Annotated in this window: 50 protein-coding genes and 2 pseudogenes (2 of these 52 running past the window's edge); 3 read left to right on the top strand and 49 right to left on the bottom strand. The window is 48.7% G+C overall.

Annotated features, from left to right (window positions below; genetic code table 11):
* The 37 genes from QNH46_RS08730 to QNH46_RS08550 form a co-directional block, all read right to left on the bottom strand.
* A protein-coding gene (locus QNH46_RS08730; protein WP_283927755.1) for an SCO family protein crosses the window boundary here: on the bottom strand, positions 1–556 show its 5' portion. It extends 41 nt beyond the left edge of the window; the window shows 556 of its 597 coding nt (coding positions 1–556); the start codon lies at positions 554–556; its stop codon lies off the left edge, out of view.
* Positions 553–927 carry a c-type cytochrome gene (locus QNH46_RS08725; RefSeq protein ID WP_283927754.1) on the bottom strand — a complete coding sequence of 125 codons (375 nt, stop codon included), beginning with the start codon at positions 925–927 and terminating at the stop codon, positions 553–555. The genes QNH46_RS08730 and QNH46_RS08725 overlap by 4 nt, the downstream gene beginning before the upstream one ends.
* A 23-nt stretch (positions 928–950) precedes the next feature.
* On the bottom strand, positions 951–1,412 hold the full coding sequence (locus QNH46_RS08720; RefSeq protein WP_283927753.1) for a FixH family protein: 462 nt from the start codon (positions 1,410–1,412) through the stop codon (positions 951–953).
* A gap of 30 nt (positions 1,413–1,442) precedes the next feature.
* Complete coding sequence (locus QNH46_RS08715) at positions 1,443–1,739, bottom strand: hypothetical protein (RefSeq protein ID WP_283927752.1); 297 nt, start codon at positions 1,737–1,739, stop codon at positions 1,443–1,445.
* A 261-nt stretch (positions 1,740–2,000) separates the two neighbouring features.
* A complete protein-coding gene (locus QNH46_RS08710; RefSeq protein ID WP_283927751.1) occupies positions 2,001–3,881 on the bottom strand; it encodes a methyl-accepting chemotaxis protein in 1,881 nt (626 codons plus the stop codon).
* Positions 3,882–4,249: 368 nt separating this feature from the next.
* Positions 4,250–6,535, bottom strand: a complete 2,286-nt coding sequence (locus tag QNH46_RS08705) for a carboxylesterase/lipase family protein (RefSeq protein ID WP_283927750.1) — start codon at positions 6,533–6,535, stop codon at positions 4,250–4,252.
* Positions 6,536–6,626: 91 nt separating this feature from the next.
* Positions 6,627–8,084, bottom strand: a complete 1,458-nt coding sequence (locus QNH46_RS08700; RefSeq protein ID WP_283927749.1) for a glycoside hydrolase family 1 protein — start codon at positions 8,082–8,084, stop codon at positions 6,627–6,629.
* 28 nt (positions 8,085–8,112) lie between these two features.
* The gene (locus tag QNH46_RS08695; protein ID WP_283927748.1) at positions 8,113–9,987 is read right to left on the bottom strand and encodes a beta-glucoside-specific PTS transporter subunit IIABC; all 1,875 of its coding nucleotides are present in this window, start codon (positions 9,985–9,987) and stop codon (positions 8,113–8,115) included.
* Between the two features lie 210 nt (positions 9,988–10,197).
* Positions 10,198–11,046, bottom strand: a complete 849-nt coding sequence (gene licT / locus QNH46_RS08690; RefSeq protein WP_283927747.1) for a BglG family transcription antiterminator LicT — start codon at positions 11,044–11,046, stop codon at positions 10,198–10,200.
* Between the two features lie 178 nt (positions 11,047–11,224).
* Complete coding sequence (locus tag QNH46_RS08685; RefSeq protein WP_283927746.1) at positions 11,225–12,094, bottom strand: hypothetical protein; 870 nt, start codon at positions 12,092–12,094, stop codon at positions 11,225–11,227.
* 147 nt (positions 12,095–12,241) lie between these two features.
* On the bottom strand, positions 12,242–13,033 hold the full coding sequence (locus QNH46_RS08680) for an EamA family transporter (protein ID WP_283927745.1): 792 nt from the start codon (positions 13,031–13,033) through the stop codon (positions 12,242–12,244).
* Between the two features lie 97 nt (positions 13,034–13,130).
* Complete coding sequence (locus QNH46_RS08675; RefSeq protein WP_283927744.1) at positions 13,131–13,991, bottom strand: sensor histidine kinase; 861 nt, start codon at positions 13,989–13,991, stop codon at positions 13,131–13,133.
* A 16-nt stretch (positions 13,992–14,007) separates the two neighbouring features.
* On the bottom strand, positions 14,008–14,571 hold the full coding sequence (locus tag QNH46_RS08670; RefSeq protein WP_283927743.1) for a redoxin domain-containing protein: 564 nt from the start codon (positions 14,569–14,571) through the stop codon (positions 14,008–14,010).
* Positions 14,568–15,308: an ABC transporter ATP-binding protein gene (locus tag QNH46_RS08665; protein WP_283927742.1), complete on the bottom strand. Its 741-nt coding sequence runs from the start codon at positions 15,306–15,308 to the stop codon at positions 14,568–14,570. Before QNH46_RS08665 ends, QNH46_RS08670 begins: the two co-directional genes overlap by 4 nt.
* Positions 15,301–16,122, bottom strand: a complete 822-nt coding sequence (locus tag QNH46_RS08660; protein ID WP_283927741.1) for an ABC transporter permease — start codon at positions 16,120–16,122, stop codon at positions 15,301–15,303. The genes QNH46_RS08665 and QNH46_RS08660 overlap by 8 nt, the downstream gene beginning before the upstream one ends.
* A 17-nt stretch (positions 16,123–16,139) precedes the next feature.
* Positions 16,140–16,727, bottom strand: coding sequence for a nitrous oxide reductase accessory protein NosL (locus QNH46_RS08655; protein WP_283927740.1), 588 nt, complete (start codon positions 16,725–16,727; stop codon positions 16,140–16,142).
* A complete protein-coding gene (locus QNH46_RS08650; protein WP_283927739.1) occupies positions 16,724–18,130 on the bottom strand; it encodes a right-handed parallel beta-helix repeat-containing protein in 1,407 nt (468 codons plus the stop codon). The genes QNH46_RS08655 and QNH46_RS08650 overlap by 4 nt, the downstream gene beginning before the upstream one ends.
* 230 nt (positions 18,131–18,360) lie before the next feature.
* A complete protein-coding gene (locus QNH46_RS08645; RefSeq protein ID WP_155609261.1) occupies positions 18,361–18,600 on the bottom strand; it encodes a hypothetical protein in 240 nt (79 codons plus the stop codon).
* An 81-nt stretch (positions 18,601–18,681) separates the two neighbouring features.
* Positions 18,682–20,997, bottom strand: coding sequence for a glycoside hydrolase family 3 N-terminal domain-containing protein (locus QNH46_RS08640; protein ID WP_283927738.1), 2,316 nt, complete (start codon positions 20,995–20,997; stop codon positions 18,682–18,684).
* Positions 20,998–21,053: 56 nt separating this feature from the next.
* On the bottom strand, positions 21,054–22,643 hold the full coding sequence (locus QNH46_RS08635; RefSeq protein WP_283927737.1) for a response regulator: 1,590 nt from the start codon (positions 22,641–22,643) through the stop codon (positions 21,054–21,056).
* Positions 22,633–24,438, bottom strand: a complete 1,806-nt coding sequence (locus QNH46_RS08630) for a sensor histidine kinase (RefSeq protein WP_283927736.1) — start codon at positions 24,436–24,438, stop codon at positions 22,633–22,635. The genes QNH46_RS08635 and QNH46_RS08630 overlap by 11 nt, the downstream gene beginning before the upstream one ends.
* A gap of 53 nt (positions 24,439–24,491) precedes the next feature.
* On the bottom strand, positions 24,492–25,322 hold the full coding sequence (locus QNH46_RS08625; protein WP_283927735.1) for a carbohydrate ABC transporter permease: 831 nt from the start codon (positions 25,320–25,322) through the stop codon (positions 24,492–24,494).
* Positions 25,323–25,340: 18 nt separating this feature from the next.
* Complete coding sequence (locus QNH46_RS08620) at positions 25,341–26,216, bottom strand: carbohydrate ABC transporter permease (RefSeq protein WP_283927734.1); 876 nt, start codon at positions 26,214–26,216, stop codon at positions 25,341–25,343.
* A 116-nt stretch (positions 26,217–26,332) separates the two neighbouring features.
* Positions 26,333–27,646 (bottom strand): extracellular solute-binding protein, encoded by a 1,314-nt coding sequence (locus QNH46_RS08615; protein ID WP_283927733.1) that lies wholly within the window; start codon positions 27,644–27,646, stop codon positions 26,333–26,335.
* 154 nt (positions 27,647–27,800) lie between these two features.
* The gene (locus QNH46_RS08610; protein ID WP_283927732.1) at positions 27,801–28,817 is read right to left on the bottom strand and encodes a glycoside hydrolase family 130 protein; all 1,017 of its coding nucleotides are present in this window, start codon (positions 28,815–28,817) and stop codon (positions 27,801–27,803) included.
* Between the two features lie 206 nt (positions 28,818–29,023).
* Positions 29,024–29,740 (bottom strand): GntR family transcriptional regulator, encoded by a 717-nt coding sequence (locus tag QNH46_RS08605; protein ID WP_283927731.1) that lies wholly within the window; start codon positions 29,738–29,740, stop codon positions 29,024–29,026.
* Between the two features lie 9 nt (positions 29,741–29,749).
* Entirely contained in the window at positions 29,750–30,766 is a 1,017-nt protein-coding gene (locus QNH46_RS08600) for a sugar kinase (RefSeq protein ID WP_283927730.1), read from the bottom strand.
* Entirely contained in the window at positions 30,759–31,514 is a 756-nt protein-coding gene (gene dagF / locus QNH46_RS08595; protein WP_283927729.1) for a 2-dehydro-3-deoxy-phosphogluconate aldolase, read from the bottom strand. The genes QNH46_RS08600 and dagF overlap by 8 nt, the downstream gene beginning before the upstream one ends.
* Before the next feature lies 1 nt (position 31,515).
* A complete protein-coding gene (locus QNH46_RS08590) occupies positions 31,516–32,619 on the bottom strand; it encodes a DgaE family pyridoxal phosphate-dependent ammonia lyase (RefSeq protein ID WP_283927728.1) in 1,104 nt (367 codons plus the stop codon).
* A complete protein-coding gene (locus QNH46_RS08585; protein WP_283927727.1) occupies positions 32,585–33,706 on the bottom strand; it encodes an amidohydrolase/deacetylase family metallohydrolase in 1,122 nt (373 codons plus the stop codon). The genes QNH46_RS08590 and QNH46_RS08585 overlap by 35 nt, the downstream gene beginning before the upstream one ends.
* Before the next feature lie 121 nt (positions 33,707–33,827).
* Positions 33,828–35,411, bottom strand: a complete 1,584-nt coding sequence (locus QNH46_RS08580; RefSeq protein WP_283927726.1) for a DUF4127 family protein — start codon at positions 35,409–35,411, stop codon at positions 33,828–33,830.
* A 305-nt stretch (positions 35,412–35,716) separates the two neighbouring features.
* On the bottom strand, positions 35,717–38,047 hold the full coding sequence (gene yicI / locus QNH46_RS08575) for an alpha-xylosidase (RefSeq protein WP_283927725.1): 2,331 nt from the start codon (positions 38,045–38,047) through the stop codon (positions 35,717–35,719).
* A 34-nt stretch (positions 38,048–38,081) separates the two neighbouring features.
* Complete coding sequence (locus tag QNH46_RS08570; protein WP_283927724.1) at positions 38,082–39,056, bottom strand: 2-hydroxyacid dehydrogenase; 975 nt, start codon at positions 39,054–39,056, stop codon at positions 38,082–38,084.
* 56 nt (positions 39,057–39,112) lie between these two features.
* Positions 39,113–39,946, bottom strand: a complete 834-nt coding sequence (locus QNH46_RS08565) for a carbohydrate ABC transporter permease (RefSeq protein ID WP_283927723.1) — start codon at positions 39,944–39,946, stop codon at positions 39,113–39,115.
* Entirely contained in the window at positions 39,946–40,875 is a 930-nt protein-coding gene (locus QNH46_RS08560) for a carbohydrate ABC transporter permease (protein WP_283927722.1), read from the bottom strand. Before QNH46_RS08560 ends, QNH46_RS08565 begins: the two co-directional genes overlap by 1 nt.
* Before the next feature lie 82 nt (positions 40,876–40,957).
* Positions 40,958–42,217: a sugar ABC transporter substrate-binding protein gene (locus tag QNH46_RS08555; RefSeq protein ID WP_283927721.1), complete on the bottom strand. Its 1,260-nt coding sequence runs from the start codon at positions 42,215–42,217 to the stop codon at positions 40,958–40,960.
* Positions 42,218–42,393: 176 nt separating this feature from the next.
* Positions 42,394–43,410 (bottom strand): LacI family DNA-binding transcriptional regulator, encoded by a 1,017-nt coding sequence (locus QNH46_RS08550; RefSeq protein WP_283927720.1) that lies wholly within the window; start codon positions 43,408–43,410, stop codon positions 42,394–42,396.
* 353 nt (positions 43,411–43,763) lie between these two features.
* Here QNH46_RS08550 and QNH46_RS08545 point away from each other — a divergent pair, with 353 nt between their 5' ends.
* Positions 43,764–44,588 carry a CAP domain-containing protein gene (locus QNH46_RS08545; RefSeq protein WP_283927719.1) on the top strand — a complete coding sequence of 275 codons (825 nt, stop codon included), beginning with the start codon at positions 43,764–43,766 and terminating at the stop codon, positions 44,586–44,588.
* Positions 44,589–44,878: 290 nt separating this feature from the next.
* Here the strand turns inward: QNH46_RS08545 and QNH46_RS08540 are convergent, their stop codons facing one another.
* The 5 genes and pseudogenes from QNH46_RS08540 to QNH46_RS08520 form a co-directional block, all read right to left on the bottom strand.
* Positions 44,879–45,205, bottom strand: coding sequence for an antibiotic biosynthesis monooxygenase (locus QNH46_RS08540; RefSeq protein WP_283927718.1), 327 nt, complete (start codon positions 45,203–45,205; stop codon positions 44,879–44,881).
* Positions 45,199–46,443 (bottom strand): annotated as a pseudogene (locus QNH46_RS08535) (ABC transporter ATP-binding protein); the annotation flags it as partial. The gene QNH46_RS08540 and the pseudogene QNH46_RS08535, both read right to left, overlap by 7 nt.
* A 238-nt stretch (positions 46,444–46,681) precedes the next feature.
* A pseudogene (locus QNH46_RS08530) lies at positions 46,682–46,786 on the bottom strand (hypothetical protein); the annotation flags it as partial.
* Positions 46,787–46,856: 70 nt separating this feature from the next.
* Positions 46,857–47,570 carry a PadR family transcriptional regulator gene (locus QNH46_RS08525; RefSeq protein WP_283927717.1) on the bottom strand — a complete coding sequence of 238 codons (714 nt, stop codon included), beginning with the start codon at positions 47,568–47,570 and terminating at the stop codon, positions 46,857–46,859.
* A 173-nt stretch (positions 47,571–47,743) separates the two neighbouring features.
* A complete protein-coding gene (locus tag QNH46_RS08520) occupies positions 47,744–48,925 on the bottom strand; it encodes an MFS transporter (protein WP_283927716.1) in 1,182 nt (393 codons plus the stop codon).
* 290 nt (positions 48,926–49,215) lie between these two features.
* On the opposite strand from QNH46_RS08520, the gene QNH46_RS08515 reads away from it, so the two are divergent.
* Together QNH46_RS08515 and QNH46_RS08510 are read left to right on the top strand one after the other, a co-directional pair.
* Entirely contained in the window at positions 49,216–50,010 is a 795-nt protein-coding gene (locus tag QNH46_RS08515; RefSeq protein WP_283927715.1) for a HipA family kinase, read from the top strand.
* Positions 50,003–50,599, top strand: a complete 597-nt coding sequence (locus QNH46_RS08510) for a serine/threonine protein kinase (protein ID WP_283927713.1) — start codon at positions 50,003–50,005, stop codon at positions 50,597–50,599. The genes QNH46_RS08515 and QNH46_RS08510 overlap by 8 nt, the downstream gene beginning before the upstream one ends.
* 47 nt (positions 50,600–50,646) lie before the next feature.
* Here the strand turns inward: QNH46_RS08510 and QNH46_RS08505 are convergent, their stop codons facing one another.
* The 7 genes from QNH46_RS08505 to QNH46_RS08475 form a co-directional block, all read right to left on the bottom strand.
* On the bottom strand, positions 50,647–51,003 hold the full coding sequence (locus QNH46_RS08505) for a hypothetical protein (RefSeq protein WP_283927712.1): 357 nt from the start codon (positions 51,001–51,003) through the stop codon (positions 50,647–50,649).
* 561 nt (positions 51,004–51,564) lie between these two features.
* On the bottom strand, positions 51,565–53,358 hold the full coding sequence (locus tag QNH46_RS08500) for a stalk domain-containing protein (protein WP_283927711.1): 1,794 nt from the start codon (positions 53,356–53,358) through the stop codon (positions 51,565–51,567).
* A 25-nt stretch (positions 53,359–53,383) separates the two neighbouring features.
* On the bottom strand, positions 53,384–53,785 hold the full coding sequence (locus tag QNH46_RS08495; RefSeq protein ID WP_283927710.1) for a DUF2304 domain-containing protein: 402 nt from the start codon (positions 53,783–53,785) through the stop codon (positions 53,384–53,386).
* Positions 53,775–54,527, bottom strand: coding sequence for a glycosyltransferase family 2 protein (locus QNH46_RS08490; RefSeq protein WP_283927709.1), 753 nt, complete (start codon positions 54,525–54,527; stop codon positions 53,775–53,777). The genes QNH46_RS08495 and QNH46_RS08490 overlap by 11 nt, the downstream gene beginning before the upstream one ends.
* On the bottom strand, positions 54,493–55,782 hold the full coding sequence (locus QNH46_RS08485) for an ArnT family glycosyltransferase (RefSeq protein ID WP_283927708.1): 1,290 nt from the start codon (positions 55,780–55,782) through the stop codon (positions 54,493–54,495). The genes QNH46_RS08490 and QNH46_RS08485 overlap by 35 nt, the downstream gene beginning before the upstream one ends.
* A gap of 191 nt (positions 55,783–55,973) precedes the next feature.
* Positions 55,974–57,200: a sensor histidine kinase gene (locus QNH46_RS08480; protein ID WP_283927707.1), complete on the bottom strand. Its 1,227-nt coding sequence runs from the start codon at positions 57,198–57,200 to the stop codon at positions 55,974–55,976.
* A 1-nt stretch (position 57,201) separates the two neighbouring features.
* Positions 57,202–57,671 carry the 3' portion of a response regulator transcription factor gene (locus tag QNH46_RS08475; RefSeq protein WP_283928388.1) on the bottom strand. 241 nt of this gene lie beyond the right edge of the window, so the window shows 470 of its 711 coding nt (coding positions 242–711); its start codon lies off the right edge, out of view; its stop codon occupies positions 57,202–57,204.

The raw sequence follows: 57,671 nt of genomic DNA, 5'->3' as shown, positions 1-57,671 counted from the left end.
AAGGCGGATCCTGCCCGTCGTATTTCGTCACGATGGTTCCCGAAGCATCCACAAGATAAAAGGAAATGCCGTGAATGACCTGATCCCCAATAGCATCCTTCTGGATGGCAGTCTTAAAGCTCAGTTGACCAAAGGCCTGAATGTCCTCAAACGAATAGCCAGTCAAAGCATGCCAGTTGCTCAAATCATCCGTAAACTTGCCGATGTACGTCTTCAAGGCTTCCGGCGTGTCCTTCTCGGGGTCGACAGAAAACGATACGAGATCCGCTTTAAGACCGGCCGACTTAATCTCGCTTTGCAGCTTTGCCATGTTCGCAGTAAGGGTCGGACATACAGTAGAGCAATTCGTGAACATGAAATGGGCGACCCAAACCTTGCCCTTTAAATCGTCCAGACCTACCTGGCCGCCGTCCTGGTCGGTGAACTCGAATGATCCCACCGGTATGCTGAGATCATTCGGCTTGCCCCCTCCCCAGGAGAAAGCAAGCAGTCCGATAGCAGCAACAACAAGCAAGGCAATAATTCCGATATCAATGATCCGCTTCGTACGCTTCATTGGTCCGCCCCTTCATCAGCAGCCGTATGGTTGGCGAGCCAAGCAGCCAATGCCTGGATTTCCTCGGTCTTCAGCCTCTTCTCGAAAGGGGGCATCCCCGGCCTTCCCGAACTGATCGCCTCGTAAATTTCTTCCTCGCTCAGTTTGGAGCCGATTTCCTGCAGGCTTGGCCCTACCTTTCCGCTAAGGTCAACGGCGTGGCAGCTGGCACAGCTCTGTTTGTAGATTAGCGTCGGCTTGGCATCGGCCTTACTTCCGGCTGGCGAGGAGGCCGAGCCGCTATCCGTCGAAGCCGATTGACCGCAAGCGGTTACAGCCAGTAAAACGAATGCCATTACAAGCAGCAGCAGCGGTCCTTTTCCCGTTCTCATTCGCGTTCTCTCCTTATCGATATTTAGTCCATATGAGAGCTCTTATCGTAGAGCGAATCCTTTGCTTGTTCGATTTCGTCTTCCGTCACCTCGCCGACGATAAGCTGCTTCCGCGGCATATTATGCATATCCCGAGCCGTCACGTGCGCGATGACATTGTAAACTCCATCCTGCTCAAAGGTTTTGTCAATACTGTAGACTCCATTTCCAGCGTGCGTGCCCTCCAGCATTTCGTGCGTATCGCTACCGCTAAGCCACACTTCGAAAGTTACGGATTTGGCATCGGTCACTTCTTCACCACCCTGAGTAACCTTGGCTTGAATTCTAGCCGGCTCCCCGGGATTCAGCTTCTCAGGCTCACTTTGGATTTGTACATCAATAATTTCGGGAATCCCGTCCGGCATTCCTGTCTGGCTGCCCGCAGAGGAGCATCCTGCGAGAATAACGATCATAAGCACGAGACATGCAATCGTCCATCTTTTCATATTGTTCTGAACCCCTTCTTAACATAATCATTACCAATTCCATGGTCCTTTTATGATGCCAAGACTGCTTAGTAAAGCATCCATCACACTCATCTTCTTGCTCATTAGCGAATCCGTCGTACATTGAGCATCTGCATCATATTGCAGCTCTCTGGCCCTGTTAAGTGTAGACTCTGCTATATTGTTCGTCACCTGGGCAACGTCGAAGCAAGGCGGCGATACGTATACATGCAGAGTATGATCCAGAATCATTCGCGTCTGCCCTGAAGGCTTGACGTTGATCGGGATAAAGAACAGGCTTAACAAGATCAGCGCAACTAGCGTCAAGGCAATGCTTGTCTTTTTTATAGCTATTCCCTCCCTTACCAGGCAGTATATCTCATAATTATGAGGCTTTGATGACGATTGTGGGCTAATTAAACCCTCAAGTTGTTAACATTCTGTGAATTATTGAAATATGAGGGGGTTTCGCCGCAATCATGCAACAAATATCATTGTAGCGGCTGATTCTCTAAAAATAAAGCAAGGATCAGCCGATTTGCCAGCTTGATCCTTGCTTCACTTGCATGATGTTCCACCGTGTTCGTTCTAGTATTTGAAATGCCCGATCGTCTGCTTCAATTCGGCTGCCATCTCCGCAAGCATAACCGCGGACGAGGAGATCTGCTCCATCGCTGCCAGCTGCTCCTCGGAGGATGCGGCAACCTCCTGCGCGGCTGAGGCATTGCCGGTAGCGATCATTGCCAGCTCATTTGCCGTCGCCACAATCTGCTGGACGCTCGCTGAAATTTGCTGCGCGGTCGCGGCAATTTCGGCGATCTGCGGCGTCGTCTCGCGGATACCGCCCATAGCCTGTTCAAGACGCTGCATTGTGAGGACAGATATGTTGAGCCCTTCTTCGACCTCTGCCGTCACCTGGGTCATCGTCTGTACAGATTCCTCGGCATCCTGCTGAATGCCTTCGATGAGCCCCGTGATTTGCAATGCGGCCGTTGCCGATTGCTCCGCCAGCTTGCGTACCTCGCCAGCCACAACCGCAAAGCCGCTGCCGTGCTCACCAGCGCGCGCCGCTTCAATGGCTGCATTCAAGGCCAGCAGATTCGTCTGGCCGGCTATTTCCCCAATCAGCTTCGTAATCTCGCCGATTTCACGCGTGCGCTCATGCAGCGAGCGGATCTTACTGCTGGACTGATCAACTGTTTGATAAATAGAGCCCATTTGGCTGCCTGTCTGCTCAACCGCACGGCTGCCTTCCTCCGCTTGTGCCGATGAGTGTTTTGCTAATTCGGCAACGGCGCTCGTGCGCTCGGCAATCAGCATCACTCCCTGCGCGATCTCATCAAGCGCCGACGTATTTTGCTCCAACCCCATTGTTTGACGCTCGGCTCCGCTGGCTATTTCCTGCACCGCTTGTGCTATATGATGACTTGTTTCTGCGGTCTGCTCAGAGCTTGAAGTCAGTTCGCCGGATGAGCGAGCAACTTGCTCGGCTCCTTCCCCTACCTTGCCAATCAAGCTTCGAAGCTTCTGCTGCATGACTTGAAATGCCGCGGCCAAATCGCCAATTTCGTCATTGGACTTCACCTGGATGACCTGGGTTAAATCCCCTTCACTTACGCTTTCGGCCTGCTCTTTCAACCTGCGAATCGGCTTAATTATCGACTGAATCATGAGATATATAAAAACGAATCCTACGAGAAGACAAATAACTCCGGTAAGCAGCGTGTTATAAATGATGGGCTTCGCGGCTGCATCGATCTCGGATAAATAAATTGTACCCCCAATTTTCCATCCGGTCAGCGCATTAGTTATATACGTCATATATTTCTGCTCGCCGTCGACGACAAAAGTGTACTCGCCATAATCGCTGTCATACATTTTCTGTTCTGCAGAATCTGCAGCTTTCTCTCCGGCGTTATGGACAGGATGAACGATATAATGCTGTTCACCATCCAAAAGTATAGCGTAGCCTTCCTTTCCAACTTTAATCCCGCTGAAGGTCTCTCTTATATTTTCCAACTTCAAGTCGATTCCGAAAACTCCTGAACCATCTGTTGCAGCCATAGATACCGAAATTGTAATTTCCTTATTATCATCAGCGGATATATACGGACGACTCACTACAGCTTTTCCCGGCTCTTTCATTGCCTCTTCATACCAAGGCCTTTCTCGCGGGTCGAAGTCGTTCATTTGCGCATCGGGCACAATCAGGAACTTCCCTTCCTTCGTTCCATAATAAATACGGCTTGTCTCAGGATGAAGTTCAGCATATTGCTCAAACGAAGATCGTGTACCCGCAAACACATCCTCCCCAAGCAAGTTTCCTTGCAACTTCTTCGCGAAAATATCGGCATCGTGCAGTTTCGGCTGAACGAGATCGTTAATCATGGAATCAACAAGCTTAATAGATTCGGTGGCACTCTGCGTAATTTGCTCTTGAATTCCGTTTCTAGCGCTCTGTGTGGCCAAAATACCAACTACTAATGACGGGATTAGAAGTATGATCCCAATGGATATAAACAACTTCACTTTAAAATTACCGACAATTTTGCTAAATAATGATCTGATGGCTTCTATCTCTAATGCAACTCCATTTCCGAAATATTGTTTCTCTCTCTAGTATTTTTTTGTATGTATGTTTGTACCTACGAGGCTCAAGTTATACGTGTACAAATTTCGCTGTAATTCTTATTTTTGTCCCCTTTCTTTTAAATTATGACAGTGAATGTAACGTGAAGTGATTGAATATGGACGGTTGGTTATCGAGGAAGTATGCATAACAACAGCCCCTCCGCAAATAGCAAAGGGGCCTAGCATTTAACTTACTATTGAATGGACTAATCGAACTCCCAGAAGAACCGGCCATCCAATATGTTGTCCGCCAGAACTTTGAAAGCTTCCTCCGAGATTTCTTCCTTCATCCGCTCCATAACCTTTTCCTTGCCTTCAAAATATTCTGCTGACATTTCAATGTCTGCATGGGTTCTGCTCGCATCCAACCGCAAAATCTTAGCTTTACCGACTTCACTATTCCATGGTGTCCATGTGACCTGTGAAGATAATCCACCACTGTTCGGTAATCCATTATATAGAAAATACTTCAAATAAGCAACCATAGCCTTCGATAGTTCATCTCGGCCAGGCTGATTCTCCTTACTGAAATAGCCTTCTGGAAAATAAGCTGCTATGCCGGTAGGATGGCCGGTGTAAAACTCCATGTCCGCTCCATGCGTCGATCCAATTAATTGACGAAGTTTGTCCGAAATAACGCCCGGCTGAATTCCCCAAGCGAATCGATAGGCATATACAGGAGGCTGGTCGGCATGCATCGTCAATACCTCGGCGATTCTTTCAGCATTGAATCCCGCATACAGCTCGCTTCCGTACTTTAGAGCGGCTGTATACTGCTCCGCCTTTGCTGAATCCGTAAAAATAGTACCATCACTAACCGCAGGGGAAAAATAAGGATCGTTGAAGGTAAAAGCCGAGAATTCGGTTTCCATGCTTCCCAACATGACCGGAATCTTTTTATAATCCCCCTTCTTGATCGCCTGAAAGCCTTCCTTCGGAATGACTGTTCCATCACGGAAAAGATGAGGAAACGGCTCCATACGAATAGCGGTAGATCCAAATAGTTCCACGAGCCGGTCAGCTGGCTGCTCTCGCAAATATTTAGCTAAATCTTCTTGCTTCTGTTGAGCAATCCAGGCTTGTGCCGCTTCTTTGGAAGCAGCCTTACCGTCTTCCATCACGAGGCGGATCAACACATCATTGCTCTTGGCTTCACCGTCCTCAGGTGCGGATGTTGTCATCCCGCCACTAAAGGCAATTGCTCTTTGGAACAAGCCTTCGCCAAGCGGTGATATCAATAGGGCTAGAACATCTCTACCTCCTGCAGATTGACCAGATAAGGTGACATTTTCCGGGTCACCGCCAAATGCCGCGATATTATCCTGCACCCACTCAAGGGCACGGAGAGCGTCAAGCAGACCATAGTTGCCCGAATCATCAAGTGGATTCCCAGTAACCAGTGCTTCATGTTTAAAGAAGCCAAGCGCTCCCAGCCTGTAGTTGACCGTAATAATAATGCTGTTGGTATTCCGCGCTAATTGATCACCAATAAAGTCTTTGCCGGATCCGGTCATATTTCCTCCGCCATGAAGAAAGACCATAACGGGCAAATTCGAACTGGACGTAGCCGGACGCCAAATATTTAAATATAATGAATCCTCATTGCCAATCGTCTTGCCTCCCGCCAGTTGCAGACTGCTGTTAGCAAATTGTTGCGTATTGAGTGTATCTGTCCATGGCCTAGGCTCTTGTGGAGCCTTCCAGCGAAGTTCGCCGACAGGCTTCTCGGCGTAGGGAACTCCAAGCCAGCTATACGTCATGCTGGCGGCTTCCAGATTACCTTGAATCGGGCCATACTTGGTTTGCTTTAGCGTGCCCGGCATATATTTCGCACTATTTTGCGTAAGTCTCAAGCTCTCTTCGAGAGTTAGATTATTATGATTAAGCTTACTCTGAAGCGCCTGGGCAGCAGCTTCGGCCATTTGACGATTCGTTAACTTCTTGGCTCCATCTAGAGATGTTATCCCATTTTTTACGGCGAAAGCGACCGCCGATCCGGTTGCGTAGTCTATGCCTTCTTCATTACGAAGGGCCTTCAGCAATATTCTGGCATACTCTTCTGCTGTAAGTGGAGCTTGCGGCTCAAAGCGATTATCATTGGATCCGATCCAGCCTAGGTAAGGATGATTCTTAAGGTAACCCACCACCGGCTCAAGCTGTTTGCCTGCCTGTTTTGCATCCTCAAAGGTGATATCGCCCGCATAGCTTAGTGCCTCTTGATCGAGTCCCATCAAACGGAGATACAGGAGAGCGCCCTGGATCTTAGTGGCTCCAGTATTCCAGTATTGCTCATTTACTCCCTGGCCGCTACCTTTAATTAAGCCTGATTGCACCAACTTTTCTAGATTTACTGCGGAGTTAAGCAAGTTTGGTTGCGCCATAAGCTCCTTTTCCGGAAAGAAGGATACTAACATCCCCACTATGGCCGTTGCTGCTATTGTACGCTTAATTATTTTCATATAACGAAACACTCCCTTTAGTGAATATTCCATCCAAATGACAATGTCAATCCCTGAAGTAAGTTGTTCCTATGCCAAAGCTTAAATTTCTATTTCTTTACTATTAACTAGCACCGTAGACTGCCTAGAGTTCTTCACCATTTGTAGCTATTACATTCTTATACCACTCGAAGGAAGCTTTACGTGACCGCTGTAGAGTCCCATTGCCATCATCGTCCTGATCCACATAAATGAAGCCATAGCGTTTGGACATTTCCGACGTGGACATACTGATGAGGTCAATCGGCCCCCAGCTTGTATAGCCCATCAAATCTACACCGTCTCTAATCGCTTCTTTCATTTGGGCAATATGCTGTCTTAGATAATCGATCCGGTACGTGTCCTGAATAGATCCATCTTCTTCCACTTTATCATAAGCTCCTAGACCATTCTCTACGATGAACAGCGGCTTCTTATAACGATCGTACATCGTATTTAACGTTACACGAAGACCGATTGGATCGATTTGCCAGCCCCAGTCAGATGCTTGCAGATAAGGGTTCTTCACTCCGCCAAACAAATTCCCCTCCACTCTATCTGTTTCCGGCTCATCGGAAACGGTCAAACTCATATAGTAGCTAAAAGAGATATAGTCAACGGTATACTGTTTAAGAATCTCATCGTCACCCTGCTCTTTGTGCAAGACGATATTATTCTCCTCAAAGAAACGATCCATGTAGCTAGGATATTCTCCCCGGGCATGCACGTCAGTGAAGAACAAGTTCATCTGGTTCTCATGCTGCGCTTTGAGAACATCTTCCGGTTTACAGGAGTACGGGTAGGTTTCCATCCGTGCCAGCATACATCCGATTTGGGCATCCGGAATAATTTCATGGCATAGCTTTGTAGCCAGGGCACTAGCTACGAATTGATGATGCAGTGCCTGATAAATCGTCTGCAGCTTGTTCTCCACACGATCAATCACAACCCCGCCGCCCGTAAACGGACTGATTGGCATCATATTGATTTCGTTAAACGTCAGCCAGTATTTCACTTTATCTTTATAACGTCTAAATACCGTCTCCGCATATTTCGTAAAGCAGCTGATCACTTCACGGCCTGCCCAGCCATTATATTTCTGTGTTAGGCCAAGCGGCGTCTCATAGTGAGCCAACGTCACCAGCGGCTGTATCCCGTATTTGTGTAGCTCGTCCAATACGTTGTCATAGAACTGCAACCCTGCTTCATTCGGCTCGGCATCGTCCCCGTTCGGAAAAATACGTGCCCAATTAATCGAGATGCGGAACACCTTAAAGCCCATTTCTGCAAACAAAGCGATATCTTCTTTATAGCGATGGTAGAAATCGATGCCATGCCGTTTTGGGAACCGAGCCTCGACTTTGCCAGCAAGTATGCGCTCTATTTGCTCCGAGGTGATTTCAATAGCATGTCCACCGGTGCGCTGCTCTTTAGGTACAAAAGCGACCATGTCCGCGCTGGACAGACCTTTCCCGTCTACATTATAGGCTCCTTCAATTTGATTGGCCGCCGTTGCGCCGCCCCATAGAAAATGCTCCGGAAAACCCTTCATACTTTTTGTCATTGTTAAGTGCCTCCTTCAATTGAATAAATTAAATTACAACGGTTAAAAGATAGTCGCCATGCTTCACTTCGGCATTATCCGTTTTCAGCACGTCCAAATAACTAGCCGAATTCGTGACGATGATCGGAGTTGCCGTGACGAAACCTGCGGCCCTAATCTGCTCCACATCGAAGCTAAGCAGCAAATCCCCTTGCTTGACGCGATCGCCTTCCTTCACCTGTTTGTCGAAGTACTGTCCTTTTAGCTTCACCGTATTTACCCCCACATGAATAAGCAATTCGGCTCCTTCATCGGACGTAATGCCAATCGCATGTCCGGTTGGAAATACCGTCGTCACGGTTCCATTGACAGGCGATGTCAGTCTTCCAAATGACGGCTCAATCACGATTCCTTTGCCCATGGCTCCTGATGCGAACGCCTCGTCAGGCAGTTGTTCCAGAGGCAGAATCTTGCCCTCTAGCGGGCTAACGATCATTTCCTTTTCTACCAGACTTCCCGCTGCGGTTGCTGCAGCTTTGTTACCAGAGGCAGAATCGCTCGGAACATCGCTGCTTGCTTCAACTTCATCTTTAAATCCAAGGATTAATACGAGCAATGCCGCCAGGACAAATGCTACCACCATACCCGTAATTGTTGCACCAAACCCCGTGCCGATATACGTTGGAATTGCCAGCAGACTCGGTAGAGCAAATTCAGTACCCCTGCCCCCGCCAGCCCCAATAATCGCGCCGCCAACCGCACCGGAAATACATGCATAAATGAACGGTTTCTTAAATTTAAGTGTAATCCCGTAAACTACAGGCTCCGTAATACCGAAAATACCCGCAACCGTGGTGGAACCTGCCAAAGCCTTTGTCTGCTTGTTTCTGGATTTTAAGAATACGCCTAGACCAGCACCTGCCTGTGACAACACAGCTGCCGCAAGCATAGGAAGCATCGTGTCGTAGCCTAATGTTGTAACATTGTTCAGCATAATCGGCACGAAGCCCCAATGTACGCCGAAGATGACGAATACCTGCCAGAATGCTCCGGCAATTACGCCAGCAATCAAGGGACTCAAATTATAAATCCAGGTATAACCGGCAGCCAGAGCTTGGCTGATCGTGTTGCCGACAGGGCCGAAAACCATGAAGGTCAGCGGCACAACAATGACTAGTACCAACAGAGGAACCAAGATGTTTCTAACAGACTCATGAATGATCTTTCGCAGGAGCTTCTCCACATACGATTGAATCCAAACCGCCAATATGATAGGAATTACGCTGGATGTATAACTGGCCAACGTAACCGGTATGCCTAAAAACGCAATTTGTGCGCCCTCGTTAAACGCGGCGATCATCGTCGGATAGACGAGTGCACCAGCGACCGCTACAGCAACGAACGGGTTTGCCTGGAATTTACGTGCCGAAGTGAAGCCCAGCAGAATCGGCAGGAAATAGAACGTACTGTCTGCAGCAGCGTTCAAAATCATGTAAGTCCCTGTCGCGACATCCATCCAGCCGAGCTCGACAAACAGAGCCAGCAGTCCTTTCAACAATCCTGCGCCCGCAAAGGCTCCAAGCAGCGGGGAGAAGATTCCGGAGATCAAGTCAATCGCTTTGCCGAGTACGGTGCTGCTCGAACCTTCCTTATCATTACCGCTTTTCTCGGTGTCCTCCAGATTCGTCTCTTTCATAATTTGCTTGTATACTTGGTCTACATTATTACCAATAACAACTTGAAACTGACCAGCGCTCTCGACAACCGTAATAACACCCGGCGTTTTTTCCAAAACGGCCTTATTGGCCTTGGTCTGATCCTTTAACTTAAATCTAAGCCTGGTAGCACAGTGTACAAGGGAAACCACATTCGATTCCCCACCAACGTAATGAATGATTTGTTTGGACAAATCCTGATTACTCATGGCCAAAACCCCTCTACTTGATTGATTTATGTGAACTTTAGCAATAGGTGCCGTAGGATGCGCTAGCACCTCACCCTACTTTACCTAGGTAAAAAGAAAAACCTGAACTCAGGGCAGAACCAACGTAAATATCACGTTCATTTTGCCATCAGTTCAGGTTTTGCCTGCATGACCAGTAACACCCTGTAATGATAGTTCTCTAATCTTATTCTATTCTTCAAAACTGTTGCGTTCCGTCACTCGCTGAATATGAATCGTCAGATACACATATTCGTCCTTACTTAAGGATTGTTCATAAGTGTTTTGCAAATAATCATTTATCTTGCCCGCACATTCAAATGCTTTCGCGTACGTTTTCTTGACCTGGTTATACAAAAAGTCCTCTCCGCTGTTGTGACTTTCCTTCCGCAATACCCGCATCGCAAAATACTGCAAATGCGTTAGGAATCTTGAGTAATTCAACGACGTATCATCGAGAACGATGTTGTAATGATAAGTCACGATATTGAGGATATTTTGGACGATTTCGGTCATTTTCATCGTAGCTTTCATTTCACTGCCGTCCATGCGGGAATTCACAAGGTGAAGAGCGATGAAGCCCGCTTCATCTTCCCCGAGAGCATAGCCCGTGCTCCGCTCAATAATTTGAAGCGCATCTAATCCGATTTGAAATTCCTTCTTATAGAAACGCTGAATTTCGAAAAGCATAGCGTTCTTAATGGCTATTCCCTTCTCATGCCGCTGAACCGCAAAATGAATATGATCGGTCAACGTCAAGTAAATATTATCGCTAAGTGTCGTTTTCAGCACCTCATTGGCATGGGTTACAATTTCATTTACCAGTTCAAGGTGAGATTCCGGGATGTCATCGAGCAGTTCTGTAAGCTTGGCGGTCAACTCATTGGTGCTCATCATGAATATTTTGTCGACTTTCTCCTGATCGACGGTATCTCCCGCCACTTTATTAAAAGAAATGCCCCTTCCCATCACAATGATCTCTTTGCCTTTTGCGTTCTTAGTTAGAAGAACATTGTTGTTCAGGACCTTCTCAATGATCATTCGTGGCTCGCCTCCAGGTTAGTTATAGAAATAAAAAAATGCCCAAGTTAATCAAATATCATTCGTACGAATGAAATATAATTAACCTAGGCATTGCCCGCTTTACCGGTCACAATCCTTTTTATGATTCCTATTTTAGCATAAATAAAAGCGATTACAAGCCTTTTTTTTATATTTGTTAGTCAGCAAGTAATGATGCAAAGTACTGCATATTGTTAGCGTAAAGCTCCACATTGCTCAGTGCCGCATCGCCCAGCATTTGCAGTACGCTCTCCTGAAACACATCCATGGACGAATAGTCCGCCTGTTCAAAACGGTTTTCACGTTTTAAATTTTGCAAATAATCTAGTACTTCAACGTTATACTCCTTATATTTTTCGATCCATTCGGGGTGGCTCGGGACCTTCTTTGCGAACTTAATAAATTCGTCCAGGCCATGATTGCCGGCGCCAATTTCATCAATATATTTCTTATATGCTTCAGGATCAACCAACTTCATAAGCTCTGAAATATTTACATAGTCATCTGGAGCTCCAATCGGCTTTTGGATCGGCGTTACGTAGCTGGCCTGCCCCGTCTCCGGGTCAACCGTCCGCGTTAACGCGATAGCCGCGATCTTGTTCATGGCCGCCATAAAAGTCTCGGCCTCTTCATCATTCATATACTGGGCAGCGATAAATTTCGCTTGAGCCAGCCCCAAATCGATGAGCACATCGCGCTCCGCGGCATCGTCCAAAGAACCGTCCACGATCATGTTAGACTGAATGACGCTATATACCGCATTGCTAACCTTCTGGTCTTTGCCGCTTAGGACTTGCTCTAGGGATGCATTGATATCCGCCGTCCCGTAGTATTTGGCCGCCATGTGCTGAATGGCGCCTGCACCAAGCTCGCGCCCGATGCTGCTGATTTCCACGTAGTCGCGTTGAACGTAATCCGATAGATTCCCCGTTACCCATCGCTCCGTATTTTCATGCCGATCCCGATGAATGCGCGGGGCAGCCGCCTGCCCGGCTTGCGTGCCGGACACTGCATTGTTAATGTTCATCCTCTGCTATACCTCCTGATTATATCTATGGAGATGCTTCCAGCTTAGCAGTCTGTGATGATGTTTTTATCTCCACCTACTATATATATCGGTTTAATAAGGGACTTGAATTAATATGGATTTCAATACAGTATTTACAAAGAATATTTAGGAGTCCGCAGGCTTCATATGTGATTTCGAGAGCAGCGAGACCATCTGCGGGATAGCAATGCCGACAAGCACGACGGCAATTCCAATCCACTGCAAAATCGAAACATGTTCACGCAGCACGGTTACGGACACAATTACCGCGGCCGGCAGCTCCGCGGCGCTAAGAATCGTTCCAAGCCCCGATCCAACCTTCGGGATGGCTATGGCAAAAAAGATCACCGGGACGATGATGCCCAACAATCCTAGGGGTATGCCGTATTTCCACAGTCCGTTCACGATAGATCCGTCGAATAAGATAGACGGCGTAAAGAAGATCATCGCTAGCACAAGTGCGCTGCTGACCATCACGAACGTTCTGGACAGCACCGGAACGTCGGTCGCGATATTTCCGCTTAAATAAATATACAGAGCAAAGGATACGGCCGAGAGCAGCCCAAAGATCACGCCGCTCAGCGTCCAGCCCCCGCTGCTTTGCTCGAGTACGCCGCCCGCCAGCAGCGTGCCTGCGATCAGGACAACGAGCGAAACCAGCTTGCCCTTGCTCGGGAATCTCCGCTGCATCACCGCTTCCAAAATTACGCCGATCCAGGTGAATTGAAACAGAAGGAGTACAGCCAGTGAAGCAGGCAGCTGCTCTACCGCATATCCATATAAAATGCTCGTTGAAATCATCGGAATTCCCGCAAGCAGCAGCTGTTTGACATGTCGCCATCCAACCCGAACACGTGAAAACAATAACATAAGGATGAGTAAAAATCCCCAGCCAAACAATATTGTCCTCATGTTCATAATATTTGTTCCCCCTTGATGTAAATAGCAACTTTAATATTGTGTACGATGGAAGCGTGCCTTATAAAGTATTTTCACAGCGAAATAACAAACAGCCCTATCCGGGCTGTCTATCCATGTTTGCTTCTAGATGCCTAAGCTCCACCACCGAATACCCATTTTCCGAGAAAATCCGGAATTCCCAGTTCATTTCTTTCGCTCTTTCCTGCATGATGAGCAGGCCATAGCTGTCTCCCAATTGATTCAGATCTCCCTTGAAGCCTATGCCGTTATCTATAATCTGGGCATTCCATCCGACCCGGTTGACGGCTAGTTCCCCCTTGATCCATCCCTTTGTAGCCTGGGCATGCTTCTGGATATTCACAACGGCTTCCCGGATACTGGCCAGAAGCTCCACCTTTTCTTTGGGGGTCAGCAACTCGTCAGGAATACTCCACTCAACCTCAATCGGAACGAGTACCTCCTCGGCGATTTGCTTGACCTTCTCACTTAATGTTTCCTTTTGCAGCACCATCGTTTCCTCTGTAGCGGCATACCTAAGATTGGCGATCGCCTGGCGCACATAACGGTTCACCTCATGCACCGTCTTGCGGATTTGAAAAATATCCTTGTCGTATTTGGCCTGATCTGACGTAAATTCCAGTCGGTCGACCTTGACAGATAACAAGAATACCGACTGGGCAATGCCGTCATGCAGCTCCTTGGCCAGGTGTTCTCTCGCTTCCAGCGCCGCATTGGCGGTCCGTTCCGTCTGAAGCTCCTGCTGAATTCTCTCCAGCATATGAAACAGCCTGTTCAGCAAAGTCACGCTTACAAGGTATACCAGAACCGGAGTCAGCCAATTGCCTAAATCCATAGAGATGTAGGGGAGCAGGAACTGATGACGGACATACTCCCATATCCCCACGGTAATCGTCGGTATGAACAGAATCATCCATTTGATTTGTTTATAAGTCACGGAATATTCCTCTCCTTTAATCACCTGCTGCAGCTGCGGACTGAATATAGGCCTGAAGCTGTTCGCGGCTTGTAATTTCGCCAACGATGGATTGGTGAAGATTCCCGTTCTTATCCATAATGAAAGTAACCGGCAGGCCGACGATTCCGTACAGTCCCGACACTTTGCCGGTAACGTCGATCATGACCGGAAACTCAAACTGATGCGCAGTCAAAAATTCATTGACCGTGCCTTTCGATTCGCCCGCATTCACGAATAAGGCAGCCACATCCGAGCGATTTGATTGATATACTTCATTGATCAGCGGCATCTCCTTCACGCAGGGCTCGCACCAGGAAGCCCAGAAGTTGAGCACCACCACTTTGCCTTTATAGTCGGACAGTGCCACCTTGTTCCCATGGGTATTCGTCACTTCAAAGTCCGGAGCTTCTTCCCCGATGGCCAGCCTTGACTTCTGCGGTCTAGCCTCGTCCTTATCGGGCGATACAATGATCCACACGATCGCTCCTATCGCAAACAAACCCAACAATAGGGTAATTACGGAGCTTAAACGCCATCCTTTGCTTACTGTTTGGCTCATTTCGAATCACCTGCTGTAGAATGAATTCCCAAGCTCTGTTGAAACGCTGCGTGCAGCGGGTAAGCGCCGTATTGCTCGCGGAAATGCTCCACCGTACCCTCCCCGTAATTTCGGCCGCTGTTCAAGAAAACCACATAATCCGCAACCTCCTCAGCAATTTCCAGCTGGTGCGTGGAAAACAGCACGGTATGGCCTTCACTTCGGATCATTTGCAACAACCGGACGAATTCATTCATCCAGTACGGATCAAGCCCGTTCGTCGGCTCATCCATAATGAGCAGCGGCGGCTTGCCCAGCATCGCCTGGGCGAACAGGACGCGCTGCCGCATGCCTTTGGAGAAGGTATGCAACTGCTTGCCGCGCTTGTCCTGCAGGCCCACGATCTCCAGCACTTCATCAACCCGGCTCGCTGGAACTTTACGAAGGGCGGCCCAGAAGGACAGCGCCTCCGCTGCCGTCAGGCCGGGCGAAAACTGAAAATCATCCGGCATATAGCCGATCTGCTGCGAAAATTGCTTCCTGTCCTTTTTCCACTGATGCTGATTTACGGTAATTTCACCAGCCGTCGGCTGCATAATGCCGGCAATCATTCGCAGAACCGTGCTTTTGCCCGCGCCGTTTCCGCCGCACAGGCCAACGATGCTGCCCGCCTCGATGCGCAGGTTGATATTCTCCACGAGCTTTTGCTTTTTGATGATTTTGTCTACGCCAACGACCTGTACGAACGGTTCAGCCACGAGATCGCCCCCTTTCCCAAATCCAATATACTGCCGCTATGAAGATGCCGATCCATGCCAGGCATACTGTTAAAAACAGGAGGCTGCCGCCGGGCTGATGAATCCAGGTTACCCACTCGTAATACTCCGGGCCGAGCACAGAACCCCCGCCCAGCTTGATGACGACAAACAGGCGCACCAGCTCCGCCGGGTTAAGAAACGTTAACGCGATGAGAACAGGCTTGATCCAGAGATAAGGCAGCAGCCCCAGCACAGCAATCAATATCGTCGTCCAGCCGATCACGGTAAAAAACCAGATCATGACGGAGAACGTCAACGCCTGCCAGCGATTTTTGGACAGGGAACCGATCAATAAGGCAACCGCTAAGAAGAGCAGCACCAAACCGCAGGAGAACGCTAGAAACAGCAAGTAAGTCGTCAACTCAAAAGCTTTGCCCGCTGCTACCGAAATAATGCCCATCAAGCCATAGCCGAATGAGACGATCGTCAGCAGAACGACGGACAACCCTACATATTTGCCAATAATGAAAGGCATGGTGCCAAGCGGATACGTCGACAGCAGCTGCCAGCTCCCCTCCTCCTTCTCCCCCGTCAGGGAGAACGAGCCGAGAAACAGCGTCATCAGCGGCAGCAAATACAGTATCAGGCTGAGCATCGAGCCGGTGATTGCAGAATAGCCGGTAATGGCGTTCTGGGAATTGACGAGCAGCAGGCTTACGCTGAATACGGAAAATAAAATGAGAAAAGAATAGGCCCACGGATTGCGGAGCCCGATTTTGATTTCTCTTTTTGCCACTTGAAGCATATCGGTCATCGTTCTAACCTCATCTTCTATGGATGACTGCTGTCGTCATGGCTGTCGCTGTGCTCTTGTCCATGCTCAACGCTATGGTCGTCCGTATGCTCGTCGCTATGGCTTTCATCATGCCCGTGTGCCTCGCCGTGATCATGATGCATCATATCTTGACTCTGCTGCCATGTATGGTTTGCCAGCTCATTAGCGGTCAGAATTTGTCCCACGCCTTGCTCTTTGATAAAGGCTTCCGCAGCGGATTTATCCTTGAAGCTGACGATTCCATAGGCCATTGGCGTGCGGATCGAAGCATCATACACATAGGTCGCTTTGCTGAACTCGACCCATTCCTTGTCGTTATAGTCGCGGACATAGTCCATGCCGATATTGTCCGTACCGTTCTCCTGCTTCCAAGTATTCATGCAGCCCAGATCGTCGAATTTCAAGCTTTTGCCGTCCTTCGTTACGATTTGCGTGGCAAAGGCGTCGTCTTTTACCTGCATATTGCACACTGCGCACACATCGACATCTTCATTGATTGCCTGCGCGGCATATTTGTTTTGGCCGCAACCGACAAGAAAAGTAAATGCAAGCATAATTACTATGGCTAATGACCATTTTTTCATGATTTGGATACCCCCGAATATAGTATGGTTATAACCGCTGTTGCCAGCAGCATCGAAGCGATAATCAAAATTAATGTTTGATCGGAAATGACCGGATCCGAAGCAGCCTGAATATCTTCCGCTTGCACCGGCAGCATAGCCGATGCCAGCTTCATTTGTGGCGCTCGGTCCGTCGTCCAGCGTTCCTGGTGATCGCTGTACATGCCGCTCAGAAACGTCATGCCCGGCGATTGGAAGAACAGCTGAAAAGCGGGCGTCTTTGCGATCAACTCTTGATAGAAAGGATTGATTTTGTACGGGATATCACTAATACCGTCATTATCCATATCCAGGCCAGTCGCCGAATCCCAATAATTTCCTGACAGTTCATTGTCTCTGCTGTCGGTCGCTTCCGCTTCGATGACATTGGCCACGAAATCGTTGGCCTGTATTTTGTTGCCCTCGGCCTGTTTGAATTGAATCCCGATGAAGTTTCGAACGATCGCATTTTCGATCACTTGATTATCCTTGGACAATTCGATATATAATCCGACCCGGTTGCCTTCGGCGAGATTTCGCTCAATGACCGAATTTTGCACATCGAACAATAAAATGCCTTGCGAATTCACGTTCTGGCTTTGCTTCGCGAAGGAATTATCCGCTACGTAGGCGTCTCTAACGCCCATGATCATAGCGCCCGTTACGTTGAATTCCCCCCGGTTGTTAACTATCTGCGTATCCTTCACATACATGCAATGGATGCCGTAACGCGAGCCGTACAGCCGATTGTTTTCGATTTTCTGCCTATTGCTGTTCTCCAGGTAGATACCGTCCCTCATACCGGCAATCGTATTCTTCTTGATCCGGTTGTCATGCGAATTGTACAGATCGATGCCGTTTCCCTTCTGGCCCATTTTCACATCGGCTTCGTTCTCTGTGCGCAGCCAGGAGATTTCGTTGCTTTGAAGCAGAGCATGGTTCGCATCACGGAGCATGATGCCGAAGCCGGCGGTTTTGATTCTGAGCTCCTCAAGAACAGCCTGATCGGCGTGAACTGCTACGGCCGCAGTTTCTTCGCCGGCGTTCTCCTGCAGAATATTGACTCCCCGTACGATAACTTCGGGCGCCTCAATCCGAATCGCCGCCTCCGAAGTGCTATTGTAGAGGATCGCCTTCTTTCCGCCTTCGATAGTCAGCCTCTTGGATATGACGACAGGGCCTGTATATTTCTCTTCGTTCAGCACGACGGTATCTCCGGGCCCTGCTTCATCCACCAGTTGCTGCAGGGATGGCACCGGCTGCTCGAAGGTTTCATCCTTCGCCGAAGACTCCGCCAATATAGGAGAAGCTGTGCCGGCAAATGCTAGATTCAGCAGGAGCAGCCCCGCAAGGACGAGAAATCGCGCAACTCCTTTACTCCTCATAAGCTTAACTTCTATTGCCCCCTTTTTTTCCTTGGAAAACGTATAGAACTACTTGATTAAAATGATAATCTATTACATTTCTCACTAATATAGCCCATTAGAGTCGCTTTTAGCCGATTTTCGCTTCTTTTTATGTCATTTTTATGACAATCTAATATTTCTCCATATGCCGCAGACACAGAAAAAAGCAGCTCTGCTTGAGAGCTGCTCCTGCCTTCGGAAATATCAAACTATCTTTTGCCCTTCTTCGCACGATAATCCGTGGGACAAAAAACATCCTTAGTTTGAACCGTATACTGATGATGAGGAACCGGGACGCAATGATGTTTATTGATGATTTGAATCGGATGAATCACCGGGACGATTTGGGGATGGAAATAATCGTTCACTACATACTGCGGAGGATCGATAATCGCCTCTCCCGGAGGACAGCAATGTCCTCCTTTATGATGGTGCGCATACAATCCCATAATGTCTTCTCCTTTCAAATAATATCCACTAACATCATATGCGGAGACATTCATCATGATTGGACAGCTGCCTTTTGTCTTTTAGCCCGTCACCTGCAACTTCACTGAAGCCGTATCTTTGGAACTGCCGCCGATTTGAACGGCAACCTGGCATGGCTCCGCAGTGAACTTCATCTCCCGGTTCCAAAATCCCAGCTCCTCTATACCTAAACTGAAGCTAACCGTCCGCCGCTCCCCTGGAGGAATTTCGATTTTGCGAAAGGCTTTCAGTTCGGCCAACCGCCGGGTAATCCCAGATTCGCTGGCCCGGATATATAGCTGAACCGTCTCCGCCCCGCTGAGCTCCCCTGTATTTTTAACCGATACCGTTGCCGTAATCCGCTTTCCCTCTTCCAATGCGGCTGTGGAAATTTCATGCTCTGACAAGACAACCTGCCCGTATTCGAAAGTAGTGTAGCTTAGTCCATACCCGAAAGGATACAGAGCAGCAGAAGGCATATCCACATAAGTACGCGGCCGGCCTGGATCCTTCTGATTGTAATAAACGGGCAACTGCGCAGATGAACGCGGCAGCGAAACCGGCAGCCTTCCGCTTGGATTTACATGGCCAAACAAAATTTCGCCGATCGCGCGACCGCCCTCCGTGCCGGGATACCATCCGCACAGCAAGGCACTACTGCTCTCAGCGATGCTGGACAACGCATGCGGCCGGCCTTGAATGATCACCGTCACTACGGGCGTACCTGTTTCGGCGACCGCCTCAGCGAGCTGCTGCTGCAATCCGCCAAGCGAAAGCTCCGCGAGATCTACGCCTTCGCCGCAATCCATCTCAGACGGACTTCCCTCGGAGATGATCGCCGCTCCATTGCTGTCGAATTCGCCTCCGAATTGCCGTGCGCTGCTGCCGCCGAGCACCAGAATAGCGACATCAGCCCCTTTTGCGGCCTCCACTGCTTCGTCCAGGCCTGCCGTTGATGTATCGCGGATGCCGCAGCCCCAAACGTGCACAACCTCTACGCCTTGCGGCGCGCACATGCGAATGCCCTGCAGCACCGTTGTCCCGGTTCCTTTACGCTGAACGCTTGTATAATCACCCAATTGATTGTACAAACGATCCGCATTGGGGCCGATTACCGCAATCCGCCGCAGCCTGCCCGATTCGCCAAGGGGCAGCAAATTCCCTTCATTTTTCAGCAGCACTGCCGATTCACGCGCCACCTGCAAATTTATTTGCTGAAACTCCGGCCTGCCGACAACGGAAATCGCCCGCATCTTCTCGCTATAAGGCCGATCAAACAGGCCGAGCCGGAACTTGAGCAGCAGCACGCGGCTTACCGCCTGGTCAATCAGCGCTTCCGACACAAGCCCCTGCTTCACGGCGCTCTCCAATGTGGAGAACGCTGTGTCCCAAAGACTCAAATCCACGCCAGAGGACAAGGCCAATGCGGCCGCTGATTCATGGCTTCCGGTCAGCGCCAGCAGCCGGTCGACCGCACAGCCGTCCGCCATCACGATCCCGTCGAATTTCCATTCCTCTCGCAAAATGCCAGTGAGCAGCTCCCGGTTGGCGTGGCAAGGAATGCCGTCTATTTCGTTATACGCCGCCATGAAACCCGCCGCCCCTGCAGCCATTCCAGCCCTCGCGGCCGGCAAATGAATTTCGCGCAGCTCGCGCTGCCCGATCACAGCAGGCCCTGCATTCCGCCCTCCCTGTGCCGCACCCTGCGCACATAAATGCTTGAGCACAACGGCAACCTTATTTGGAGAAGCCATGTCATCCAGCGTCTCACCCTGCATCCCGCGGACGACAGCTTCCGTGAAACGGGCTGCCAGATGAGGGTCTTCGCTAAAGCATTCCTCAGATCGTCCCCAGCGGGGCTCCTGTAAAATATCCAGCGCCGACACAAGGCCGATATGGGCTCCCCGGCTTCTGATCTCCGCAGCTGCATGCGAATAAGCCTGCTGCATTAGCACGGGATTCCAGGTTGAGCCGACAGCCAGGTTAACAGGCAGAAGCGTACCGTCCAGCGCCTGGTGTCCATGCGGGCATTCCTCCGATAACAACACAGGGATGCCCAGCCGTGTATTCTCTATAACATACCGCTGCACCATGTTCGCCGTTTCCACACTTTCCGCTGCCGTGATACCGTTTTCATAATTGACTCCCGACCAGGGATCGCTGCGGAATAATCCATACAACGCCCCCATGCCCCCGCCAAAGGCCACCTCTTGCTTGAAGGCTTCGGTAAGTGCAATTCCTTCATCGTTTCGGACATAGGCATCCCATCCATACATCCGCTGGTTTAACTGTCCCACCTTCTCCTGAAGCGTCATCCTGGACAGCAAGTCCTGTACCCGCTCTTCTACGGGAACAGAGGACATCTTGTACTTTTCCATCCTATGCATCACCCCACATAAATACTGAAATAGCCTAGCGTTGAAGTCGCGTCTGCTTACTTTCCTGCATCCTTGCTGGCGCTTAACCCGCGATATTCTTTAGGTGTCATACCTGTATACGATTTGAACACAGATACAAAATATTTATATTCCTTGTAACCTACCTTGTCCGCAATTTCGAACACCTTGTCGTGGGTTGTGGCCAGCAGCTGTTTGGCGTGATCGATTTTGGCCTCGTTCATATATTCTGTGAAGCCTTTGCCCGTGCTCTGCTTGAAAATATAACTGAAATAGCTAGGCGTAATCTTTAGCCAGGAGGCCACCTCGGACGCCTTCAAATCCGATTGGTAATGATCGTTCATATACTTCTTGGCCTTCTCGATAATCCAGTAGGACTTATCGATTCCCTGCTTTTCGATGAGCAGCAATAACTGCTGAATCTCATCCAGGACCAATACCTCCAGCCCCGCGTAAGAGTTGTAAACGTTCAAGTTCGGGGTACCCTTATGCCCGTACTCTAAGTCAGTCATTCCGCTTTTGCGCAGCCGCTGGCGCAGCAAAGCAAAGAGCTCTTCATTAATTTTTACGATGTCCCGCAGCAGGAAGCGTTTCTCCCGAAAAAATTGAAACATCGAGGCGACCTGCTCCTTCACTTCATCCCAGTCCTGCTTAAACAAAGCGGCTACTATTCCTTGCACATGCCCTGCAATATCAAGCTCGGGCAGCTGCCGGTTCGTCCCGATCCTATCCCTATACTCCGGAAGCAGGAACGGAACCCCTTCCAAAACATAATACGGCAGGAGCTCGGCTGCTTCGGCGCAATAAACCGCAGTATCGGCAAGATCATCATAGGGCTGCGAGGCACCGCCATATAAGCCGATATCCTTTTGCAAGGAAAGGATGGTGGCAGCCAGCAGCTCATCCCAAGCTCTCCGGTCCATTTTCGCATTTGACAGCATTAACGTGATCAGCAGGTTCTCATGATAAAAAACGGATACCAGCTGCAGCTCAGAACGCTGCAAACAGCCATGAAGCATGCGCAGCCATCTATCCTGAATCTTTTTATACTCAACAGGCGGCATTGTGTCGTAACCTTCATAGAAATTATCCAGCTGCGTCACCACAATACGGAACTGCACCCCATGCAGCGAGGCCGGTGCTTCTTTGCTGTATGCGCTCCCATGACGAAACATATCGAGCAGCCACAGCTTGGCTTCCTCGGAGGCTCCTTCCTGTTCCCGCTTATGAATGCTGGCCACAACCTTGCTTACGACTGTGGTTAGTTCTTCGATATCAACCGGCTTAAGCAAATAATCGCTGACACCCAGCCGAATCGCCTGACGAGCATATTCAAAATCCTCGTAACCGCTGATTATAATGATCCTAACTCTCGGAAACCGCTGCATCAGCTGTTCGGCCAATTGCAGGCCGTCCATGCCTTCCATTCGGATATCGGAGAGCAGAAAATCAACATCATGCTCCTGTACCAGCCGCAGCGCTTCCTGCCCGTCGTAGGCTTCCCCTACAACATCAACGCCAAGTTCGTCCCAATTGATCGTGCAGCGAAGGCCTTCGCAAATGACAGGCTCGTCATCTACAATTAGCATCCTGATCCGTCTGTTGTTTGGCATCATCTTATCGCTCATGCTGTTCACCACCATGCTTGTCGGCTGTTGTGCAAGGGAATCTGAGCCGCACCCGCATTCCTTCCGCCGAGTTATTTATAATCTCCAAACCATAGTCCCGTCCGAAAAATATCGATAATCTCTCATGGATGTTATTCATGGCTCCCTCCCTGCTGCCGGATTTGCCCCCATTTTGCAGCGAGCTTCGCACTTCATCTTCCCTTACCGGCGCCATGCCTTTTCCGTTATCGATCACATCGACCCAAATTTCGTCCCCAGCCTTGTAGCATCTTACTTTAATTTCGGCAAACTTTTTATTGCGGTCGAAGCCATGCTTGATAAAATTTTCAACCAAGGGCTGTATCGTAGCTTTGAGTGTTACCGCGTCCCCAATATCAGCCTCCGCATATAATGAATACTTCAGCTTGTTTCCGAGGCGGCGCTGCTGCAAATACAAATACGATTGAGCAAATTCCAGCTCCTTGCGCAGCGTAGTCTGATAGCTGCCATTATTCACGCTGGCGCGGAAAAACTTCGACAGCATCTCAATCAGCTGACTGGATTTAGCAGCATTCTCCAGCCGCGCTGTCCAGCGGATCATATCCAAGGTGTTATATAGAAAATGAGGATCCATCTGATTTTGCATCAGCTTCAGCTCGGATTCCCGTTCCCGGAGCTCCAGCTTGTATTTATGATCGATCAACTGCTTGATCGTAAAGACCATTTCGTTAAACTTGCGGTTCAGCTCAGAGATTTCATCGCGGGAATTCACGGGTACACGGGCATTGAAATCCCCATGCATTACGCGATTCGTTTCCTTCTTCAAGCGAAGGATCGGCAAGATAATCGTATAATGAAATCCAATGAGCGCCGTCAGCCCGAGCAGCAGAATAGCTGTCAGGATAACCACCATAATCACTTTCACGCCCAGGAACTCCTCTGCCACGGTGGTCTCCGGAATCATGGCAATCACTTTCCAGCCCGTGTTCTCGATTCCTTGGTACAACGCCAGGTAGCGCTCGCCCTGAACAAGATAAGTCACAAATCCTCCCTTGCTGGTAGCCAGCTTGTCCAGCAAGTCCTTACCTGGAATGAAATCATCCGCCAGGGGAAGCTTGGAGCCGAGAATTAGCTGGCCCTTGTCCCCAACAATAAATACCGTGCCCGCCCCATCCTTGAATATCCCTTTTTCCAGCAGATGAACAATGCTCGCCTCATCCATCCGGATCGTTAGCCTGCCAACCGGCTTTGTGATTTGGCTATAGGAATTCAGAATGCGGAACATGGACATAATTCGGACATCGCCATACCAGTCGCTGTTCAGATTATAGCCTTCCGTCCAAACGATGCCTCCCTTGCGGTCATCCGCCTGCCGCTCCCATTTCGTCTCATCTCCGCTGAACGGTTCACCCATCTCGATGAAACTGCCGTTGAACCCGGATATTTCAATTGAACGGATATAGCTTCTCGACATCAGCTGAAACGTCAGAAAACCTTCGATGTTTCGCTTGAGATCCGCTCTCTGTTCGCTGCTGAGCGGTGGAGAGGTACGCAGGAACATACGCATATCTGGGCTAAGAATAAGATAGTTGGCCATATCCTCAACCATTTTGGTCTGCTCGCCAAGCTGATTAGTGACGTTATCCAAATTGCGTTTCGTAGAATTGATAAATTGTTCTCTTAATATCTCATTAAACTTATACTGCACAACCACACCAACGCCAAAGGTAGGCAGAATGACAAAGAGCAGAAAAATGACAAGCGCTTTTCGCTTTAAGCCAAAGCTGCCCAGGAGCCTTCCCATGGTTGTCCCCATTAGCTGTTCTCCTTCCTGCGCTACCCCGGCCCGGCCTTTGCATCAGCTTAGAATTAGCCCTTCACAGCTCCCGCCGTCATTCCGTTAACCAGTTGCTTCTGCAGCAGCAGGTAGAAAATAATAATCGGAATCAGGGCGATCGTCAGCGCGGCCATCTGCAAAGTCAAACTTGCCGTTTCGATGCCGACAAAATTGGCGAGTCCGAGCGGCAGCGTCTTAAACTCGGATGATGTGATCAACACGAGTGCAAATAAATATTCGTTCCAATTGTAGATAAAATTCAGAATAACGACCGTGGCCAGTGCGGGCCTCGTAATCGGCAAAATAATTGACCAGAATATGCGGTATATCCCCGCCCCGTCCATCACGCCGGATTCTTCCATATCTTTAGGAAATCCTCTCATGAAGCCTTCCAGAATGAAAACGGTCAAGGACAAATGAAATGCCGTATACGGCAAAATCAGCGACAAATAGGTATCAATTAAATGCAGCTTCTGCATAATCAGAAAAATCGGAATCAATGTGGCATGAATCGGGACGAGCATCCCCAGCAGAAATAAGCTGTAAGTCAGCCCGCGAAGCTTGAATTTGAACCGGGATAGAAAATAAGCAGCCAATGCCCCCAATAATACAGTCACAATCAAGGAGACAAAAGTAACGAGAATACTGTTGAAAAAATACACATCCATGTTGGCAACCTTCCACGCCTGCATGTAATTCGAAAATTGCAGGCTCGTCGGGAACGAAAACGGATTTGCCGCGTACTCCTGTTCTTTCTTCAAGGAGTTAACCACCATCCAAAAAAGAGGAACTATATTCATAATAGCGAACAGGCTCAGAAATGTGTATGCGAATAACTGGAACAGCCCAGACTTCTTCTTCACGGCTTATACCTCCTTTCCTTAAGCATCTTTCTCACTGCCCAGCCGGTTCATTACTGAAATGACAACGAGACTGAACAGCAAAATCAGAATGGAAACCGCGCTGCCGTAACCGTAGCGCATGTTCATGAAAGCACTGTTGTACATATAAATCGTCATAACCTCGGTTTGATGCGCCGGACCTCCGCCCGTCAAAATCTGGATAAGGTCAAATACCCGGAAGGAATTACTGATACTGTAGACGACGCACACCATAATGGTGCTGCGGATCATCGGAATTGTAATCCGCATCGTCCGTTTGAATCCGGTAGCTCCGTCCAGTTCTGCTGCCTCATTGACCTCATCAGGTATACTTTGCAGAGCAGCCAGAAAAATAACCATATACAGTCCGCAGTTTTGCCAAATATAAGCGATACTGATCGACAGCATCGACCATTTATCATCGCCAAGCCAGTTCTGCTGCCAGCTCTCCAAGCCTACAGCTGCAAGCAGATTGTTCAGCATCCCGTACTCCGTGTTGTAAATCATTCCCCAGATCAGGGAGACCATAACGGAGGAAATTACGACAGGCATAAAACCGATCGTCCGGAAAAACCCGGAGCCTCGAAGCCCGCGGCTTAGCAACAGCGCCAGCAGCAAACCAAGCGGGAGCTGGCCGATCAAGCCGGTAACCATAATAATGACGTTATTTTTCACGGACAGCCAGAAGGTGGCATTGCTCAGAATCTTTACGTAATTATCGATGCCGACAAACGCCATCGACCCGATACCATTCCAGTTCATCACGGAGTAGTATAAGGACAACCCGATCGGAACGATGGCTATTCCCAAGTAAATCAACAAGGCAGGAAACAATCCGAAAAATATCGCCAGCTTCGTTCCTCTTAATGTTTGCATCAGGGGTTCCTCCTTTGTTCTTATCCTGCTTTCAATCCCGATGAATGAAGAAAACCCGGGTTTCGGGTTTTCTCACAACGTCGGATTTGAATGACAGAATCATATAAAATAGATTTCTAATTCATCGTGTCAAAGGCTTCTTGAACTTCTTTAGCCAGCTCTTCAGGCGTTCCTCTGCCCATGGTCAGCGCTTGCAATCCGTTCTGCAGCACATCGACCACCTGTGTCGGAATAACGCTATCAAATACCGGAGCAGTTCCGTTGCCCGTTAATGCCAGCATCTCTTTCAAATATTTGCTGGCATCTTCCGGTACATCTACTTTCGCCGGAACGACAATTCCGTTGCGGATCAATTCTTTATACAAATCCTCACTTACGAAAAACTTCAGGAACTCTTCGGCTGCCTGCTGTTTTTTCTCATCCAGTCCGCTCTTGATGGCAATGCCGTATTGAACGACGCCGGCGCTTTTAACCGGATCACCCTTGCCGCCTTCTACGCTCGGGAACAATGCAATGCCGAATTTGTCCCCTTCATCGTTGTTGATGCGCACTCTTCCGTCGACTGTCGAGGACGAAATATGCATCGCCGCTTTGCCTTGGATGAAATAATCCTGTCCTTGTACGGAGTCCATGTTGTTGGCATCCGTATTGAAGGCTCCCAGTTTGGTCAATTCATCGATGACCGCAAGCGCTTTTACGAATCCAGGATCGGTAAATTCCGCTTTTTTCTCCAGCACGCCCGGCAGGAAATCACTGCCTGTATAGCGATCACCAATGATGGAGATGTAAGAGGATTGAAGCGGCCATTGTTCCTTGTTCCCTAGAGAAATCGGGGTAATTCCCGCTTCCTTCAGTTTCTTCACCGCGTCAATGAATTTGTCGTAGGTATCTGGGAATTGATCATAGCCTACTTGTGCAAACATTTCTTTGTTGTAATAGATAATGTCCACGAACGTTTGCTTTGTCGGTATGGCATACTGCTGGCCATCAACATTGAATCCATCCAAAGCACTGTCCGGCAAAATGGAGGCCCAGTTTTCCATCATGTTATTGATTGGTGCAAGCAAGTTGCCTGCTACGAGCGGGTCTAGATCCGCTCCCGGCCATACTACGTTGATATCCGCCAAATTGTTAGCCGCGGCTAACGTACGGAGCTTGGTTTTGTACTGCGCTGCCGGCACGCCGTCCTGTTTGATTTTGATATTCGGATGCTGCTCCTCAAATTCGGCGATCCGGGCCTTGTAGACTTCATTGTCCACGTTCGGCGAAGTCCAAGGATGCATCATAGTCAAGGTGATTGTCTCCGCTTCCGCCGCTCCTTTGTTGTTCTCTCCCGCTGCGTTGTCCTTGCCGCACGCTGCTGTTAGCAGAACGAGCATCGCGACCAGGCCGAGAAGCACTGCTTTTTTGCCTTTGTTTGTTTTTCCCATACCCAACCCTCTTTTCTTATGATTGAAAGACTAGTGCTGCCTAACAGATGTGTACTTTATTTATTTGCATCTGCTATACATTTAGTATAAAAACGTTTTCATTCAGGCTGTATCCCACAAATCTTCGATTATATCCGAAATATTCAGCTGATATTTATTGTGGTTCGTTTAAAATATAATCCACCAGATCATCCAGAGGCACCGTAGCCAGCGCAATCGCCGTATCCGTAACCCCGTAATAAATATACAGCAAGCCATCTTTCACCACATTGCCCGTCGGGAAAATAACGTTTGGAATTTGATACCCGAATTTCTCATAATATGTTTCAGGCTCCATAATGAAATTCTTCGTGCGGGCTATGATTTTCTCCGGATTGTCCAGATCCAGCAGCATAGCGCCTACCCGGTAAACGACGTCATCATCCACCCCGTGATAGAGGACAAGCCAACCGCGATCGGTTTTGACTGGCGGCGTGGAGCCACCGATTTTTCTCGACTCCCAGGCCATGTTCTCCGCTTTGGCGAGCAGCTTTGGCTCCTCCCAATGAATCAGATCCTCCGAATAAGTGATCCACATGGCCGCTTTCTCGGTGCCATAGGCTTCGCCCACATATTCCTCCGGACGGCGCAGCAGGACGTATTTGCCATTGATTTTTTCCGGGAAAAGGATATTGTCCCGATCATTAATATCCAGCGGCGTCGTGTCCGCAAGAAACTCCCAGTCAATCAGATTCTTGGAGGTAACGATCGATGAGCGGGTCAGCCAATGACCTTCCTGCTCTCCCCAGCCGTCAGGATACGTAGGGATCGAACGCTCCGGGATGCCTGCACCTGTCGGATAATAGCTCATTGCGCAAGGCCGCAGTGCATAGTTCATGTAGAAGGTATCATCTATTTTCACGATCCGGGGATCCTGCACGCTTCCGTATGGGAAACCCAGCATGTCTGGGGTAAGGACAGGCTCGTCCTTCACATGCGTAAAGTTTACGCCGTCCTCGCTTTCCAGAAGCCCCAGGTAGTTTTTGCAAGGTGTGAGCGAGCCTGCCGTACGCTCAATCATGTAGAATTTACCGTTATCAATAATTACCGCCGGATTGAATACGGTGACCTTCCTCCATTCATATCCTCCCGGAACCACAATCGGATTATCCGGATGTCTTGTAATTTTCATCGGTCTGCCTCCTTATGAAAGCCCTTTATATTTGTGTATAGGGCTATTATAGACCGGTGCTTCGGTACAAAATATCCTATAAACTTTCGAAAACATCTGAATAATGCGGGTATTATTTTCGGCGCATTCACAGGTATGAAAAAAGCCGCCCCCGCAGCGGAAAACCGCATACGGGAACAGCCTTTTCAACAGTTACTGATACCATATTACACATCATAATTTACGATATAATTTTGCAGCTCTGTATTGTAATATCCGATGCTGTATTCCCTAACCTTGCCGTGCTCGTCATAAGAATAACGGGATCTCTTGAGCAGCGGCATCCCTTTGCCCTCAAGCTGCAGAATCGCTTCCGCCTCCGGCGGAGGCACGGCAACCGAGAACTCATCGCGCAGCCGATCCAAAGAAATATTGTGCTCTTCCAGCAGTTCGTACAAGGATCGGGCATTTAAATCGGCAAGTTCCAGCTCGCCCATAGCCATCGCCAAATAATGCGTATAGTAAACGTATGGCCTTTCATCAAGAAAGTACACCCGCTCCAGCCTGAAGCAGTGTTCACCAAATAAGCGGCGCAGCTCGGCATCCGCTTCGGTCTGAACCGTCTCGGCCCGAAGCCACTGCTTTTGGATGCGATGCCCTTCCTCTACTAAAATTTCGGTGAAGTGCTTCCATTTCGACAGTTTGGAAGCCGCTTTATTGCGAATGACCTTGGTTCCTTTTCCGCTGCCTTTTTCAAGATACCCTTCCTGGACAAGCTCTTGAATCGCACTTCGAACGGTAATTTTGCTCACGGAAAATTCCTGCTCCAATTGCGGCTCCGAAGGGATGTTCTGGCCTAAGGGGTAAACGCCGTGCAAGATCCGATCCTTCAAAATATCCCTGATTTGCAAATATAGCGGTTTATCCTTTCTGGACAAGCTCACTTATTTCCACTACCTTTCTACATCGCCAGCGGGCCTTGTCATCGCCCGCAGTATTTCCTCTTCGGTTGACATAGGGGTATCGCCTGATACCGTGTGCGCCAGCATGCCCGCCGCCACCGCGAACGCGACCGTCTTCTCTGGCAGGAAACCCGCCAGTTCGCCATGAATAATCCCGCTCGCAAAGGCATCCCCAGCTCCTATTCTATCATAGACGGAAAAGGTCAGCATATCCGAAAAAGTGAAACTCTGATCCTTGTACACAAACCCGCGCAAGGAATGCGAATTGTCGCCATGGATGGAGCGGTGCGTACCAGCGATAACCGGGATTTGATATTGTTTGGCAACGAAAGGGATGAGCTCCTTAAGCTGCTCTTCGCGATGCTCCTTTTGTGTGCTCATCCCCAAAGTGCAGATGGCGTCTTTTTCGTTCATCATCACGATGTCTGCCAAGCGCAGCATTTCCTCATAGTGCGGCTTTGCCTGGGCATATCCGCCTTCGCCCCACAGAGAAGGCCGATAATTGCAATCGAAAACAACGAGGCCTCCCTGCGCCTTGAGCGCACGAGCCAGCGCTTTCATATGCTGCCTGACGCCATCATTCATCGCCAGCGTTATCCCGCAGAAATGAATCGCATCCATTCCCCGGGCAATATTATCATAATCGTACACACCCTCAGGAGCTGTATTAAAGCTGCTGTCCAAGCGGTTACTGTAGGTTACGCGGCTGGGTCTGGCGCCGAATCCATTCTCCAGGAAATACATGCCGATATAATTTCCGCCCTCTAGAATGGATGATGTGGAAATTCCCAGCTTGCGCAAATAGGCTCTGGCGGCCTCGCCCAACGAATTGGCTGGCAAGCGGGAGATTAGGCTCCCCGTATGTCCGAATCTAGCTAGCGTCGAGACAACATTAACACCGGTACCGGAAAACGTATAGTGCAGCGTATTGCCCTGCGACAGCAGATCATACCCTGGCACCTGCAGACGCATCATAACCTCGCCAAAGGCGGCTATCCGCTTAGCCATGCTGATCAGCCAGCCTTTTCATGATCGCGAGTAAATCGCGTACATCCTGGACATTCGTTTTTCCCGATGCCTTGTCAATGATTGAAGAATATACGTGAGGGATCACTTGCTGAACTCCCGCTTCCAAGGCGATCCGCAGAATAGCCTCGAAATTATCCATATCGATGCCGCCCGTCGGTTCGAGGGCAAAACCTTCCTCAGCACAACCTCTGGCTACGGCACGGAATTCCTCTTCACGGCTCAGCCCCTCCATCGGGAAATACTTCAGGGCATTGCCGCCCATATCGCGGACGAGGGAAATCGCCGAGCGAATTGGCACAATTGCCGGTTCACTGCCTGCCGCACTAATCGGCCCAGTTGATATATTCACATATCCTGCCCGGCCCGTTGGTGATACCAGACTGTTGATCCAGCTGTCCTTCTCCCCGAGATTGGCCCGGGTAGCCCCGACAGCAGGAAATACCTGATTGATGTGGCTTCCAGGATAATGTTTAGCAATTTCCGCCACCACTGCCGCTTGACGGTTATCACCGGCGCCGAGCCCGATCGAAACTGCCTCATCGATTTCCCGGCCGTATTGCTTCATGGCCGCTACGGCTGCATCCACTGTTGCATAGTCCTTGGATAGGACGCCAACCAGTACGTATCCTTCCGCAGCCTCAAATATTTCCTTGGCATTTTCCACGTCCTTGGCCAGTACATTTAATGCGACTCTGCCTTTGTAAAACCGTTTGGCGATCTGTGACATATTAACGTCCCCCTGTTAATTCGCGTATTTTAGCCTCGATAACGACAATGTCATCTCCAAGCAGCGGCCGCGGGTCGATATCGAAATACCCTTGGCGAACGCCGTAGTCCCGTGTATATATGGCAATCTCACCGTTCTGCAGCCGTTCCGCGACTTCCTTGGCGGTGATGCCAGCCTGATGCGCATCGATCTGAATCCGGCCGCGGTAAATCGCCCGCCCTGCTTCATCCTGCACAATCGATACATGAACTCCGGCGATATCATTTAATGGCATTAATGCTTCCAGCAGCGCCTTCTCCTGCTCGCTCTTGTCTTCCTTCACCATGTATTCATCCAGTGCCTGCAGCAAGCCGAAGGACGTCTCCTTGCCCACCTTCATGCTGCGGCCAATTCCATGCAATTGAACTTTGACCCACTCGATGAAGGTTCTTTTACCGGCAACGATGCCTGATGTTGGGCCCTCAATGGCTTTGGAGCCGCTGTAAATCGCCAGATCAGAGCATTTTACGTATTTCTGGAGATCCCCTTCCGCCGCCGCATCCACGATAAGCGGAACTCCATTGCGTTGGGCAACCTCCCAGGCCTCTTCCACCGAAATCATATTTTTTTGCACGGCGTGATGTGATTTTACGTAAAGGATAGCTGCGGTCTTGTCAGTGATCGCATCCTCGATATGCTCGGCCCGGCCTTCATTAGCGTAGCCTACCTCCAGCAGCCTGCCGCCGCCCAAATAAACCATCGTCTCTACAGGAGCGCCGTATTGCACATTATGCCCTTTCAAAATGATGATCTCATTTTTGGGGATGATCTCCTGATGCAGACGCTCGCTGCGGCGGTGATTGCCCTGAGTCACTATGGCCGCTACTGAGAGGGCAATCCCGCTGGATGCCGAGTTAACGATTACTGCCGCTTCCGATCCAACGATCCGCGCGATGTGATCTCCTGCTTTGTCCACCAGATCGGCGATCTCGACATAGCTTTGCCCGCCCTGCTTCATCGCCTCCATAACCGTATCGCTCGGCGCGGACACGCCCAGGATGCTCATCCGTCCGCTAGCATTAATAACCCGCTTAAGCCCGTACTTCGCATTCAATGTATTCCCCACCTGTAACCACTCCTTTAGCTGTAATAAGTCGGTTCGCGACTCTTCGCTCTCCTTCGGAATCAACCAGTTCCACCCGTTCGTCTTCCAATGTAAACAACGTCAAGTTGGCGGCATCCCCCGCCTGAATCCGGCCCAGCTCCGGCTTGCCCAGCCAATCAGCCGCATGGCAGGTAACCGCATCGATCGTCTCTTCTAACGAATAACCCAAGCTGAGAAACTTGGTCAGCACGTTAGCCATGCTGTAGACCGGACCGTTCAGCCGGTTGCCGCGGTAAATGTCGGTGCTGATCGTATGCAGCCCAACTCCGTGCCGCTTGGCCGCTTTGGCCACCTGAAAGGAGAAGCTGGCCGTCCCGTGGCCAACATCCAAATGAACACCCCTCGCTATCGCATCGTTCAATACTTGCAGCGGATGGCCTTCCGCATCAAATAAATTGTTCGTCTTCCCATTAAGATAGTGCGTAATGATATCTTTTCGCTGCAAAAGAGGAATTACCTCTTGGATATCCGGAGGTCCTGAACCGATATGCACCATAAGCGGCAGTCCCGTGTCGTCAGACAGTTCCCGGGCTATACGAAGCGGCTCCAAGCCGCTGTCACCGACGACACTTCTGCTGATCCGCGCCTTGAGTCCGACGATGAAATCTTCGTATACTGCTATTGCCTGTTTGACCTGTTCCTTATCGATCCATTCCAGCTGGGACAGCTCATCAATTCTAGACAATCCGATCCGCGAAATGTTCAAAAAAGCGTACACCTTCGTCTTGGCCCTTATGCTGTCAGATATCAGATCGGCAATCCGATCTGCGCCACAGCTCCCGGCATCGACAATCGTTGTAACTCCCTGCTTCACGCCGATTTCATCGATTTCATCCCCATAGGGATCAAACTCGGGAAAAGCATGGACATGCATATCAATCCAGCCGCTCGACACATAAGCGCCCGCAACATTGGCCAGCAATTGCCCGTTTCCTTTACCGGCGGCGGTAATTTCCGCAATCCTGCCATCCTCGATGACTATGTCGATTGTCTCACCGCTCACCCTTTTTACATCGCGAAGCACGATTCTATCGCTTGAATCACTCAAAACTATCACCCATTTCCGTTTTAAACATTATAATGTTTAAGTTAACACGCCTGTGCCGGAAAGTAAATATAACGTTATAATGTTTGTCTCCGACTAAATCCGGTGTGCCTATTCTGTCCTACTAGTCGATTGCCAGCTCAAATCCGATTTCAAACATTCGAATCCATGGAAAATGCAAATTTCCGAGCCTGATGCGGCCTTCCTTTATGTCGCCCAAATACTGCGCTACAGCGCTGTTCATTTTAGCGGCAAGTATTGCCTGCACTTCATCCAGACAGTGTTCAATCACGTAATAGCTCGCGTTCAAGCCCGGCAAATCATTCTCCAACATATCCTGACGAACCAAAGATTGATAAATAAAATCCTCGACGAGACGATGGTAGTAAAATTTGCGGCTCTCCAAAACGATACTTTTCAGGATGTCATTGCTATTCTCTGCCTTGTTCCCGCTTCCGCTCTCCAAACGCTCCATATAATAAGAAATGATAATAAAATGAGCGATGACCGTGCCAAGCGTGTTGCCCGAAGTATTCCAGCCGGCATAGGCTGTCAATTGATCCAGCAGTCCCCTCTGCTTCAGCAGATTTATTAACACCGGATCGCCGCCGTTACAGGTTGCGACATCACCCAGGGCAACCAGCTTCCCTTTGCGCAAATAATTTTGCATGGCCTCCACAATCTCGCGGTAATGAATTTCGGAGAAGTAAGAGCGATGTCTGTCCTTGAACGGGATCTGCTCCGCCATGCCCGCCTGGTCGACAGCCGGGGAATGCACAACCAGCACTAACGGCGTCTCCTGGGAATGATCCGCCATCACGGCACCTGAAGCGGTCAAATGCGATTTGATGCTCTCATTTAGGCTCCGGTCTTCGTATTTTGGCTTAATAAACGGTCCCTGAGTGGACGAATAACGCACAAATATTTCGGGCTGATAGTTTTTAAGTTGGCAAAATATATGCGAGAGCATCGTACACCCGATTTCATCGGCACCTGGATAAATCATGACGCGGTCCATAATATCCAATTCCTGAGTCCGGCAAATCATCATCTGCTGCTCTCGCGGGGAGAAGCCGTATTGGGAATTGTCATCCAGCGGAATAATCAAATGATCGATAATGCCATATTGCGCCAGCTCTAATGCATAGTGATTGATCCCCTGGTTAACCGCTCTGCGCTCGATGAAATCATTCAGATATTGCCTTGGAATCATTTCCCGCAGGCCATCAAGCTCCTGCTGCTCCGCATCGGATAAGTTGTCGCGTTCCGACTTGTCCGTCAAATAACTATATTTAAAAATTTGCCCCCCATGAAATTTGTAATAATCGGGCTCTTCCTCATCTTTGTTGTTGTTTGGCACCCGCATAATGAGATTGAAGGCATGAATGCTGATCTCGGGATAGGAGCGTTTGATTTCACCCAGTACAGAAATTCGGCGCATGCATTCCTCCAGGGACAAATGATGCAGCCGGGATGGAACGATCCCTCCATATACCAGCATATCGATGGATACGAGCAGCACATCGGCATCCTTCGCCGCCTTCAGCAGCCATTGCCTGACTGCCGCTGTATTAGCCGGCTTCTTCTTGTTGCCGAGAATCGCTAGTTCGGGAACAACCATCTGCAGATCGGTCATTTTGGCAAGCTGCTGGGGAAACAGATAGTTGCACGGTCGTTCGTCTAACGGCAGGTATACGACTTTTGACATGATGTTAGTTCATCTCCTTTATCAAACTAAACGTTGCACATGATCGACTCCGCCAATTTACGCCTCATCTAATTTAAGCGGTTTCATAATTGAAAAATACCTTTACCTATTATATTAGCCCTCACTGCTTTATAGAAATATCCTAGTAAATTACGATATTATCCCAAAAAATAATGAAGGCCAACTAAAAGACCTCGTCAAGTGACGAGGTCTTTAATTGAATACGCAAGTTAACTCCGAGCTCAACGGACATGAAAGATGCTATTCCCTTCAGCAAGATGAACTTGGATAGTATTCATGACGATTTAAGCATTCAATTCAATGGTGATTTTCTGCGTACCCGCCTCCGGAATAATGCGCAGACCCATAGGCCCATCCAATTGCGTTCCATCTGCAATAGACTTCACTTCCGTTACTCCGCGCAGTACCAGCTCCCAAGGCTTGTTAGCCGTGCCGTTTGCTGTCACCGTAAGCGTCCGGCCAATCCGCTCGACGCTCACTTCCAGCTCCAGTTCCGCCTTTGTATTGTACACAGCTGTGGATGCCTTTTTACCGTCGCCCAGTTCGAACAGATGCAAGGCCACTCCGTCCGCATAATCATAGTTAGGCACCAGTTTATTTGCTCCTACCGCGATCAGGCTGTTTGGTCTGACCATCAGCGGCAGACTGAAATAATCATGCTGCTCCTGAATCCAGCGCCCGCCTTCCATAACTTCCCCGCTTAAGTAATTCGTCCAGCGTCCCTCGGGAAGATAATATTTTGCAGTGCCTTCACTATTGAATATTGGAGCCACCAAGAAGGAATCGCCCAGCATATATTGACGATCCAATGTATCGCAGTTCGGGTCTTCCGTAAATTCCAGCACCATGGAACGCATCACTGGCACACCCGTTTTCGTCGCCTCCACAGAAGTCCTAAACAAATACGGCATTAAAGTAGCCTTCAGATGTGTAAAGTGCCTCAGCACGTCGCTAGCTTCATCGTCAAACAGCCAAGGCACCCGGTAAGATTGGCTTCCATGGAGCCTGCTATGCGTTGACAGCAGCCCAAACGCGGTCCAACGCTTGTACAGATCCGGCGTCGCCGTATTCTCAAAACCACCGATGTCATGGCTCCAGAAGCTGAAGCCGGACATACCTAGCGACAATCCGCCGCGCAGCGTTTCTGCCATCGAGACATATGTCGCCGAGCAGTCCCCTCCCCAGTGTACCGGGAATTGCTGGCCGCCTGCCGTAGCCGAGCGTGCAAACAGCATAGCTTCATTTTTTCCTCTGGTCTCTTCAAGCACCTCGAACACCGCTTTATTATACAAATGTGTATAATAGTTATGCATTTTTACCGGATCGGAGCCATCGAAATATACTACGTCGGTCGGAATCCGCTCCCCGAAGTCAGTCTTGAAGCTGTCTACGCCCATATCCAGCAATGCCTTCAGCTTATCTTTATACCAACGCACGGCTGCCGGATTCGTAAAATCAACCAGCCCCATACCGCCCTGCCACCTGTCCCACTGCCATACATCGCCGTCCTTTGTCTTCACGAGATAGCCGTTGGCTTTGCCTTCGTCAAACAAATAAGACTGCTGGGCAATGTAGGAATTTATCCATACACAAATGTTCAGGCCTTTGCTTTTGAGACGCTTCAACATCCCCTCAGGATCGGGGAATACTTCCTGATCCCATTCAAAGTCGCACCAATGGAACTCCTTCATCCAGAAGCAATCGAAATGAAACACATGAAGAGGGATGTCCCGTTCGCTCATGCCATCGATAAAGCTGGTCACCGTATCCTCATCATAGCTCGTTGTAAAAGAGGTCGTAAGCCAGAGGCCGTAAGACCAAGCCGGCGGCAAGGCGGGTTTCCCCGTCAGCTTCGTATAATTATTCAGGACTTCCTTTAAATTGGCTCCGCCGATAATATAATATTTTAACGTTTCGCCGGGCACACTGAACTGTACTTTGGAGACAACTTCAGACGCTACCTCGTAGGATACGCGCTCCGGGTGATCGACAAAAACGCCATAGCCGTAGTTGGACAAATAAAACGGTACATTTTTGTAGGCTTGCTCACTGCAGGTCCCGCCGTCTTCATTCCATAGATCGACAACCTGCCCGTTTTTTACAAAAGGGGTGAATCGTTCCCCAAGACCATAAATATATTCTCCTACGCCTAAATCGAGCTGCTCGCGCATGTAGGTTGTTTGATCAGGCATCTTGATGTGGCCCGGACTTTTATATCCGCTGCCGGTCAACCGTTTGCCATCGTATAGAAAATGCGTACTCCAACCTTCGTTTTTGTGTACCTCCACACGAAGTCTTCCGCTCGTCAAACTGGCGATATCCGCGCCGTTTTCGATCTGCACCTCCACATCGCCGTAACTCAGCTTCTCAAACTCCGGCCCTTTCGGCAGACGTCCGCCATGATGTACCAATTCCACCGCAATGACATCCGGCATCGGTGTAGTATAATTAACGGTTAAAATAGCCGTATTCAACGTATCTCCGCGCGTGATGATTTTTTTGCAAGAGGCTAATACCGTAAGCTTGTCCTTCGCCGTCCTGACACCTCGGACTTCTACTGGATAGTTCAGTGTAACGCCTGGTCTGACATGCCAGTACCCATCAGTAAATTTCATCTCTGTTTCCTCCAATATGCTGTATATTTATTAATTATTGCTGCTGTAGCTCGGGAACGATCTGTACCGGCGTTTGTCCGGTTAAGGCATGCACTAAATTTCTCGCCGCCGCAAACGCCATGTTTAGCCGCGTCTCGGCTGTAGCCGAACCGATATGAGGCAAGGTGACCACATTGTCCATTTGCAATAACGGATGTTCCACCGAGATAGGTTCATGCTCATATACATCAAGGCCAGCCCCGGCTATTTGCCCCTGCTGCAGTGCATAGATCAAGGCCTCCTCATCGACATTTTCACCGCGCGATACATTGACGAAAATAGCGTTGCTCTTCATCCGCGCAAACTGTGCCTTGCCCATAAGATGCTTCGTCTCAGGCGTAAGCGGCGTCATCAGAAGTACAAAATCTGAAGTATCCAACAGCGTATCCATAGAGCAGTAGCGCAAACCAAAGCGTTCCTCCGCCTCCGGCTTGGGGCTCCGATTGTAATAGACCACATCCATTTCAAAGCCCAGCGCCGCGCGGCGGGCAATAGCTTCACCGATCCGCCCCATGCCGATAATACCAAGCCGCTTGTGATGGACGTCGAGACCGTAAAGCTCGGCATCCATTCCCTTGACCCAACCGCCTCTCTTGACTAAGCGATCCATAGCAGTCACTCTGCGCGCCGCCGCCAGCAGAAGCGCCATGGCCAGATCAGCCACCGTCTCGTCCAGCACGTAAGGGGTATGGGTAGCGATCAGTTTACGTTGCTGCAACGCCCTAAGATCCAAATTGTTGTAGCCAGCCGATAGATTGCTTATGACACGGAGACTCGATCCTGCTCTAAGCACCGCTTGCCCAATTGGGGTTGCTGTAACAAGCAAGCCTTCTGCATCCCCGATCTTCTCCGCCAACTGCTCTTCGGATATATCCCCTGGCCCCTGCCAATATCGACACTCGCAATGCTCTTCTAAATAAGAGGCCACGGGCTCCGGCAAGTCCCTTGCGATATAAATCCGTGGTTTCATCACAGCTCCCCCTACTCTCTTCCTCATCCCGTTTCGTTTGCCTTGCTCCCGTTAGCTCAGTCTTTCATAGAACCGGCCGTAATCCCGCCAACCACGTATTTTTGCATGGAGATAAAAATAACGATGATTGGCAATGCCGCAATCGTGGCAACCGCCATCAGATTGTTCCACTCCGTGCCGTATTGGCCGATAAACCGGTACAGCCCTAGAGTCAGCGGCCGAACTGAATTGCTAGTCGTCAATGTCAATGCGAAGATGAAGTCCCCCCAGCCGAACAGGAAGCAAAATACAGCAACCGTCATAAGTCCGGGCATGACCAGCGGCAAAATGATTTTCGTAAACGAAGAAAATTTATTACAGCCATCAATCATCGCGGCTTCCTCAAGCCCGCCTGGCAGCGCCAGAAAGAATGGACGCAGCGTAATAATGGCAAACGGCAGGGAATGGATGAGATCCGCAAATATCAATCCAGCAAAATTATCGATCAGTTGCACCTTAGAGAACATAATATAGAGCGGCATCGCCATCATAATGCCGGGCAGCATCTGAATCGATAGCACGGAAATCATCATGAGGCCTTTGCCCTTGATCGGGAGCCGTGCCAGTGCATAGGCAGCCGGGATCGCCAGCAGCAGCGACAGAACCATCGTCCCTATAGCGATAATAAAGCTGTTGCCGATGTAGCCGACCATATCCTGGTTGCGAACAAAGTTATTAATGTAAGATTCGAATGTCGCCCCTACCGGCAATATATGCGGCGGATTGTGATAAAGCTCCGTCACCGGCGTGATTGACGTTTTTACCATCCAATATACCGGGAAAAGAAACACAATCATGATCAGAATGCCGATGAAGGTCGAACCGCCCATTCGCCATCTAGAATTCGCCATTAGTGGACCTCCTCCTTACTCGACATTCTCAAATACCCGATAGAAATAACGATTAGAATCAAGAACATAATCATGGATACCGAGGCACCCTGACTGAATTCCAGCGTCGCAAAGGACAACTGGTAAGCGTAAATCGGCAGCACTGTCGAGGACGTTACTGGCCCGCCTGCGGTCATGATAAAGATGAGGTCGAATACTTTAAACGTATTGATGATGCCCAGGATCATCAGCACAAGAATCGTTGGACGCATCAGCGGCAGCGTAATATGCCGAAATTGCACCAAACGGTTCGCTCCGTCCAGCTTGGCGGCTTCGTACAGATGCTCAGGCAGACCTTGCAGTCCGGACAATAAAATAATCATATTAAACGGGATACCGATCCAGATATTGGCCACGACCGTACTCAGCAAAGCCGTGCTGCCTTCGCTCAGCCAGTTGATTGGCTGGTCAATAATTCCCAAGGCTTGAAGAAAATAATTGATAACTCCGAAATCGCCGGACATCATCCATTGAAATATCGTTCCACTAATGACTACCGGCAGCATCCAGGCCAGCAGCATCAGAGAACGAAACAGATTACGTCCCGGAAATTTCTGATTAAAAAACAAAGCCAGCGCAAATCCGATCGTAAATTGGAAAAAGATACTGAGCACGGTAAATACTGCAGAGTTCTGGAGAGCGGTGTAAAACACCGGATCTTTTAATGATTTCATGTAATTGGACAATCCAATAAAGTCGTGCTTGCCGCTCAAATTGTACACATTGACATTCTGAAAGCTCAACATGAGATTATAGAGCAGCGGAAAGCCGATAAATACAACCATAAATATTAAAGCAGGTACAACAAACAAGTAGTTATTCCAAGATGAGAACCACCTGGCTCTACGGAACTGTTCTCTGCTCCCGCTCACTGCTGATTTATGGGACATAACTTCTCCCCCTATTTACTGTGTATGGGGATGCAGCAATGCATCCCCCTTGCTGAATGCCATGGTTTCTACATGCTCCGGTTTACTTCTTAACAAACGGCTCAATCTTAGCGCCTGCTTCTTTGACCGCTTGCTCCGGCGTTTTGCTTCCGGTAATGACCTCCTGCAGCATGATTTGAATCGCTTCGGAGATTTTCGGATATTCTGGTCCGTAGGCTCTCGCTCTAGCTACTTCCATCGCATCGGCGAACACCTTCAGTTCCTCGTCTTCCTGCCAGAATGGATCCCGAAGCAGATCGGAACGGCTTGGCAGACGTCCGGCCGCCTGATCAAACGCTTTCAAACGTTCCGGCTCATTGGCGAATTTAATGATGTCGAACGCGATATCTTTATTTTTGGAAGCCTTCGTAATCGCCCAGTTTTCCCCGCCGAGGATCGTACCACCCTGCTTGTTCACCGGCAGCTCTACTACACCCCAGTCGACTTTCCCTTCTTTTCTCAGCAGCGGAATTTGCCAAGTGCCGTTAATCATCATTGCTACCTTACCCGTGGAGAACTGTACCACCGTGTCGGATTGCTTCTGATTGATTACTTCTTTGGACATGTATCCGTTTTTCACCATATCCTGAAGCAGGGTTGCCGCCTCTACCGTACCAGGGCTGTCAAAGCTGTCGATGTCAGCTCCTGCTTGGTACATGAGGGGAAGAAATTGAAATGTCCCTTCTTCGGTTTTCACCGCAGTCATGGCAAATCCGTAGACATCATTCGTGGTCAACTGCTTGGCAGCTTCTTTCAATTCCTCCCAATTGCTTGGCGGCGCAATTCCTTTTGCTTTCAGCATGTCCTTGTTGTAATAGAGCGCCAGATTGTTACTGCCGATGGGTACGCCATAGTTCTTGCCTTCATACATCGTCGAGGACCAAGGGCCTTCGTAATATTTGTCCGCCTGTCCCCACTCCTTAATCTCGTCTGTCAAATCCGCCAAAATTCCAGCGGCGGCAAAAGCCTGATGATCCGGGTTATCCAGCCAGACAATATCCGGCATTTGATTGCCAACGGAACCAAGGAGCAATTTGTTCTTGATGTCCGCAAATGAAATATATGTCCGTTCGATCTTCACATTCGGATGAGCCGCCTCGTAATCCGCGATAATCGTTTGGATTGCACCTTGAGTTGCCTCACTCGTCATAGAATCCCACCACTGAATAACTACCTTGTCACCATCTTTGCCTGAGTTCGTGGAAGCACCTGAATTCCCCGACTCTGTACTTGGTGCGCATGCTGTTAACAGCATTACAACCGCAACCATAGCTGCCATGAGAGCCCTTACATTCTTAAACATTCACATTCCCCCTAGCTAGAACTTATTTATATTTGCATGCACTGCCGCTTTTCTTTGCATTAAAAACGGAGGCAGTAATGCCACTCAGAAAAAAAACATCAGAACTAAAACCAAGTTATGATGTGCGTACATCATTACGGTGTAAAAAAAAGCGCAGTTACTACACTTAACGCTATTTAAATGTAATAAAGCGCATTTTCTTTGGTCACCAACTCCAATTTGGTAATGTTCTCTTTCAATCCAACTTTTTGCCCGTTAACCAAGTGATCAAACATCGATTTCACAGTGAGATACCCCTGGTTCACAGGATCCTGGCAGATCGTTGCCGTAATAATGCCTCTCTCCATATACATCTTTGTTTCTTCTGTCATATCGTGACCAATCAAAATCGGCCGTTGCTCAATCCCAAGCTCATCCAAATGCTTTGCAACCACATCGAGCCGTGCGCTTGATACGTAGATTCCATCCACTTCCCGAAAATAATCGGCAAAAACTTCCGGGGAATCGTAATCCTCCTGACGAAGTCTCAGCGGACCAATCATCTCAATATGATCGTATTCGTCAACGACCTCACGGAACCCGGTAATCTTTTGCTGCATTTGAAAATTAGTGTACGACATCACCAAACCAATTCTGGTTCTTCCCCCCAGGAACTTGCATAACGCGTCAGCTGCAAGGCGGCCAGCAATGCGGTAATCACATCCGACATAAAACAGCCTCTTACTCAAAGGAGAATCGCTGTTAAATGTACAAATCGTAATTCCCTTATCCACTCCATCATCAATGAGCTCGGCCATATCCAGCGGATCATTTGGCGACAAAGCGATCGCCTCATACTTGCCCGAATCGATAAGCTGCTGAACCATTTGCTTCTGCGGCTCCAAATCATATCCTTCGGACCGAAAGATGCTAACCGAGAGTCCAAAATCACGAAATTCATCAATAGCAACCTGAATTCCCTTTTCTACCTGTTTCCAGAAATAATCCGGATGTTCCGGGAACACAATGGCCATGGAAAAATCATTCATCCGAGCTAAAAAACTTGCCGATTTGTTAGGCATGTAGTTCAATTCTTTAATTTTCTCCATGACTTTCTCATAGGTTTCACGCTTCACGTTGCCCCTATTATTGAGTACCCGATCCAATGTAGCAGGCGAGACGCCAATTTCCTTGGCAAACTCTTTAATAGTCAATCTCCTACCCTGATTCATGGCTTTTCCCTCTATTAAACAAATAGTTTGAAATCTTTGATAACCACATCATATCAATAGCGAAAAGATATTGTCAACGGTTTCATGATGTTTTTTATATTTTTTTGATTTTCGAACATCAAAATCTCCCTCCATATATTTTCTTACATATATAGTTTCTTTTCTTGTTTTATAATTTCTAATTGCAGCTTCCTTTATCCATAACTTACCTCCCCCTTTTCACCTGAATGCATGCTAGAATGGGGTTGCACAAAATTACAAAATTGTAACTATTGTCGGATCAGTCTATCTATCTTGTTTTCAAAACTAATAGAATGATTTGGAGGAATAACGTTATGAAGAATAAGCACTTTAAAACATTGGTAACCACAAGCATGGCTACGGCCGTACTCGCTGCAGGACTTGTTCTGCCGCAAGGAGCAAATGCAGAAGCCACTTCAACTCCTAGCATAGATTGCAATCAACAAATTCAACAAATCTTGTCAAAATGGAACTCGAATGGCTCTTTGAACGATCTGAAATGGGTTATTCCTAATTGGCCGACTGTAGGAACAGAGCAGCCGCAGAAGGAAACACCAGCTGCACCAGCACCATCTGTACCTAATCGGAAACCGACCACGCCATCCGCACCTGTTCAAAAACCAACAGCACCAAGCACAAAACCGACGACGCCTAGCCAGAAGCCTTCAACCGGTTCTGATGCTAATGCCGGCAATGGAACGACAACTAAACCTACGGCGCCAACAGCGCCTAGCAAGGACAACAACGCGAACGCTGGTCAATCGGACGCCTCTTCTTATGCCGCACAAGTCGTTGATCTGGTCAACCAGGAACGTGCCAAAGCAGGCCTAAAGCCGCTGACGACGCAAGCCGATTTGACAAAAGTAGCTGCCGCAAAAGCAGCCGATATGCGCCAAAACGGATATTTTGACCACCAGTCGCCAACCTATGGTTCTCCGTTCGATATGATGAAGCAGTTTGGAGTTTCCTATAGTTATGCTGGTGAAAATATCGCCAAAGGCCAACGCACGCCTGCTGAAGTCATGAATGCCTGGATGAACAGCGAGGGCCATCGCCAAAATATTATGAACCCTAACTTTACGGCCATCGGCGTAGCTTATGACAACGGCTACTGGGTTCAAGAATTCATCGGAAAATAAGAAGAATTTACTTGTATTCATCACTAAACCTTGATGCCAGACTAGGCGTCAAGGTTTTTTTCTTGTTACCGACACAATGAATCTTCTTTGAACAACGAGCGCTTATTGAAACCTGGAAAGTAAACATGAACGTTCCATTACGGGAGACTGGAAGTGGCTTATCCCTCTAGTATCCCCAGCATGAACGGAAATTTATCATTCAAAATATGACCATTCAAGGTGAAAACAGCAAGCAGGCATTCAAATCCCTTGTAGATCAAGAGATATGAATGCCTCTTTTGCGAATCAGCCTATTCTTGTTTCAAGCCTTCCTTCACGGCTTTCACTTCATACATATTGACGGTCGTGCTAATAATGTATTCCGGCGCCGGTTTGCCTTTATTCTGCCGATGCCCTTGAATGTGAACATCGCTTTTCTCCCAGTTTTTCCAGTCATCAACCGATCTCCAGCGGATCATAACAACGACCTCTTCGTGCTCCTGTTTTTTCCGGTTAACCATGACGGTTTTGTCGATAAGGCCCTCCATCGTATCTATCGGGCTATCTTTAGTAAACCGTTCAATGACGAGATCCACCTTATCTTTTTGCACAACGATCGTTCTTGTTTGAATTAACATGACATTTCCTCCTCTTTATGATTCTGTTTTAAAAAATGAAGGCCTTGCGAATGACAATACAACTCTTCATAATAACCCTGGACCGAGAGCAGTTCCGTATGCGTCCCTTCCTCGACGATCATACCGTGACGCATGACGATAATCCGGTCAGCCTGCGGCAAATCGCGGATATCGATGCCGTCGATCCGAATGCTGCCCTCCTGCACATCGTAGAACCGGCACAGCAGGCTGATGAGTGAGCTCTTGCCGGCGCCGGTCGCCCCCACAATGCCGATCATCTCCCCGGGACGGATATGCAGGCTCGAATCGCGAATGACCGGCGCACCGCTCTCTTAGCCAAAGGTAATATGATCGAAGTCGATGCGGCCTTGTACCGAGTCCCGCTCCAGCTTCTGCGGCTGCAGAGCATCCACGATTTCTGGTTTGAGATCGAGCACTCCCCAGATTCGATTGACTGCAACGGTAGCTGACTGCAGCGTATTCCACTGCTGCGTAATGGCGTTGATCGGCTGGAAAAATTGGCGGATATACGTGATGAACGCATACAGTACGCCGAATTCAAGTGCGTGGTTCAGAACCCCCTTGCCGCCGACCCATACTACGAAAGCGATCGTTAGATTGCTCAGCAGATCAAATGAGCGGTTGAACATCACATGCATGCGAATCTCGCGGATATTGGCCTTGTAATAAGCATCGTTTCGCTCCTTAAACTGCTCCGCCTGCTCTTTCTGCTGATGAAATGCCTGGATTAGGCTCATACCGAACAGATTCTCGGCGACGAACGATACGAGCCGGGCCAGGCGCGTGCGGGCCATCTGGTATGTATTGCGCATGAATGAACGGAAAGCTGCCGCGATCACCGCAATCAACGGGAGGAGTACCAGACAATAAGCCCCAAGCGTTGCGTCAAGCTGGAACATCATAACGAGTATGAAGAGCAGAGTTAAGCCATCGCGCAGCAGCGTAAGCAGCACCTGATGAAAAAATTGATTTAGTGTTTCGGTATCGCTGGACACGTGCGTAATCAGACTGCCGCTCGGTGTCTTGTCGAAATAAGACATGGACAGTTTCGTAATATGCTCGAACAACTGCTTGCGTATTTTGGCGACAATGCTCTGTCCGGCGTACTGCTGCAGATTGTTCTGCAAATAAGTGAACAGCAGCCCCGAAATTGACAACACGAAATAGATGAGGCAGATCGTGAGCAGTCCGCCGTAATCGTTCTTGCCCGCCAGCATTCCCTACACCGTTGCGCGAATAATAATGCTCGCTCAGCTCGGAGAAATGCAGGAATAGCCTGCGGCGGGTGACAAAGTCAAACCAGCGGCCGACGTACATGATCAGATACTGTCCGTAGCCGCCGATAAGCGCGTGCCCTACACCGACCGCGAGCAGCATTAGGCTGTAACGTCCAACATCGTGTGCCCCCTGCGTACCCGCCTGAAGCTGATCCGTAAAATTTCCCAGCACCTTGGGAAAATAAGCGTAAACGGTGCTTGCGATCGCATGCAGCGTAAACGATGCGAGATAAATGCGCCAGGATTGTTTAAAAAACGGCTTTAATACGCTGTTAGCACTCAATGGATATCACGTCCTGTACTTCCAGAGCCAGCTGCTCTTCATTAGTTTGTCCGGACACAGGCTCCACTCCTTATTCACCGTCCCGGCCATCGTCCGAGAACGGGTCATTTCCGGATGGAGGCGGCACAGTTCCATCCTTGTCTGAGCCCGGAAAGGCCGCCAGGTTTTCGGATAAGCTGACCCTCAGCTTGGACATGATTTCTTGAAACTCCTGCGCCTGCTTGGAGCCGGGATTTACCTTTGCCGCTTCCGACGCTCTCGCCATCAAATGAACAACCTCCGACCAATCCTTCATCAGACCGCGCAATAGATGCTTGCCATGCCCTCTGCCATCGGGGCGGTGCCGTCCAGGATGCTCCCAGGGATACTCCGGCCGCTCCGTTTCTTCCCCTCTTTGTTCTTGAAGATAAGTCCGTCCCTCATTCGTGATATGGTACAGCTTCTTGCCGTCCTTCTCGGTCGAGCCTATAAGCTGCATATCTTCAAGCCACTGCAAATTCGGATACACGGAGCCGGGGCTTGGCGAATACAAGCCGCCCGTTTTCTCTTCCATCGTCTTAATCAACTGGTATCCGTGCATCGGTTCCGACGCCAGCAGCTCAAGGAGAGCAAACTTGAACTTCCCCCGTTCAAAAAAACGTCTGCCTTCTCCCCGTCCCCCAAAGCCTCCTCGTCCTCCACCGTGGCGATGTCTTATAAATATATCCTGGTAAACCTCTTCCTTGGAATGTCCTCTACGCTGGGGCTGATTAGCCCGCCAAGCACCGTAATCGTGAATCCTCACCCTACGTTCACCTCTCAATACGATATATCGTTATATTATAGCGATATATCGTATTGGTCAATAGTTTTTCGGAAAATAATTACATGTTTTGGAAACAAAAAACCGGAGACTTTGGTGATCCAAAGCCTCCGGTTGGCCAATCTCGGCATATGCTGCGGTACAGTGAAGCTGTGTCAATTCGTTTCAGACGTAAGAGCACTGTCGTTCTGCGGGCGCAGTTCTTTATTTTTCAACAAGTGTTTTACTAAGAAAATGAACAGCAGCAGGGAGAATGCGACCGAAGCCGCGCTAACCGTAAACAATATCTGATAGCTGGTATGCTGGGAGACCCAGCCTAGCACGATTGCGCCCAGCCCGATGCCAAGATCGGTAGCGGTCAATAATGACGCATTGGCTACCCCTCTCCGTTCCGGATGGGCCAGACGGATCGTTGCCGCTTGAAGTGTGGGCTGCGCAGAGCCAAAACCGATACCGTACAGAACAGCGGAGGCAAGCATGCCGAATAGCCCGGTTGAGAAGCTGAGGACGATCAATGCCAGCATCGTAATGATAAGAGACGGGATAATGACAAATGCTTCGCCATATCGGTCCGATAGTTTTCCCGCGATGGGACGAAATAAAAACAGCGTTACCGCATACACCAGAAAGAATGTGCCGGAGTTAACGTTGACTGAGCTGGCAAGCAGCGGAACAAAGGTCGTGATGCCCCCATAAGCAATCGTCAGGAAAAAGACGGCAGCCGTGACAGGCAAAACGGATTTCTCGAAAAGCTCGATCCTTGCAGTTCTCTTATGCGGCTGATACGGGATTTTGGCGCCAAATGTAAGGAGCAGCGCTACGACGGAGAGAACCGCGGCGGATAGAAACAGAGCGCTGTATGAGAGATGTTGCATAAACCAGATGCCGAAGATTGGACCGACCGCCATTGCCAGGGTCGTAGCCGTTCCAAACCATCCCATGCCTTCCCCGCGGCGGGTAGCGGGAATCATATCCGTAGCGGCCGTAAAAAGAGCCGTTGTAGATACGGCCCAGCTCATCCCGTGCACGATGCGAATCCATATTAAGACGGCGATGCCGCCGATCCAGTCGTACATATACATCGCCAAGGCGAAAAGAATTAGCCCCCAAACGATAAAGGGACGCCTGCCGAACCGATCCAGCAACACGCCGACGATCGGACGGAAAATGACCGCAGACAACATAAACGCCCCTGTTACCATGCCGACCTGCGCTTCGTCGCCGCCCAGCTCTTTGATGAACAGCGGCAGCGCTGGAAGCAGCAAATAAAATCCAGTGAACAGCAGCAGCGTTCCTGCCGTCATGAAAATAAACGACTTCGTCCAAAGACGCTCCACGCTTCATCCCTCCCTAGTAAGAAGCTATTCTGCCGGTATTCTCAGCATTCTCTCTTTTTCAAATACGGTCTGCTCATATCTTGTTATTTTTATATCGAGACGATCCAGCGTCTTCTTCATCTCGTCCATTCTGGTTTGAAGCTGATTCCGCTTGAATTGCGATTGATCGTGGAATTAACCCGATGCATTCCTCAAAAAATCTTAAAATCCACGAACCTACTAGTTCATTGGAACAAACTTTAATCGTATTTCGGAATAAATTAATTGTAATAAATGAGAGGGGTGATATTATGCTACAAGTCACCCAGTATATTCAACCTTTACCAGGTTGGAGCATGCCCCATCTAGTGCTTTGCAGCGACGGAAACCATTATGTGATTAAATTGTTATCCAATCCTCAGGGAATCAAGGTTCTAGTCAACGAATTAATCTGCAGTCAATTAGCCAAAAGGATGAACCTCCCTATTCCTGACGGCAAGGTCATTTTCATACCTGAAGGAGTAACTGGCTGTCCTTCCTCACAAGCAGGTCCGCATTTCGGCAGCCTGTTCATCCCCCATGGCATCCTCCATCCGAGCGACCTTGACCTTGCTAGATGCACAAATATCCGTCAGGCCGCTGATATGATTTTATTTGATTACTGGCTTGATAATAATGATCGGCATATTTGGACGCAGGATAAGCAAAATTTAATCATTGCAGGAGGGCCTGAGCCAAAGTTATGGATGATCGATCAAGCCAATGTGTTTAACGGACCCCATTGGAACTCTGAAACTCTGCTTAATAAAATGAACAATTACAAGGCTTTTTGGGGAACGCTTTATCAACGCTTCGTCCCTTTTATTGATGGTACCCACCCTTTTCGCGAATCGCTATCCAAGCTGCATTCCTTGACAAGGAACGACTTGTTTCATGCGGCCAGCAATATTCCAGTGGAGTGGGGCGTATCCGGACAGGATGTAATCACCTTGGTAAATTATATGGAACATCGGCGAAATGCTATGAATTCCTTGATTCAGTCCATAATCTATAATTTCCCTGTCTGGTATAAACATTACAAATATCATGGAGGTCAATATGAATAACTTCGATAGGATTACTGTTTTTCCTGGTACTAATACACCAGGTGTCCCGTATCAAATCGGTCATCATAACCCGACTGAGCTTCCTTATATTGGTGCAGGTGCTCAAGGAGCAGTATTTCAAATATCTGCCCAGCGATGCGTTAAAATTTTTGTGAATGAATCAGATGCGGAGACCGAAGCCAGGGCTCTTCTTGCGGCTGCTTCCGCTTCTTTTATTCCGCTGGTCTATGAGGTCGGCAGGAATTACATCGTGATGGAATATTTCAGCGGGCCTGGGTTAAAAGCATTTCTCTCCAGCAGAGTAGACTTTCCAGACTTTATCGCCGAACAGTTAGTATTGGTAATCAAGGAGATGAAACGGGTAGGGTTCACTCGTGTCGATACCGCATTGCGGCACGTCTATGTAACTCCTGAAAATATACTAAAGGTCATCGATCATGTGAATTCATATCGAACAGTACAGCCGTATCCTCAACGTATGCTGAAAAGCCTATTCAACATCGGCCGCCTGCAGCCTTTTCTCGCTTATGTTAGTCACCATCATCCAGAGCTTTTTTTCGAATGGGGTCAAGCGCAAATCATCCCATAGTATAGTTATTAGTTATAAAAATAGAGATTTTAGTTCATTCGAATGAACTAAAATCTCTTTATATTTTCAATACCTACTTCCTCGCAGTTATTAGAAGGGTAACATTCCATAATCTCTTTAGTTTCATCCAAAAGCAGGCGAACATTTTTATTGTCATTTTCATTTTGATTCATATTTATCTTCAGATACGAAACTCTATTAGGTAATATTTGAATAAGCTGTTCAATTTCATACTTCTCACCTTTCCCATTCCGCGTTCTAGCTACAACAACGGACATTTTTTTTAAAAAATCCATCGTATATTCCTCGCTGAGACTAATATTTATTTCATAAGGGAGACCGGATTGTTTTAGTTTCTGAGACATCTCTGCATAGATTTCGTTTCGCTGCTCCGTTTTCGGCAATGAGATCATCACCTGAATATTCGATATAGTGATTGGAATTTGTGGTGCAAAAAATAAAAGAATAAATACAAAAAAATATTTACTAAAATGAAATATCTATGTCTTACCTTCCTGAGCCACAATAATAAACATACATAACCTCCTACGAATAATACAAATAAAAATAAAGATCTCACTACAACATCCATATTCTTAACAGATACTAACGTAGTTCTACTTGAAAGAAAAATAGAGGCCAACCATATCCAACTGTAAGTTCCTAAAACACAACTTCCAATAATAAGAAGTATGTCGAAGAATACTTTTCTTAATTTCAAGAATATTATTTTATTCTTTTTATATTCTTTCATATTTTATCACCTGTCTCAAATTCAAACACCCTTTTTTTTCCTCAAAATACATTTTTGAACTTAAATTATATATCGGCATCATATCATGAAAATGAATACAAGCATTTTAATAGTACGACAAAAAAACAAAGCCCTCCGCAAATTTACGAAGGTTCTTTGTTCTTCAGAAAATATCATCCTAAATTAAATACCTAGTTTCCACCCTACTCTATTAATTCCTCGCCTCAGGCAGCGGCAAGAACAGAAACGTAAACGGCAAATTGCTGCCTGCGGCCGGGGTTATCCATAATTCTACTTTTTCTTCTTGGTCACCCGTTCGATAGAGGACGCTGGTGCTGTCCTTGGTAGATCCAATATGCTTAATATGAATGACATCGTTATTCACTCTCGCCGCACCAGAATAAAGGCCGCCGCGCGGGTTGAAGGTGATCAGCGTGTTAGGCGCGACACGATGAAGAACGATATAATAGAGCACTCCGTAATTGCCGGAGTTCGTGGCTTCGGTGAGCTTGATTCCGTCGATGCCTTTTTGAAAAGGATCGGTGGTATTATCGGTTAGCGGCAGCCGCTCCGGCTTCGTACCTACCAGCCCGTTATACTCAAATACGCGGGCCGAATCCTGGAAAGTACCCCGAATGATCGATTCCTTCGGATCAAGGTAAGGCAGTGCAGAAATCATCTCCAAGGGATCGTGGTTTGCCTTGACGATCAGCACGGTATATTGAATAGGGCCATCGCTCACAAGATCGGCATTCAGGGTAACGACATCGCCGTTTGGTACGGCGGCTGCGCTGAGCTCGGTAAATATCAATTTCTTCTCTCCCGGCACCAATGTCATGCTCTTGCTGGCACTGCCGCTAATCATCGATTCGAAATATCTTGCTGCAGCCGACCTTCCCGCCACTTCGGGATGAATGCTAGGGCCGGCGAAGCCCAGACCGCCTATTTCGATATTGGCGGGAGCTTCGCCTTTGTTCTCGGCAACGACATAGAATTTTGCCTTTTCACCCAGGTCGTTCTTGTGATGGATCATAAATAGTGTAGTCCCTTCGATCGTGTCTTGATACAGGATGCCCTCATAATTTACAGTCTCGGGGCCGCTAGCCCGAAATAAGGTATACGGCTCTGTCCGATAGGTATAGGGTAAGGCATCAAAGGACAGCACGGAGCTTCCCGCAATTTCAAAATTACTGCCCACAGGCGTGAACAAACGATCAAACTCTTCTTTCGTATAGAGCAGCTCTGAAGTAATCTCAATCTGCTGCTTGTAAGTAGAGGACAAGCCATGCTTGTCGGTCACTTGTAGAGTCACCTCTACGATGCCAGGCTCGAAAAAGGCAGGCTCATGATTGTCCCATTTGCGCTCCACGATAGCATCCTCATCATCTGTGCTCTGATCGTCATAGCGAATGAATTCCCCTATGCGATATTTATGTTTATCCGTTGCAAATAAGGCAACCGGAGGTTCATTGCGCTCTGGCTCAGGTTCCGGATCAGTTGCAGTACCGGCGGGGAGCTCCAGGATTGCTTGGCTTCCCTCCAGTGTAATCTTGAGGCCGTAAGCTGCGGATAAGGATCGCAGCGGAAGCATGAGAACCCCTTCGTCCATATATGGAGTGCCATTCATTGGATATGATGCCCCATTTAGAATATACGTATTTCGATTTGCTTTGAATCTTGCTTCGGATGCTTCGCCGCCGCTGACCAGCGCTTCATTCGTATTTGCGTCATACTCAACTTTGTAGCCCAAGCGATCCGTTATCGAACGCAAACTGACATAAGTTATGCCTTGCTTCACTGTTGCTTCGCGAATGGCGGTGTATTCTAAGCCGTTTTGCTCCATTTTGCGGCTATTTAGATATAAGACCAGTCGATTCGTGACTCCATTCAGCTGCACTTGCTTGTCCTGCACCTCGTACGCGGACTCCGCGTACACAGGCATAACGAATGCCGCTTGCGAGACGGCAAGGCTTACAGCTAGAATTGCTTTCTTGATCTTCATCATGATCCTAAAAACTCCTTTTCAATGTTCAATCATTCGCCCGCTGACCTTCGGTTCCCTCCTCCTTCTCAGACTGCCCGTTCTGCTTCATCAAAGCATGGATTTTACACTCATGCAGGGCAAGGGTCTGGATCAATTCCACATTGCGCTGGGCAAGTGAGGATACGGCCATCGTAAGGTGAAGCAGAATAAATAAAATCCCTACCACACTAAGCAAATAAAGCAGCGATGGGGCATACTCAATGCGGATCCGTCTGGCCACATCGTCCAAGATGGATGGAAATAAGGTCAGAACCATCATCATGACGCTGAGTGTCAGCCAGAGCAGTGCGTACTGCTCCTTCAGCTTTTGATTGCGGATGAGATAAAGAATCGTCGCGGCGAAGCTGAGGCTGATGATGAAGCTGAACAAATAGATATCAGGTTTCATGACTCATCTCCCACATTTTCTTTTTCCTTGTCTTCATCATGAGAATGGCTAAGATCACCTTGCACATATAATAAATGGATTGGAGAGGCGAGATGCTGGACACGCCGCCTTGCCGCTCTTTCATCACCACAGGAATTTCTTGGAAGGACAGCTGGCAGTTATCGAGCATCACGAGAGCCTCGACCTCTGGATAATCTGTAGGATACTGCTGTGCAAACAAAGCAATTGCCCTGCGGTTGCATAAACGGTAGCCCGAGGTAGGGTCGGTAATTCGTTTTCCGGTCAATCGTGTAACCAGACCCCCAAGCAGATCAATGCCGAGCTTTCTAGCGAACGTGGACTGGAAGCCCTCTTTTTCGATAAAACGGGAGCCTACAACCATATCTGCACCTGTCTTGCGCATGCAGCAGAGCAGTTTGGCAAGATCAGCAGGATCATGCTGGCCATCGCCGTCAATCTGGACGGCATAATCGTAACCGTACTCTGCAGCATACCGATAACCGGTCTGTACGGCGCCGCCGATGCCCAGGTTGCTGCAGAGGTGGAGAACCGCTGCTCCCGCATTCTCTGCGAGCAGTCTCGTATCATCCGTTGAGCCGTCATTGACCACCAGAATGTCTGCATAGGGTGCATATTTCTGCAGTGAAGCGATCACTTGTTCAATACCTTCCTCCTCGTTGTAGGCAGGTACGATGGCGAGAATCTTGTCATGATTGAGGTGATGATGGCGATGGTGAAACATCGTTTACACTCCTTTCAGCAGTTAAGACCGTTTGCTTGGCAGGCAGCCATTTGCGAATCATGGCGACGCCAACGATGCTGTCTATGATGATTATGAACGGCATGACCGTATAGTTGTACCGGTATTCCGGCACGAAAACGAGCCTGACCAGCGACATCGTCACAAGGATAATCGCAAGAATTGCCGCAGGCTGTCTCCACTTTCTCGCAAATACGAAAAGCGAGGCGAGAGCGGAGAAGACAAGCCCGCGATGCAGCCAGTTCAGCCAGCTCCATGGCACAAACGGAATCACTGGATATAGCGGCTCATGACCGCTGCCAAAGTACATTTTGGAGTACGTATGTTTTAGCTTGCCGTACGTATACCATTTGGCGAATTCCCAGGTATGCTCCGTAAAGCCGATCTTCAAGCGCTCCTTGGCAATTTCCATTTGCGTCTTCCCTCGGCGGTCGACCAATCCGTCATCATAGTTTTTGTCCGGGTAGGTTCCTGCTTGAAAAGGATTCACCTGGGTGGACGCCACCACGACTTCATTCAGCGTAATCATATTCCGTACTACCCACGGAGACAGCACCGCGGCCGTCCCGATCACGGTAAACAAAAACAGCTTTAAGGTCGTACGTGTTTCCTTTTGCCAAAAATAATGAAAAACATAGATCAGAAACAGGAGTATCAAAAATTCAGGCCGGGTCAGCACAAGGAGTCCCATGGCGGCCCCGCCTAGTAAAGCAAGGGCGGGCGTCTTCCTTTCGAATACAAGGAGCTGCAGATAGACGTAGGCCGCGAAGAACAATGTCGCCAAGGTCTCGGTGAGAATACTCGCATTGCTCCAGACAAACGGCGGATATACGGCTCCAATCAATAAGGCCACGATGCCGGCAGTCCGTCCCCCAAGCCTTTTGGCAATAACATAGATCAGCCATAACGTCAGGAGACTCATCACCACCTGGGTGTACCGGATTGCCGGAAAAGGATCCTGGCGCTCATAATCGGCCAGCTTATAGACCGCAGCCATGAATAAAGGGTATCCCGGCGTAACCTGGGCGTTGGGCTCCGTATCTTTATAGGCATAAACCCCTGTCTCCAGAAGCTGCCTCACCATTTCGTCGTAATAAATGGAATCATGGGATACCTTGTGGTGGACAGAGGTGAGAAAATCTATTCTCAGAAAGGCAGCCAAGGCGAAAATAAGTATCACGAGTACAATGGCGAGCCTCGGTTTAGGCGGATGACAACGAATTGCTCTATTCAGCATGGTCTTACTCCTTTCATGTCAGGCGGTCTTGATGTGTGGATTACACATCTATAACCGTATAATAGACTTCTTAATAAATGGCTTCGGATTGCTTAACAAATCCTTAATTAAAACAGTGCAACTGCTTATGTTTCAGGGGGAAGAGACAACAAAAAACCTTTCACAATCGTGAAAGGCTGAAGACGACGCATTTATTGGGTTGTAGGGAGGATCGTTTCAAAGCAGGTTTGCCGTTCGCTGCTGCTCGCGGATATGGTGCCGCCATGAACCTCGATGATGCTTTTGGTAATGGCAAGCCCGAGTCCCGTGCCTCCCCCTGTCTGCTTGGATCTGGATTTATCGGCCCGATAAAATCGGTCAAATATAAACGGCAAATCGCGTTCAGGAATCGGATCGCCATAATTCACGACCTGAATGATGGCCTTGTCTTCTCGTTCCTGAATGTATATATCGATACGTTTGCCGGCACTGCCATATCGAATCGCGTTGGAGATTAAGTTCTCATAAGCTCGAACGAGATGATCTCCATCGGCTTTAATGATGACAGGATGTTCAGGTGCATGGACACGGCAGGATACGCCTGCGCTCTCCAGGTTAGGCACAAATTCCTCGGCAAGCTGCCGGAAAAAATCATTCATGTCGATCTGCTTCAGATCCAGCGGCATATCGTTATTAATCCGCGTATATTCAAATAGATCGTCGATGAGTTTTTTTAATGTCACGGACTTTTCATAGGCAATGCCAATATAATAGCGAAGCTCGACCTCATCGAAATAGCGGTCTTTTTCGATCAGCTCCAGAAATCCCAGAATTGAAGTGAGCGGTGTTCTCAGGTCGTGTGACACCCCGGTGATCAGGTCATTTTTTGTCTTCTCCGCTTTCCGCTCCTCCTGTATGGAATGATGCAATTGCGCGCTCATTTCATTTATGCTCTTTGCAATCTCACCCAAATCATGATCAGGCTTGACCGGAATATCGTACTGAAAATGTCCCTTGGCAATCTCCTGAAGCCCATGGTTGATTTCCCGCAAATAGTCGTTCAGCTCTTCGGCGACGCGATTTGCCCGGGAAGCAATCAGACCAAGCTCGTGGGGAGATTGCACCGGTACGGGTGCATGGAACTTGCCATTCTCCATGAGCTGCAGGGTATCTGCAATTTCGCTGGCGTATCGAACCAGGGGTCTGCTTAACATGTAATAGAAAAATAAATATAGAGCAGCTCCAGACACGACCATGACAGGCATGGAGCCAATATGGTTAATCACCCATACGAGCGCCGCATTGATCTTATTGAATTGCAAAATGTAATTCGCAAGCAAATTGCCTAGAAGCAAAACTAGGGCGGTTAGCAGACTGCTTACGATATGGATCAGCAAGAATCTCCATCGGATGGATTTGAACAGCTTCATGCGGGTCATGTTACAACTCCTTTGACGGCTTCATTTTATAACCGATGCCCCACACGGTCTTTATAAATTGTGGATTTTGCTTATCCTTTTCGATTTTTTCACGAATTTTCCGAATATGAACCATAATCGTGTTTTTAGAATCCATGAACGGCTCGTTCCATACCTCCTGATAAATCTTGTCCATGCTGAGCACGATCCCCTGATTCAGAGCGAGCATTTCCAGAATGGCAAATTCGCGGGGCGTCAGCTTCACTTCCTGATCGTCCACGGTTACGGTATGGGTCGCGGTATTGATCACCAGCTCATCAATGACGATTTCGTGTTCACTTTTTTTCGAATCCTGGCGGTTCAAATGCTTATATCTGCGGAGCTGAGATTTGACGCGGGCAATCAGCACCAACGGATTGAACGGCTTGGTCACGTAATCGTCCGCTCCGATGCTGAGCCCTGTAATCTTATCCATATCCTGGCTTTTTGCGG

The organism is Paenibacillus woosongensis (genome assembly GCF_030122845.1).
In the GTDB taxonomy this organism is placed as follows: domain Bacteria; phylum Bacillota; class Bacilli; order Paenibacillales; family Paenibacillaceae; genus Fontibacillus; species Fontibacillus woosongensis_A.
Note: the sequence above shows the minus strand (reverse complement) of the source record. Positions and strands in the feature narration are given on the sequence as shown.

What these genes read in the sequence shown, in the direction of transcription:
- QNH46_RS08580 (WP_283927726.1), bottom strand. Translation starts at nt 35,411, where the DNA reads ATGTCAAAAGTCGTATACCTGCCGTTAGACGAACGACCGTGCAACTAT.
- QNH46_RS08565 (WP_283927723.1), bottom strand. Translation starts at nt 39,946, where the DNA reads ATGGCGAATTCTAGATGGCGAATGGGCGGTTCGACCTTCATCGGCATT.
- QNH46_RS08720 (WP_283927753.1), bottom strand. Translation starts at nt 1,412, where the DNA reads ATGAAAAGATGGACGATTGCATGTCTCGTGCTTATGATCGTTATTCTC.
- QNH46_RS08555 (WP_283927721.1), bottom strand. Translation starts at nt 42,217, where the DNA reads ATGTTTAAGAATGTAAGGGCTCTCATGGCAGCTATGGTTGCGGTTGTA.
- QNH46_RS08685 (WP_283927746.1), bottom strand. Translation starts at nt 12,094, where the DNA reads ATGAACATTAACAATGCAGTGTCCGGCACGCAAGCCGGGCAGGCGGCT.
- QNH46_RS08680 (WP_283927745.1), bottom strand. Translation starts at nt 13,033, where the DNA reads ATGAACATGAGGACAATATTGTTTGGCTGGGGATTTTTACTCATCCTT.
- QNH46_RS08570 (WP_283927724.1), bottom strand. Translation starts at nt 39,056, where the DNA reads ATGAAACCACGGATTTATATCGCAAGGGACTTGCCGGAGCCCGTGGCC.
- QNH46_RS08490 (WP_283927709.1), bottom strand. Translation starts at nt 54,527, where the DNA reads ATGTTTCACCATCGCCATCATCACCTCAATCATGACAAGATTCTCGCC.
- QNH46_RS08485 (WP_283927708.1), bottom strand. Translation starts at nt 55,782, where the DNA reads ATGCTGAATAGAGCAATTCGTTGTCATCCGCCTAAACCGAGGCTCGCC.
- QNH46_RS08635 (WP_283927737.1), bottom strand. Translation starts at nt 22,643, where the DNA reads ATGAGCGATAAGATGATGCCAAACAACAGACGGATCAGGATGCTAATT.
- QNH46_RS08640 (WP_283927738.1), bottom strand. Translation starts at nt 20,997, where the DNA reads ATGGAAAAGTACAAGATGTCCTCTGTTCCCGTAGAAGAGCGGGTACAG.
- QNH46_RS08650 (WP_283927739.1), bottom strand. Translation starts at nt 18,130, where the DNA reads ATGAGGAGTAAAGGAGTTGCGCGATTTCTCGTCCTTGCGGGGCTGCTC.
- yicI (WP_283927725.1), bottom strand. Translation starts at nt 38,047, where the DNA reads ATGAAATTTACTGATGGGTACTGGCATGTCAGACCAGGCGTTACACTG.
- QNH46_RS08695 (WP_283927748.1), bottom strand. Translation starts at nt 9,987, where the DNA reads ATGAGTAATCAGGATTTGTCCAAACAAATCATTCATTACGTTGGTGGG.
- QNH46_RS08600 (WP_283927730.1), bottom strand. Translation starts at nt 30,766, where the DNA reads ATGGCTAAGCGGATAGCCGCCTTTGGCGAGGTTATGATGCGTCTGCAG.
- QNH46_RS08615 (WP_283927733.1), bottom strand. Translation starts at nt 27,646, where the DNA reads ATGGGAAAAACAAACAAAGGCAAAAAAGCAGTGCTTCTCGGCCTGGTC.
- QNH46_RS08700 (WP_283927749.1), bottom strand. Translation starts at nt 8,084, where the DNA reads ATGACAAAAAGTATGAAGGGTTTTCCGGAGCATTTTCTATGGGGCGGC.
- QNH46_RS08545 (WP_283927719.1), top strand. Translation starts at nt 43,764, where the DNA reads ATGAAGAATAAGCACTTTAAAACATTGGTAACCACAAGCATGGCTACG.
- QNH46_RS08660 (WP_283927741.1), bottom strand. Translation starts at nt 16,122, where the DNA reads ATGACCGATATGCTTCAAGTGGCAAAAAGAGAAATCAAAATCGGGCTC.
- QNH46_RS08670 (WP_283927743.1), bottom strand. Translation starts at nt 14,571, where the DNA reads ATGAGCCAAACAGTAAGCAAAGGATGGCGTTTAAGCTCCGTAATTACC.
- QNH46_RS08620 (WP_283927734.1), bottom strand. Translation starts at nt 26,216, where the DNA reads ATGCAAACATTAAGAGGAACGAAGCTGGCGATATTTTTCGGATTGTTT.
- QNH46_RS08510 (WP_283927713.1), top strand. Translation starts at nt 50,003, where the DNA reads ATGAATAACTTCGATAGGATTACTGTTTTTCCTGGTACTAATACACCA.
- QNH46_RS08515 (WP_283927715.1), top strand. Translation starts at nt 49,216, where the DNA reads ATGCTACAAGTCACCCAGTATATTCAACCTTTACCAGGTTGGAGCATG.
- QNH46_RS08560 (WP_283927722.1), bottom strand. Translation starts at nt 40,875, where the DNA reads ATGTCCCATAAATCAGCAGTGAGCGGGAGCAGAGAACAGTTCCGTAGA.
- QNH46_RS08500 (WP_283927711.1), bottom strand. Translation starts at nt 53,358, where the DNA reads ATGATGAAGATCAAGAAAGCAATTCTAGCTGTAAGCCTTGCCGTCTCG.
- QNH46_RS08540 (WP_283927718.1), bottom strand. Translation starts at nt 45,205, where the DNA reads ATGTTAATTCAAACAAGAACGATCGTTGTGCAAAAAGATAAGGTGGAT.
- QNH46_RS08610 (WP_283927732.1), bottom strand. Translation starts at nt 28,817, where the DNA reads ATGAAAATTACAAGACATCCGGATAATCCGATTGTGGTTCCGGGAGGA.
- QNH46_RS08645 (WP_155609261.1), bottom strand. Translation starts at nt 18,600, where the DNA reads ATGGGATTGTATGCGCACCATCATAAAGGAGGACATTGCTGTCCTCCG.
- QNH46_RS08480 (WP_283927707.1), bottom strand. Translation starts at nt 57,200, where the DNA reads ATGACCCGCATGAAGCTGTTCAAATCCATCCGATGGAGATTCTTGCTG.
- dagF (WP_283927729.1), bottom strand. Translation starts at nt 31,514, where the DNA reads ATGTCACAGATCGCCAAACGGTTTTACAAAGGCAGAGTCGCATTAAAT.
- licT (WP_283927747.1), bottom strand. Translation starts at nt 11,046, where the DNA reads ATGATCATTGAGAAGGTCCTGAACAACAATGTTCTTCTAACTAAGAAC.
- QNH46_RS08705 (WP_283927750.1), bottom strand. Translation starts at nt 6,535, where the DNA reads ATGGAATATTCACTAAAGGGAGTGTTTCGTTATATGAAAATAATTAAG.
- QNH46_RS08630 (WP_283927736.1), bottom strand. Translation starts at nt 24,438, where the DNA reads ATGGGGACAACCATGGGAAGGCTCCTGGGCAGCTTTGGCTTAAAGCGA.
- QNH46_RS08655 (WP_283927740.1), bottom strand. Translation starts at nt 16,727, where the DNA reads ATGAAAAAATGGTCATTAGCCATAGTAATTATGCTTGCATTTACTTTT.
- QNH46_RS08725 (WP_283927754.1), bottom strand. Translation starts at nt 927, where the DNA reads ATGAGAACGGGAAAAGGACCGCTGCTGCTGCTTGTAATGGCATTCGTT.
- QNH46_RS08495 (WP_283927710.1), bottom strand. Translation starts at nt 53,785, where the DNA reads ATGAAACCTGATATCTATTTGTTCAGCTTCATCATCAGCCTCAGCTTC.